Source organism: Chryseobacterium takakiae (assembly GCF_900129385.1).
Lineage (GTDB): Bacteria > Bacteroidota > Bacteroidia > Flavobacteriales > Weeksellaceae > Chryseobacterium > Chryseobacterium takakiae.
Genome location: NZ_FQVO01000003.1, coordinates 285,262 through 342,932 on the forward strand (window position 1 = coordinate 285,262; position 57,671 = coordinate 342,932).

Below are 57,671 nucleotides of genomic sequence, written 5' to 3' on the forward strand. Positions count from 1 at the left end.
TTTCCGGAAAATAAATTGCCGTTTTCGAGGGTAATCAATTTTCTTGTGGTTAAAATGCTGAAATTTTCTGAATTAATAACAGTTGAGCAGATCGCTAATTCTTTATTATCCAATTCGAAAGGATAGTTTCTGAATAGATTTTTAGAATCAGTTTCGTAAAATTTTGTCCATTTAAAATCATAAGGTTTTAGTGTGCTCCGTTTAATTTTTGCGATACAGATGTTATGAATTGATTTGTCTGATTTTTCCATTTTGTATTCATATGTTGCAAAAATACAATATTAAAAAACCTGCATAAAGCAGGTTCTGGTTTTTCTTAAGGACATTGGCATCTGTCACAAGTCCAGAGTGTACATGCTCCTGTTTCAAAGTCAAATTCACAGCATCGTCTCGCTGCAGACGCTCCTCCGATAATAGATTTTTGAGCTTCTCTACCGAGTTTTTGTGCGTTTTTTAGCACTGATTTTTTGTTTTTCATAATGTAATAATTTTTGTTGATTGAATTTTAATAACTTAGCTCTATTATTATATCACTAATGTATGAATTTTAATTTAAAATTAACAACAAAAATCAGTTAAAAAATTATCTGCTAAAGTAGCTTCAATAAGCAATCAATTGTTTTAGTCTATCAAATTGCTCAAGTAAAAAACTGCAATAAGAATGTTTTTCAGATTTATATTGCAGCCTTTGTCTAAAAACGCTTTAAAAGTTTCCCAGATTCAGGCCTTTACTTATATTTGTAGCATTGCATAAATCTTTATGAAACTAAATATAAAAAACGAAACAGGAAGGCTGAAATCAGTGGTTCTGGGACAGCCGAATTCTATGGGAGGTGTTCCTACTCTTGAGGAAAGTTATGATGCCAAATCCTATTACTCCATACAAAACAACATTTACCCGAACGAGCAGGATATTATTAATGAAATGAATGCTTTCGAATCCGTATTGAAAAAATACGACGTGGAAGTACTGCGCCCAAGCATTATTGAAGATTATAATCAGGTATTCGCAAGAGACGTTGCTTTTGTTATTGATGATAAAATGATCATTTCTAATGTCATTACCGACAGAGCAGATGAACAGGGAGCTTACAGGAATATTTTTGAAAAAGTGGAATGGAGAAAGATTATTAATCTCCCTGAAACGGCACATATTGAAGGAGGTGATGTTATTGTCTGGGACGATTTTCTGTTTATCGGGACCTGTTTCAGCGAAGACTACAGAAGTTATAAAACAGCCAGAACTAATGAATATGCCATAGAAATTCTCAAGGAATATTTTCCTAAAAAAAGGATTATCGACCTGGAACTGAAGAAAAATGATAAAATTCCATATGAAGGTATTTTGCATCTCGACTGTACCTTCAACCCGATCGGTAAAGACAAATGCATCATTTACAAAGACGGTTTTGTGGATGAAAGTGACTATCGGCTGATCATCGATATTTTTGGGGAAGAAAACTGTTTCCATGTAACAGCGGAGGAAATGTTTGAAATGTTCCCGAATGTTTTCTCGATTTCTCCGGAAGTCGTGGTTTCAGACCAAACTTTTACCAGAATGAACAACCACTTAAGAAATGAATGGGGAATGACGGTAGAAGAAATTCCTTATAGGGAAATTTCAAAAATGGGCGGATTGCTGAGATGTTCTACAATGCCTCTTGTGAGAGAGTGATAAATTCTAGAGTGGTAGAGTTTTAGAGTCTGAGGGTAGGAGAATTGTTTTTACTTGAAAAGTTTTATATTTTTAAACTTAAATACAAATGATTATGCCTACTATAAAATTTCATCAGGATTTGAATGTTTTTCAAAAGTCAGTAGAATTTGTAATGACGATTTATGAACTTTCAAAATCCTTTCCGAAAGAAGAGCTCTATTCTCTTACAGACCAAATCAGGCGCTCATCAAGATCAGTCTCTGCTAATATAAGTGAAGCTTGGGGAAAAAGAAAGTACGAAAAGTCTTTCGTTGCCAAGCTTACAGATTCAGAAGGTGAAGCAAGAGAAACTCAGACCTGATTATTATTTGCCAGGAAATGTAATTATATAAATGAAGATCAATTTATTATTCTAAACAATCAGTACAACCAGATAATAGGGATGTTGGTAAATATGATGAGTCAATCAAAAAGTTGGTGTACATTTTCTACTGTAAATGAATAGAGATAACTTTGCACTAAAACACTAAAACACTAAAACACTAAAACACTAAAACACTAAAACACTAAAACACTAAAACACTAAAACACTAAAACACTAAAACACTAAAACACTCAAACCCAAAACACCCTCAAACTCAAAGTATGCAGACAACAGATACCGTATTAATGATAGAGCCGATTGCATTCGGATTCAATGCAGAGACGGCCAAAAACAACTATTTTCAGGTAGAACAAAAAGGTTTTGACACTCAGTTTAAAGCTTTGTCAGAATTTAAAATGTTTGTGGAAAAGCTAAGAAACAAAGGAATCAACGTCATCACTATAAAAGATACGCTGGATCCTCATACTCCGGATTCTATTTTTCCCAACAACTGGGTAAGCTTCCATAAAGACGGGAAAGTGGTTTTATACCCGATGTTCGCTTCCAACAGAAGAGTGGAAAGAAGAGATGATATCATCGAAAACATCAAGGAACAAGGCTATGAAGTTTCAGAGATCGACGACTGGTCTTTTCCTGAAACGCAGGGGCATTACCTGGAAGGAACCGGAAGCATGATCTTCGATCACGACAACAAAATTGCGTACGGCTCGGTTTCATTAAGGCTGGATGAAAATCTTTTCAGAGAATTTTGTGAAAAATATGGTTTTACACCGGTTGTTTTCCATTCATTCCAGACGGTTGGCGAAGAAAGGCTTCCGATTTACCATACTAATGTAATAATGTGTGTAGCAGATAAATTTGTAGTAATTTGTCTGGATTGTATCGATGATGAATTGGAAAGAAGCAAAGTCATTGAAACCATTAAAAATTCAGGAAAAGAAATTATTGAAATTTCGGAAGAACAGATGCAGCAGTTTGCAGGAAATATGCTGCAGGTACAAAACAAAAATGGCGAAAAGTTCCTGGTCATGAGCGAAACCGCTTACAAATCTTTACATGAAGATCAGGTTGCTGCAATAGAAAAATACTGTGAAATTATTTATTCAGACCTAAATACCATTGAAGTAAACGGAGGAGGGAGTGCACGTTGTATGCTTGCTGAAGTTTTCTTGCCGAAAAAATAATATATTTGCTGAAAATATATTGAATTGGAATCAATTACCAGCAAAGGTTTACATATTCTTCTGACTTTGGAAACGGAGTCAGAAGCTTTGTTATTAGACAGTCAAGGTTTTTTGGAATTTACTCAAAATATACTATCAACAAAAGATGTTGAAATTGTAGGGATTACCAGTCATGTTTTTGAAAACCATAGTTTTACTGCTGCTGTCTGCCTTAAAGAATCTCACCTGTGCATTCACACCTGGCCGGAATTCAGGCAACTTACCTTTGATGTTTTCCTATGCAATTATTTACAGGATAATACGGCAAAAGTTGAAAAAATTGCCGATGAATTCACAGCATACTTTAAAGCTAAAACCATTCAAAAACACAAAATTTACAGATAGAGATGCATTACATTTGTCCTTTATGTAAAACCGAAAATAAGATTGATCCAGATTTTGAGATCAGTGAATATGTCTGTAAATCCTGTTCTAATATCATTGATGTTCCGAAAAATGTTTCCACAAAAGTTGTTAAAAAGCCCACCGAAAATGTAGTTCTTGAAGTCGGACAAAAAGGAACAATTGATGGTACAGAATATACTGTAACCGGAATTGTCATCCGAAAATATGGAAGCACTATTTTTTGGCGGGAATATTATTTAAAAGATAAAAAAGGAGCAAATGCATTTCTGAGCGAAAGCGACGGACACTGGGTTTTTCTGCATGTGATTAATGCCATGGACGTCAAGAAAAAGCTTAATGGCAAAGTTGCAGAATTCCATATGAAAAACTACAGATGGTACGAAACTACCCAATGTACAATACATGCGGCAACAGGTTTCTTTGAAAACAAACTCAATTTTTCAATTGCTAATTATAAAGAATATGTAAACGGAACCCAAATGATCTCTCAGGAGCAATCTGGCAGTGAAACTGAGTTTTTCTTCGGGAAACATATTTCAAAATACAAAGTAAAAAAAGCATTTGACATTTCTAATCTTCCCAACTATACGGGAATAGGAATTGTTCAGCCTTTTTACGTTAATGTAAAACAAGCGATTAATATTCTCGGTGTTTCAGCGTTGCTGATTTGTCTTATTCAGCTTTACGTGGTGGGAACCAGAACAAATGCGCTGGTTTTTGAGCAGGAGGTTCACTTTGCCGATGTTGCCGATAAGGAAATGATTAGTAAAAGCTTCGAATTATCGGGCGGTTCCGCACCGTTGCATGTTGAAGCTTCTTCTAATGTAGATAATTCGTGGGCAAATGTAGGACTAGGCCTTGTTAATGAAAAAAACAACGAAATTGTTTTTGCTTCAAAAGATATTGAAGAATACCACGGCTATGAAGATGGTGAAAGCTGGAGTGAAGGAAGTCAGCGTGAGTCATTTAATTTTTGTGGTGTGGCTCCCGGAAAATACCATTTTGTAATCTCTGCGGAAAGGCAGGAGCCTCTTAAAACTTCACAGCCTGCAAGATACATTTCTCCGGATGGTAATCTTTTGATATCAAGACAGGAAAACGGAACGATCGATGTAACCAATCAGACAACGTTCGAAACCACCTCTTTCGGAGATGCTAAAATGATCAAAAGAGATTCGGTAACCGCGCTCGGACAATTGATTCATAAGACATTTGGGAAATCGGATATTGATTCTTTATTAAACGCAAATGCTCAGGCAGAAACTATATCTGCCGTGCCTGAAAATAAATCTGTAAAAATTAAAGCAGAATGGCTTCCGGTTTCTTTCAGGAATTTTATGTTTGTTCTTTTATTTCTCGTAGCATTGGCTTTAGCACTGTATTTTGGCAGGAGAGCTTTCGAAAGATCAAAATGGTTCAACAGTTCAAATTCACCGTATACCTATTCATAAGATGGAAAATATACTTCATTACTTAAAAGAAAACTGGATTTTGTGTCTCTGCGGAATGTTTTTTATCGGCTGGTTTACCTATCTTACCTTTGCCGGAAACCAGTTTTGTGACTGCGAAAAAACGGAAACCTACCGCGACGGGACAACGAGAAGATATCATTCTTCAGGAGTCGGTTATTACAGATATTATCACAAATAAAAATATAAATTATGGATCAAATAAACTTTTTACCCGCTATCAATTCAGTCATTTACTCTTTTCTCGGAATTGTAATTTTGCTGGTTTGCTACCTGATTATCGAAAAATTAACACCCGAAAAAACCTGGCACGAAATCGCTCATAACAAGAATACAGCTTTAGCCATTATTTTCGGCGCTTTTATCATCGGGATTTCAATCATCATAAGCGCAGCGATTCATGGATAAAAAGAGGATTCCTCTTGAGCTGCTGCTGATGTTCTCAGTATTTGTCATTGCTACCTGCGGACTTATTTACGAACTGGTGGCGGGAGCTTTGGCGAGTTATCTTTTGGGTGATTCCGTGAAGCAGTTTTCCTTCATCATCGGAGTATATCTTTTTTCGATGGGAGTGGGATCATATTTTGCTAAATTCATCAAAGGAAATTTAATAGATAAATTCATAGAAATTGAAATTCTGGTCGGGATCATCGGCGGGATAAGCTCTGTAGTTTTATTTATTCTCTTTAATACACTGGCTCATTTTGAAGCAGTTCTTTATCTTTTTGTTTTTTTTACAGGATGTCTGGTCGGTGTGGAAATTCCGCTTTTAATGAATATCTTAAAAGACAGGGTTCGGTTTAAAGATTTGGTATCTAATGTTTTTGCATTCGATTATATAGGAGCATTGCTGGCTTCCATTTTATTTCCACTGGTTTTGATTCCGCAGTTAGGAATTGTAAAAACACCTTTGTTTTTTGGCTTGATTAATATTTCCATAGCCATATTTTTGTGTTTTTATCTGAAAAAGGAATTATCAAAGCCCGTTTCTTTAAGAGTTAAATCAATCGCAGCCTTTCTTCTGCTTGTAGTTCTCTTTATTTTTTCAGACAGGATTTTATCATTTTCAGAAGAAAAATTATACGGTGAAAATGTCGTCTACACCAAAAGTTCGCCTTACCAAAGAATTGTTTTAACCAGAAACAGCCGCGAATTCAGATTATATTTAAATAACAATCTTCAATTTTCTTCGGTAGACGAATACCGTTATCACGAAGCGTTGGTTCATCCCGCAATGTCGATGGCGAAAAAGATCGATCATGTTTTGATTCTCGGCGGAGGAGACGGTTTCGCAGTCCGTGAAGTTTTAAAATACAAAGAAGTAAAAGACATCACTTTGGTGGATTTGGATGGAGAAATGACGAATTTCTTCAAAAATAATGAAACCATGCGTCGGTTGAATCAAAGTTCGTTATCCAATCCGAAACTTAAAGTCATTAACAAAGACGCTTACATTTGGGTGAAAGAAAATACGAAAAAATACGATGTCATCATCATCGATTTTCCGGATCCGTCCAATTACAGTTTGGGAAAATTATATTCGTTACAGTTTTACAGAGAACTCGAAAGGCTGACAGCTTTAGATACAAAAATTGTGGTTCAGACAACGTCACCGTATTTTGCGCCGAAGTCTTTCTGGTGTATTGAAAAAACAATCAATGAGGTTTTTCCTTTCGCTACAGCATATCATACCTACGTCCCTTCCTTCGGAGAATGGGGATTTTCAATGGCTTCCTTTGAACCGATTAACAATAAAATTTACCGCAAAGTTCCTAATCTGAAATTTTATGATTATAATTTTTCACAGCTTTCTTACTTTACGAAAGATATGAAGACCAAAGATATCGAAGTGAATCGTTTGGATAATCAGATTTTAGTTCGTTACTTCGATGAAGAATGGGGCAAAGTTCAGTAGAAGAATGTCAATTATTTATTATATTTGTGTCATAAATTGATACTTAAATTATAAAAATATGATAGCTGAAATCGAAAAATATATAGAAATCCAGAATAATATTGATCAGATTCTGAAAGATTCACCCTTTAAAATTTCTTACATCATTGAAAAAACAGGAATTAAAAAGCCGACCTTTTTCAAAAAAATGAAAGAAAAGAGATTTACTTCCGAAGAACTGCTCTCCATTGCTAAAGTAATGGAACCTGTTTATAGAAACGAAACTAAAGAAGAAATTCTTGAATCTTTAAAAAGGGCTGAAGAAAATATTGAAAATGGCAGAACTGTTCCCTTCAGAGAGTTTTTAGCAGAGAAAAGAAAAAATTTGATACAGTCTAAGAATGATAAGAGTTGAAATAACTGAAGAAGCTCAACAGGATATTGACAATATTGAAGAATTTCTTCTGCAAAATTGGAACGAAAGGGTTTTGTTGAATTTTTACGATAAGCTGGAGAATGCAATTACAATCTTAGAATCAGGAAAAGTCTTTTTTGAAAAATATGAAGATACCAAGTATAGAAAATTCCTTTTAACAAAACATAATACCATGATTTGTGATCTCAGAGCAGATGTTCTCTATGTTTTAAGAATTATCAACAATTTCCAGAATCCCGATGACAATTACGAAAGCATCTCAAAATAACCATTAAATCTTGCCAACTCAACCCACTCAATTTTCCAGAAAAGATTTCCTTAAAACCCTGTTCTTAGGCAGTCTGATGATTCCTTTTTTACAATATTGCAGTAAGAAAGGCAAATCGTTATTGCTTAAAATCACCGGAACCAATCATGTTTTAGGTCATAAACTCTGGGCAAAAGATTTTCCCCAATTTTCAGAAGAAATTCACACAAAATATCTTATTGTAGGAGGCGGAATTTCAGGACTTTCGGCCTGCAGGTTTTTCAGTCAGAATAATGAAAACGATTACCTTTTGCTGGAAATGGAAAATCATTTGGGTGGAAACTCCTCCAACGGACAGAACCGATTTTCCAAGTTTCCTTTAGGAGCGCATTATTTACCATTACCCAACAAAGAAAATACTGAAATCATCCAATTTCTGAAAGAATGCAAAATCTATCAGGGAGATGACGAAAATAGCGATCCGATTTTAGATGAATACCAGCTGACTTTCCCTCAACAAGAAAGACTGTTCTTCAAAAATTCCTGGCAGAATGATATTGTTCCTCAAAACGGAATTTCAGCAAAAACAAAAGCGGAGTTCGACCGTTTTTTTAAGTTGATGGACGATTTCAGGGACAAAAAAGATACATCTGGAAAATATTGGTTTGCCATTCCGGTGAACGATTCCAGCCGGGAAGATGAGGTTTTGGAATTAGAGAAGATTATTTTCAAAGACTGGCTTAAAAAAGAAAAGTTTACATCTGAAGAATTATTTTGGCTGCTAGATTATTCGTGCCGCGACGATTACGGTTTGGGAATTGATTACATTTCAGCTTGGGCGGGAATTCATTATTTCGCAGGAAGGAAAAACAATTGGAGCAAAAAATACAAAGATCAGGTTTTTACCTGGCCGGAAGGAAATGCAAGATTGGCAAAGCATCTTTCAAAATATACGATAGATAAATCTTCAAAAAATAATCTGGTTTTTGATGTTAAAATTAACGATACTGATGTTGAAGTGCTAAGTTTTGACAATACTCAGAAAAAGACAAAAAAAATCATTGCTGGAAAAGTTCTGTTCGCGACACCCCAATTTGTGAATGAAAGGATTTTCAACAATAGCAGGGCTGAAAATTTCAATTATGTTCCGTGGCTTTTAACAACGATTACTTTACAAAATGATTTCGGAGGAGATGATGAACTTGCCTGGGATAATGTCATCTACGGTTCTGACGGTTTGGGTTATATTTATGATCAGCACCAGAATGTAGACCAGATTATGGGCGAAAAAGTGATCACCTATTACAGAAGTTTTTCCACCAGCAATTGTAAAAAAGCCAGAAAGAAATTATATGCTCTGAAAGAGGATCAGTTGAAAAAACTCGTTTTGGAAGATTTAAAAAAAGCTCATCCTTTGATTGAAGATTTTATTGTAGAAATACAGTTTCATAAGATCGGACATGCGATGATTGCGCCGGTTCCCGGGCAGATTTTCAAAAACTCCGAGAAAGCAAAACAGCCGATCGACGGAAAAGTTTTTTTTGCCCATTCGGATCTTTCGGGAATTTCTATTTTCGAGGAAGCATTTTATCAGGGATGGAGAACCGCAAAACAGATGCAGCAATTTGATTAGACTGAATAAAAATTCAAACCTATAAGGTTTCCCAAAAAAATAAAAATGAAACAACCCTGGATCCATAACGCAAAAACAGACGGCTGGTTGATCTTATCACCGCCTTTCATCATTTTGCTGATTATTTTCCTGTTTCAAAAGCAGATTCAGGGCCTGGAAAATCAGTATTCTTTTTACACATGGTTGTTTCTGATTGTTTTTGTAGACGTTGCTCATGTGTATTCAACGTTATTTAAAACATATTTTGTAAAGGAAGAGGTTAGAAAAAGAAAGCTGTTGTATTACGGAATTCCTGCTGTAAGCTGGGTTTTTGGATTAATTTTATATCAGTTCGGAAGTTTGACTTTCTGGTCGGTTCTTGCCCTGATTGCTGTCTTTCATTTTATCAGGCAGCAATATGGTTTCATGAGAATTTATGCCCGGTTTGAACCAGACAACTGGAATAAAAAGATAGACGGAATTGCTGTATATTCAGCTACGGTTTTTCCAATGCTGTACTGGTTTAAGACACCGAGAGCTTTCACATGGTTTGTAGAAAACGAATTCAATTGGTTTCAGAACGTTCCGGATTATATTCCTTTAATCACTTTTCTGTATTCCGTTATTTTAATCATCTGGATATTGAAAACGATAGATGAAATTTTGAAAACTAAAAAATGTAATGTTCCCAAGGTTGCCTTAATCTCCGGAACCTATCTTTCCTGGTATTTCGGAATTGTATACTTTAACAATGATTTGGTATTCACATTCCTGAATGTCATTTCCCACGGTATACCTTACGTTGCTTTAATCTATATCAGAGAAATAAAACAAAAGGACGATCAAAATCTCGCCAATCTTTCTCTTTTTAAATCAACTTTCGGGATCTTTCTTTTTATTGCAATAATTCTTGCTTTTGCATTTTTCGAAGAATTTTTATGGGAAATTTTAATCTGGAATGAACATTTTTCTTTAAATCTGAATATTTCACTTACCTGGTTTCAGTTTTTAGTCCCTTTATTGGTCGTTCCTCAGCTTACCCATTATTTATTGGACGGTTTTATTTGGAGAAAACCGAAAAAACTTACTTAATTTTGTCTTCAAAGTTAAAAAGTATGAAAATGCAGAAGTATCTCTTGTCATTAATGCTTTTGTTGGGAATATTTAATTTGAAGGCCCAGCAAAAAACATTTTGCAACCCGATCAATATCGATTACGGTTATACTCCGTTTGAAGTTTTTTCAAAGCAGGGAAAACACCGTGCTACCGCAGATCCGGTAATTGTTAATTTTAAAAACAAGCTCTTTCTTTTTTCTACCAATCAGGAAGGATATTGGTACAGCGATGATATGCTCGACTGGAAGTTTGTTCACCGGAAATTTCTGAGAGACAATAAATATACCCACGATCTGAACGCTCCTGCAGTTTGGGCAATGAAAGATACGTTATACGTTTTCGGATCTACCTGGGAGCAGGATTTCCCAATCTGGAAAAGCACCAATCCAACCAAAGACGACTGGAAAATTGCCGTTGATACTTTAAAAGTCGGAGCATGGGATCCTGCCTTTCATTACGATGAAGACAAAAACAAGCTGTATCTGTACTGGGGATCAAGCAACGAATGGCCTTTGCTGGGAACAGAAGTGAAAGTGAACACGCTTCAGTCGGAAGGTTTTGTGAAACCAATTGTAAGACTGAAGCCTGAAGATCACGGCTGGGAAAGATTCGGGGAGTATAATGATAATGTTTTCCTGCAGCCTTTTGTGGAAGGCGCATGGATGACGAAGCATAATGGGAAATACTATATGCAGTATGGTGCTCCGGCAACAGAATTCAGCGGGTATTCAGACGGTGTGTATGTAAGTAAAAGCCCTTTGGAAGGTTTCGAATACCAACAGCACAATCCGTTTTCTTACAAACCGGGAGGTTTTGCAAGAGGAGCCGGACACGGCGCCACATTTGAAGATAATTATAAAAACTGGTGGCATATTTCAACCATTTTCATTTCCACCAAAAATAATTTTGAAAGACGTCTGGGAATCTGGCCTGCCGGATTTGATAAAGATGATGTAATGTACTGCAATACGGCTTACGGAGATTATCCGACCTATCTTCCACAGTATGCACAGGGAAAAGATTTCTCCAAAGGACTTTTTGCAGGATGGATGCTGCTGAATTACAATAAGCCGGTTCAGGTTTCTTCAACGTTAGGCGGTTATCACTCCAATTATGCGGTGGATGAGGATATCAAAACCTATTGGAGTGCCAAAACAGGAAATTCGGGAGAGTGGTTTCAAACGGATTTAGGAGAGGTTTCTACTATCAATGCGATTCAGATCAACTACGCCGATCAGGATGTTGAATTTATGGGTAAAACGCTGGGCAAAATGCATCAGTATAAAATTTACGGATCCAATGACGGCAAAAAATGGAATGTGATTGTAGATAAAAGCAAAAATACCAAAGATGTTCCGCACGATTATATTGAACTGGAAAAGCCTGCCAAAGCGAGATTTCTAAAGATGGAAAATTTAAAAATGCCGACAGGAAAGTTTGCATTAAGTGGATTCAGGGTATTTGGAAAAGGTGCGGGAGCAGTTCCCGGAAAAGTTCAGAATTTCGTGCCTTTACGTTCTGATCCTAAAAAATACGGTGAAAGAAGAAGCATCTGGATGAAGTGGCAACAGAATTCTGATGCAGATGGATACGTCATTTATTGGGGGAAATCTCCTGAGAAATTATACGGAAGCATTATGGTTTATGGGAAAAATGAATATTTCTTCACCGGAGCCGACAGAACCGATGCCTATTATTTCCAGATCGAAGCTTTCAATGCAAACGGAGTTTCGGAAAAGTCGGAAATTTTTAAGTCTGAATAAAAGCCTGTCTAAATATTGCTAAATAAATTTTTATAGCCTATTTTAATTTCCTAAATTAAAATAAACTTTGTTTATTATTAAATTTAACATTAAGGATTTCAGTTAGTTAAACTTGTTGTAAGTAAGGAATCAATAAATTGATTTTTATTAAGTTTTTTAAGCTAAAAAGGCTTAATTCCTTAATGGTAAAAATAAATTATACATTTAAACAAACTCTAAAAATGTTAATAAGCGCTCTGAAATTTCAGGGCGTTTTATTTTTATCAATATTCTTTAAAAATATATGTATTTTTTGAATAAGAAAATCGGAATTGGGTTCATTGATCCAGTTAACATGGTTTCCATTGAATTCATACGATTCATGATAGACTTTATTTTGTTCTAATGCGGAATCTAAAATTTTCATTTGTGACAACGGAACGACATCATCATAAGTTCCATAGAAAGAAAGAGTGGGAGGAGAGGTTTTACTTACCCAGTGTACCGGGCTTCCAAAATCCATTAACGAGATGTTTTTTGGAACGATTGCAGGATCAATCAGATGTTTTTCCAGGAATGAATAATCATCGTATTTTTTAAATCCGGAATCGTTAAGATCTGCCGGACCGACAATGTTAATTACTGCTTTTACATTTTTATCCCGGTCAAACTGATAGGCATACAACATGGAAAGATTTGCTCCTGCGCTGTTTCCAAGAAGAATATATCGGGGTTTGAACGATAAGGTCTGATCGAGATATTTCGTTATATAGCGGATGTCATCCGTCTGGTTAGGAAGTGCAAAATGTCTTGTGGAAGCCAGTCGGTAATCTGCATTAACAAAGATATTTCCCGGAAATTTTTCCATCAGCTTGTGGGTGAAGGCGGTGAGCTCAGACTTGCTGCCGCCGCGCCATCCGCCTCCGTGAATAATGATGAAAATATCTTTTTTTCTCTTCCGCTTTTCGGGAAAATAGATATCCATCTTTTGCTGAGAATCTTTTCCGTAAGGAATGTTTTTCTCGATCGTAAATGAAATGTTATTACCGAAATCCACGGTTTTTTGTTGACATCCGGTGCAAAGGATCATGAATACAATACCGAAAACAGACAAAATGTTTTTCATATAATAATCTTTCCTGATTATAATTATGCTGAATCAAAAATTATGCTTCATTTGTACGTTGTGTTTCAGCAATAAAAAACCCACCGCAAAAACGGTGAGTTACCACAAAAAATAATATATATGAAGAAATGATTGTTTGTTATCGGGTTCTGTTTTTAATAGCATCAGAAGCACTTTCGATATCTCTTACTTTTTTCACTTTCTGATTTCCGAAATTATAGGTAATGCTTACGGTAAGATTTCTTCTGTATTGATCATTCCTGATGTAATTGTAATTTCCGCTGGACTGAAAATCTTCTATTTCCACCAAGTTAGTTCTCAACACATCATTCACGTTTATGGCAAAAGTCCAGTCGTTCCAGTTTTTCTTGATGCTAAGGTCAAGGCTCATGAGGTCCTTCAGAATTCCGAGTTCGATTTGCTGTTGATCTACATAAAAGAAATTGACTCCCAGGAACCACGTTTTCTTCTTGTCAAGACGCAGGGTATTGTTGCTGGTGATGACTAGGCTGGTCGATTTTCTGTTGTTGATATAGGTGTCAAAAACTTGTCCTGTTGTAGGATCCGTGTTCAATGTTCCGTTGTTGATATTGTGCTGAACTCCCGCATTGAAATTCAAGGTCAGATATTGCTTGAAAAGCGACTTCTGAACACCCAGCATCGCAGACATTTCCTGCTTGTCACCAAAATTAGTTCTGATGTAAGCCAACTGCACCCTTTTCTGATTGGTTTCAGGATCAATATAACTTCTCTGTAAAGGCACCTGCGTAATCTGATCTTTTTCATAGGTATGATTCAGGATCAGGAAATATGAATTTTTATACATGTACGTTAATTCCTGGTTGTAAGTAGAAGATGCTTTTACAAAAGGATTGTTCTGGGTATAGTTATCCTGTGTAATGATGTTTTTCACAGGATTAAGCTCCCAGAAACTTGGTCTTCTCATCCTGCTTGAAAAAGAATATGAGATATTGTTCTTATCATTAATTGCGTAGTTAAAGCTTAAATACGGTAAAAAGTTGTTGTAATTTCTTTTTATTCTTTGATATTCTGGCTGTTTTGCATTATCAGATGTTCCCAGGCTATTGGTAATTTCATATCTTGCGCCGATTTTTCCCGAAAATTTATCTGAGAATTTTTTCTCTAAAGTAAGGTATGCTCCATAAATGTTTTCGTCATAAATAAAGTGGTTGGGATCTGTTGTTAAGTCGATCATTTGTAACTGTCCCGCATTGTTGTAGATGTAATCGTAAGTGTAATTTTTGGTATCGTTGTCTGTTTTGGTTTTATTAAAATTTCCTCCGGCAGAAAATGTAAAATCATTTTTAAATTTCTGAATATAATCTACCGTTCCAGAAAAATTATTGATGATCTGCGGGATATCCTGGATAATTTTCTTTCCTGTTCTTGAAAATCCGGAATTACTTCCTGCAATATCCGAAATCATCGTATTGTTGTCAGAATACTGAAATCTTTTATAATTGAGATAAGCTGCATTGACATTGAATTTACTTCCGAGAGAATCAAGTTTCAGCTCATAGTTCAGATTTACTGAATTGTTATAATTTCTGGCGTTTTCTTTATTCTTAGTCCTCGTATAATCTGTTGAAAGCAAATTATCATTGTTATCATATCTTGTAATGGTATTCAACAAATCGATGGTAGAATTATAGCTTCTGTTTGCCCATGAATTCCAGGATAATGCAAGATTGCTTTTTTCAGTCAGCTGATAATCAATATTCAGATAGCCACCAAGATTTTTGTTGGGATCATCAATATCACCTACGGATTCATTCTGAACATTTCCCGATCTGTTCCTCAAGATGTAGGTTTGCGGATTGATGTTTTCTCCACCGCTTAAGTTGGCATTAATTCCCAGTTTGTCTTTTCTGTAATTTACAGAGAAGCTCGCGTTGCTGGCGTTATATTTATTCTGAGAGTTGGACATTCTCATATTTCCGCTTGTACCGTCACTCATTTTTTTCTTCAGAACAATGTTGATAATCCCGTCGGAAGATTCTACCTGATATTCACTACCCGGAACTGTAATCACTTCAATTTTCTGAATATTTTCTGCAGGAGTATTTTTTAAAAATTGGGTTAAAGATTCCGCATCCATATTGGTTTTTCTGCCATTGATGAAGATGAGCGCGTTGTTTTTTCCTGCAATTTTTAAAGTCTTGTCATCGGTGGTAGACAAAAGAGGAGTTTGTTTCAGAAGATCAAAAGTAGTATTTCCTTTTGCTACCGGTGAAGCAGCAACGTCATACACAAAACGGTCACTTTGTTTTTTAAAAACCTGTTTGGTCATGGTAACGCCTTCTATATTATTAGTTTTTACAGTGTCTTGTTTTTTCTCCTGTGCGAAGGCCATTCCGCTGAAAAATATAGCTGCAATTAAAATTGTCGTTTTCATGTTTTAAATTTTAGAGAGTTTAATAGCTTGTATTTGTTATTATTTAACAATACAAAGATATATAATAAATCTAGTATCTTGCAATACAAAGTACTTAAAATGTTTTTAAAATTATTTTAACTAATTGATTTACAGTTTAAAAAAATTAGCTAATATTTAAAATTTTATTGACTTTGTTATTTGTAAGACAATTTAGAGACAAAGAATATTACATCTCAATTTAAAAAAGGTAAATAAAATTGGAAGGTTTTTGAATAAAAAACGGATTAAAAAAGCCCAAATATTAGTATACTCAAAAAAAAAGAATCTAAAAAAGATTCTCTAAAATGATTTATTCTCTGTCGAAGCGTGCAAGCTTTTTATCGATCCAGATGGTGGCGAAAGGAAAGAAAGCCGCAATCAGCGAAAAAACACTGTCTTCATCATCCCACTCAAATATTTTTCTGATGGCCGGCAAAAATAAAAGATAAAGTGTAAAAAATAAACCATGAATACTCCCGATTGTACTGATGTAAACAATGGGAAGAATATCTTCAGGATTTGTCCGAATCCAGATCATCGCGGAAAAAAGAAAAAACCAGGAAGCCGCTTCTGCAAGGCAGATATTCCTAAACCATTTGATAACTTTTTCCTGTGGATATTTTAAGAATAATTTTTCTAAGAAATTCATAATTGTTTATTTATTGGAATTCAGGACTAAAATCAGAAACGTCTACCCTCATCTTTCAGTCTTAAACAAACACAAAATTACTTATAAAAACTGCTCCCATCCAAATATTCAAACACTTCAGGAGGAAGCATGGGTCTTACATTTTTTCCGGCTTTGATCATATTCCGGATTTCGGTTGCAGAAAGTTCAATAACAGGGGCTTCAATAAAGGAAATGTTCTCATGCTGCATATATTCAGACTCTTTTTTTTCACCCTCAAATACCCTTGGATAAACAAGGATATGGTGATTTTTAACAAGCGTATCCGAATTTTTCCATTTATGAAGATTTTGCAGATTGTCTTCGCCCATAATCAAGCTGAAAGAATAATCCGGATATTTTTCGTGAAGGTAAGTGAGTGTATCAATGGTATAACTCGGCTGAGGTAAAGAAAATTCCACATTGGAAGCGCGCATTTTCGGATAATTTTTTACCGCAAGCTGCACCATATCCAGGCGGTTGTGATCTTTCAGCAACGATTTTTTTTCTTTGAAAGGATTTTGCGGGCTCACCACAAACCACAATTCATCCATATCTGTATGTTCCAGAATATAATTCGCAAGTATCAGATGTCCGATGTGGATAGGATTGAATGAACCAAAAAAGAGACCGATTTTTTTCATTTTCCTAATCTCTGAATTTCACATCTTTAATGTTAAGATAATGCGTAACGTTACCTTTCCAGTGATTTTCTTCAAGAGTAAAAGCAAGATCAAAGCTTTTCGTTCTGAAATCATCGGCAAACTGTCCCAATTTGAAACCTACACATTCAATATTTCTTCCGGTTGATTCCTGTCTGATATAAAATTTGAGATGGTTATTATCTTTACCCATCGTCTTAATATAGCCTGAAACCTTCTGATTGGTCAAAGCAAGGATCGGTTTCATATTGTGAGGCCCGAAAGGAGCCAGCTTTCTGTGAAAATTAATAAACTCCCGGTTAATCTCATCGATCTGAATTTCAGAATCGATGGTAATGGAAGGTTCCTTTTGATGTTCCTTAATTTTTTCTGAAACTACTCTCTCAAATTTTTCCTTAAAGGCATCAAACTTATCTTTTTCCATTGAAAGTCCTGCCGCAGCGTGATGTCCTCCGAATTTAAGAAAATACTCAGAACACATATCCAAAGCTTCATGAACATCAAAATCTGCTACAGATCTCGCGGAAGCAACCATTTCACCATTATTTCCATCAGTAAAAACCAAAGTTGGCTTATAATAAGTTTCAATTAATCGCGATGCTACAATTCCGATCACGCCTTTATTCCATTCAGGATGATAAACAATCGTGGTATATTTGGTTTCCTGCTGGGATTCAATTATTTGATTTAGGGCAGAAAGGGTAGAATTCATATCAAGCTCACGTCTTTCATCATTGAGATCCATAATATCGCTTACAATCTGGTGGGCATGTTTCAGATTATCCGAAACCATGAGTTCTACAGCGGCTTTTCCGTGAGAAATTCTTCCCGCAGCATTGATTTTGGGAGCAATTTCAAATACTATATTAGAAATCTCAAAATGAGAAAGTTTGTCATCCGGAATTAATAATCTTAGGCCTAAATTTCTCGTTTTTCGCAGGGTTTTAAGACCCATTTTAGCAAGCACACGATTTTCGCCGGTCATAGAAACGATATCTGCGGCAATAGAAATGGCAAGAAGATCAGTAAGTTCAAAAAGTTCTGCTTCAGGGAGTTTGTAGATCGTATTTAAACCCTGGCAAAGTTTAAAGCCAACGCCACATCCGGAAAGTTCTTTAAAAGGATAACGGCAGTCGCTTCTCTTGGGATCGAGAACGGCAACTGCATTCGGAATTTCTTCGCCGGGTAAATGGTGGTCGCAAATGATAAAATCAATGCCTAAATTCTGAGCATAATTGATCATATCCAATGCTTTGATTCCACAATCCAGGGCAATGATTAATGAAAAGCCGTTTTCTTTGGCGAAATCGATACCTTCAGTGGAAATTCCGTACCCTTCAGAATTTCTGTCGGGAATATAAAAATCAAGGTATTTTTTCTGAACAATTTTGCTGAGGTACAGGTACATCAGGGCAACGGCAGTAGTTCCGTCTACATCGTAATCTCCGTACACCAGTATTTTTTCTCCATTCTCAATGGCGGTAGCAATGCGCTCTACCGCTTTTTGCATATCTGCCATTAAAAACGGATTGTGAATGTCGGTAAGGTTCGGTTTAAAAAACTCTCTGGCCTTTTGATAATTGTCAATTCCTCTAAGAACGAGGAGTTTAGATTCAAAAGTTCCAAAACCAAGAGACGAACTTAATCCATCCACAATTTCTTCATCGGGTTCGGGCTTGTAAATCCATTTTTGACTCATTTCACAAAAATAGGGAAATATATTTTAAAAGGAAAGTTTTAATGCTGTCACAGGATGTTAAAAAAAACCGTTCAGGATATGAACGGTTTTAAATAGTTAAGAATACATTTTTTCTCTTAATTCCTTTACCTTTTTATCAGCAAGATATTCGTCATAAGTCATCTCTCTGTCAATGATTCCCTGCGGAGTCAGTTCGATGATACGGTTACAGACTGTAGAAAGCATTTCGTGGTCATGAGAAGCCAATAAAATATTTCCTTTGAAGTTAGACAATGAATTGTTTAATGTAGTGATACTTTCAAGGTCTAAGTGGTTGGTAGGTTCGTCAAGCAAAAGGACGTTGGCTTTCTGTAACATCATTCTGCTGAACATACATCTCATTTTTTCACCCCCTGAAAGTACTTTACAAGATTTCAACGCTTCATCACCTGAGAAAAGCATTCTTCCTAAGAATCCCCTTACGAATTCTTCATGACGCTCTTCATCGTTTTTCGTGAATTGTCTTAACCAGTCAACCAGACTAAGATCTTCCTGGAAGAAATTGGTATTATCCAAAGGCATGTGGGACTGAGTAGTTGTAACTCCCCATGCAACTGTACCTTTGTCTGCTTCAACATTTCCTGCTAAGATTTCAAAAAATTCGGTAATGGCTAAAGAGTTCTTAGAAAGGACCGCAACTTTGTCTCCTTTTTTAAGATTTAAATCGATGTTGGAGAACAATAATTCTCCGTCTTTTGTTTTTTCAAGACCTTTTACATCCAGGATTTGGTCTCCCGCTTCTCTTTCCATTTCGAAAATAATGGCAGGATATCTTCTTGAAGAAGGTTTAATATCATCGATGTTCAGTTTATCAATCATTTTCTTTCTTGCGGTAGCCTGTTTCGCTTTTGCCACGTTTGAACTGAATCTTGCGATGAAGTCCTGAAGTTCTTTTTTCTTTTCTTCCGCTTTTTTGTTAGCCTGTGCTCTTTGTCTCGTTGCTAATTGGGATGCCTGATACCAGAAAGAGTAATTACCGGTATAAAGATTTAATTTCGCATAGTCAAGGTCACCAATGTGCGTACATACCGTGTCTAAGAAGTGACGGTCGTGAGATACAACAATAACCGTATTTTCATAATCTGCAAGGAAATCTTCCAGCCAGGAAATGGTATCAATGTCAAGGTCATTGGTAGGCTCATCCAGAATCAGAACATCCGGATTTCCGAAAAGTGCCTGGGCCAAAAGGACTTTTACTTTGTCTTTGTTTTCAAGCTCACTCATCATCTGCCAGTGCATGTCTTCCGTAATTCCTACGTTGGAAAGCATCGTCTGTGCATCAGATTCTGCAGTCCAGCCTCCCATTTCATCATAGATTACACCCAATTCTCCTGCCTTGATGCCGTCTTCATCAGAAAAGTCTTCTTTCGCATAAAGCGCGTCCATCTCTTCTTTTATTTCGAATAGTTTTTTATTACCTCTCAAAACCGCTTCCAGAACAGTATATTGATCGTAAGCAAAGTGATCCTGCTCCAAAACAGACATTCTTTTTCCAGGCTCTAAAGATACGTGTCCTGTTGTTGGGTCCTGTTTTCCGGTCAATATTTTAAGGAATGTAGACTTTCCTGCACCATTTGCTCCGATAATCCCGTAGCAGTTTCCTTTCGTAAACATAATGTTTACTTCGTCAAAAAGAACTCTTTTCCCGAATTGTAAAGATAAGTTAGATACTGTTAACATATAGTTTTGTAAATTTGGCGCAAAAATACGAAAAGAATTTGGGTATTTCGTAATAATGTAATATTCAAGTTTTTAAATGTAAGGTATTTTTTATATATTTCATTTAATAAATTTATATAAATAAGGATTTTTCAAGAATAATTTGATGTGTAATCAGATAACCTTATTTATCCAGATATCAGACGAATCAAGATGAAAATAGAAAAGACAGTCAATATACTCAATAGAAGAGCCAGATTTGAATATGAAATTCTTGAAGAATATGAAGCAGGAATGGTGCTTACCGGTACGGAGATAAAATCTTTGCGCTCTTCCAAAGCTTCTATTGCAGAATCCTTCTGTCAGTTTATTGACGGGGAATTGTATATAATTAATATGATGATTGATGAGTATAAATTGGGCACATTTTATAATCATAAAACAAAAAGGGAACGGAAATTGCTGTTGCACAAAAAAGAGTTGCAAAAGCTGGAAAAGAAATTAAAGGATGCGGGGAATACCATTATACCTTTGAAATTATATATCAATGATAAGGGAAAAGCAAAGGTGCTGATTGCCCTCGGAAGGGGTAAAAAACTCTTTGATAAAAGGGAGAGCATTAAAGATAGAGAAAATAAACGTAACCTCGACAGAATATTAAAGAAAAGTTAAAAATCATCGGAAAAACTTTGTATATAAAGAAAAATTATATTTATTTTGCATTATCAATTATTTAATCATTTAATTCTATGAAAAATCTAAAATTAGGAATTTCAGCATTGGCGCTTACTGTCGCTTCTACTGTGTTCGCTCAGACTACCAACAATCCGTGGTTAATCGGGGTTGGTGCTCATGCGGAAAACCACGCGGCACAGAGAGACAACTTCAGTAATACGTTCTCTGCTAATAATTTGACGAAGAACATGTTCAATGTGAACAACTTCTCTATTACTCCGCCGTTATCTAAGCTTACTGTTGCTAGAAACATAGGTAAAGGTTTGGTTATCGACTGGCAAACTACTGTAGGTAATGTTGAAAACAAGAGATTTAACATGGGTAAAGAATTCATGTTGATGACAGGTCTTGGTTTCCAAGCAAAAGCTGCAGGTCTTTTATGGGATGAAGAATCTTGGTTCGACCCATATTTAAGAGTTGGTGCTAACTACCTGAGACATGATTATACATCTCTTACATTCCCAAGAGAGGCTCTTATTAACGGAATGCCTACTGGAGAAGTAATTGGAAATGGTGACAATGGTAACGAAAACGGTAAAGCAAACTTCTTTACTGTTGCTACAGGTGCTGGTATTAACTTCTGGTTAACTAAAAACTTCGGTTTAGGTATTCAGGGAGATTATGTATCAACTCCAGGTGATAAATCAAACGTTGCTAACTTCTGGCAAGCTTCTGCTTCATTGAACTTCAGATTTGGTAACAGAGACAGAGATAAAGACGGTATCTTAGATAAAGACGATTTATGTCCTGATACTCCAGGTTTACCAGAATTCCAGGGATGTCCTGATACAGATGGAGACGGAGTTCCAGATAAAGATGATCAATGTCCAGACGTAGCTGGTCCGGTTGAAAACAACGGTTGTCCTTGGCCAGATACAGACGGTGACGGTGTAATCGATAAAGATGATGCTTGTCCTACTGTTGCAGGTCCTGCAGAAAACAACGGATGTCCTTGGCCAGATACAGATGGTGACGGTATCTTAGATAAAGATGATGCTTGTCCTACAGTTCCAGGTCTTCCAGAATACAACGGATGTCCTAAGCCTAAGACACAAACTGCTATTGATGTTGAAACTAAATTAGGAAGTGTATTCTTCGATTTCAATAAAGCTACTATTAAGGCTGAATCTACTCCTGCTTTAGATGCTGCTGCTGAAATCATCAAAAAAGATGGTGGTAACTACTTATTAGAAGGTAGAACTGATGCTAAAGGATCTGAAGCTTACAACTTGAAACTATCTAGAGAAAGAGCTGCTGCAGTAGTTGCTGCTTTAGATGCAAGAGGTGTAGATGCTAATGCACTTAAATCTATCGGTGTTGGTGAGTCTAAAGCGACTGTTGCTGAAACGGCTTCTGACGCTGAAAGACAAGTTGACAGAAAAGTTGTGGTAAGAGCTATCGAAAACGCTGACGAGTGGAATGCGATCAAGAAGAAAGATTATGAAGATGCTCCAGTGAAAAAAGCTCCGACTAAGAAAAAAGCTCCGGCTAAAAAAAGAAAATAATCAATTTTTCTAAATAATAAATACCTCCAGTGTTCTGGAGGTATTTTTTTTTCGTTCACTTTTAATTAATTTTGTTGAAAATTTAAAAATAAAATGGGAAGAGCATTTGAATATAGAAAAGCTTCTAAAATGGCCAGATGGGATAAAATGGCCAAAACTTTTTCTAAAATAGGAAAGGATATCGCATTAGCAGTAAAAGCAGGCGGTCCTGATCCGGAATCAAATCCTGCACTGAGAAGATGTATCCAGAATGCGAAGGGGGCAAATATGCCGAAGGATAATGTGGAAAGAGCGATTAAAAAAGCAAGTGGTGCAGATGCTGAAAACTACGAGGAAATCACCTACGAAGGCTATGGCCAGGGAGGAGTGGCATTCTTTATTGAATGTACAACTAACAACACAACAAGAACGGTTGCCAACGTAAGGGCTGTTTTCAATAAATTTGACGGAAACCTCGGTAAAAACGGAGAACTGGCTTTCATCTTCGACAGAAAAGGAATTTTTACCATTGATCTGGCTCAGATTAAAATGGATTGGGATGATTTTGAAATGGAGATGATTGATGGAGGTGCAGAAGATGTAGAAAAAGATGAAGAAGAAGTAATGATTACTACTGCGTTTGAAGATTTTGGTTCTTTATCGCATAAATTAGATGAACTTGGAATTGAAGCAAAAAGTGCAGAGCTTCAGAGAATTCCTAATAACATAAAAGAAGTAAATGAAGAACAGTTTAAAGCAAATATGAAAATGCTTGAGCGCTTCGAAGATGATGATGATGTACAAAATGTTTATCATAACATGGAAATCTCGGAAGAGATGATGAATACGCTTTAATATTTGGAATTCATATCATACAAGCCTCACAGTTTAAACTGTGAGGTTTTTTGCAATACATAAAAATAACATCATATTCATATACAGTTAACTTTCAAGTAGTTTCTTTGCATAAAACTATGAAAAGAAACGTTGAATTAGTTGTCATATCGGATGTGCATTTGGGAACCTATGGTTGCAAGGCGAAGGAATTGATGCGGTATCTCAATTCTATTCAGCCGAAAACACTGATTCTGAACGGTGATATCATTGATATCTGGCAATTCAAAAAGTCTTACTTTCCTAAAGCTCATCTGAAAGTGATTAAAAAAATCCTTTCATTGGCTACAAAAAATACAGATGTGTATTACATTACCGGAAATCATGATGAAATGTTCCGGAAATTTACCGATTTCGAATTGGGTAATCTGAAAGTCTGTAATAAAATCTGCTTACATATTGATGATAAGAAAACGTGGATTTTCCATGGCGATGTTTTTGATGCTTCCGTTCAGCATTCTAAATGGATTGCCAAGCTCGGAGGAAAAGGTTATGATCTGTTAATTGTTATCAATAATATCGTAAATTGGTTTTTGGAAAAAGTGGGAAAAGAAAAATACTCATTCTCTAAAAAGATCAAAAATAACGTAAAAAAGGCAGTTAAGTATATCGGAGATTTTGAACTGACCGCTTCCGAACTGGCTATTGATAATCATTATGATTATGTAGTATGCGGACATATTCATCAGCCACAGATTCGTAAAGTTTCTAATAAAAAGGGTTCCTGCATTTATCTTAATTCCGGGGACTGGATTGAAAATCTTTCCGCTTTGGAATATCATGATAAAGAATGGAAAATTTTTTACTACGAAGAGCATAAGCATTTATTGAAAGATGATGCTACAGACGAAATCCAGGATATTAGCAGCACTGATCTTTTAAAAATAGTAACCAATTTCGCCGAATGAAAATCTTATATGCATTTCAGGGGACAGGAAACGGGCATGTTGCACGTGCTCAGGAGATTGTTCCTATTCTGAAAAAGTATGCGTCTGTTGAAACACTGATCAGCGGTCACCAGTCACAGCTGAAGGCAGATTTTGACGTTAATTACCAGCATAAAGGAATTTCCCTATTATATAATAAAGCAGGAGGATTATCCTACCGTAAAACATTTACGGATAATAATTTTCTGGAAGCTTTCAAAACGATCAGGGAAATCAACCTTTCTGAATATGATCTTATCATTAATGATTATGAACCGCTTACCGGCTGGGCATGCAAGATCAAAAATTATCCTATGATTGAGTTGAGCCATCAGGCTTCTATGCTATTTAAAGAAACTCCGAAACCGGATAAGAAAGATTTTTTTGGAGAGCTTGTGCTGAAATATTATGTTCCCAGCAACCATAAAATCGGATTTCATTTCGAAAATTATCATCCTCAGATTAAAAAGCCCGTAATAAGAAGAAAAATAAGAAACCTTAATCCCGATAAAAAAGGCTTTTATCTTGTCTATCTTCCAAGTTTTTCAGATGAAAATATTATTAAAGTTTTAAAACAAATTCCGGTGGAATGGAAAGTTTTTTCCAAATATTCAAAACTTCAGTTTAAAGAAAATAATGTTGAAGTTTTCCCCATAGATGAAATTCAATATCTCAGAAGTTTCGAAAATTGCGATGGAATTCTTTGCAATGCGGGTTTTGAAACTCCTGCAGAAGCGCTTTTCATGGATAAGAAACTATTTGTGATTCCTATTCATAATCAGTATGAACAGGAATGTAATGCCTGCGCTTTAGACAAAATGGGAATACCGAATTCCAATATTTTAAAGCTTGAGGAAATTCAGGACTGGGTAGATTCAGACCAGCATCTGAAAGTTGATTATCCTGATGATATTGAAAGTATATTATTAAATGAAGTTTTGGGTTTTGGTTAATGTCTTAAGATGATATTATTAAAGATAAATAGTTATATTTACATTATCTAAAACAAAACTTTTAACACCAAAAATTATTAAAATGAAAAAATCAGAAATCTTAAAAGGTAAAGCCTTGTCTAAAAATGAGCTCAAAAGTCTTTATGCAGGAGATAAAAATCCATCATGCGTGATCTCTTGTTGTGACCCGAAATTACCGCCGTGCGGATTTGTTAATTGCAATGGTATACAATGTCCCGGACAGCCAAAATAAATCGTAATGACTTCAAATAAAAAGACCACAAATGGTCTTTTTTTTATTTATCAGGAATAAGCTATCTGTTAAGAAAAACGTCGTCAACATTGTTCATTCTCATCATCACAGATCTTGCGTAAGAACAGTGCGGATAAACTTTCCAGTTGTTTTCTCTTGCAAATTTTATGGCTTCTTCCACCAGATATTTTCCCATTCCGCGGCCTTCAAATTCGGGATGTACCAATACGAAAGAAATGATAAACTTATTATCTTCGGGGAAAATAGTGTATGTCAGCCTTCCGATTTCCTTTAATTCATTATTTAAAGTAATGACCCCGCCGTTTCCGGATTTATTATTTTCAAATCTCATAATCTAAGTTTTATTAAAAGTAAAAATACAAAAACTGCACCGCTGAAGTTTTGATGTACGTTAAAGAAAGGCATAGTGAATTGTCAATCGTCAATTCGCTGTACTTTGTGAATATTCTGATACAGACATCATTCTAAATATTATTTAAACTGACCATTCATCTTAATTATCTTTTCCGGTGTAATAATTATAATCTTTGATAATAATTCCTATAAACTGTCTTTCCGTCATTTTTGTAGGATCTACTTCAAGCTTTAGAATCGTTTTGATCTTATCCGAAAGTTTACGGATAACCTGGCGGTCATCAATTCTCAGGGCCTTGAGATAATTATCCTTAATGATTCTCATATCATTATCACTCAGTGCAATTACCTGAGGAAAAGTAGGAATATAATCTTCGCGGATATTTTCTAAAATAGTATGTGAAATATTAATCTTGTTTTTTAAAGAAATCACAGCCGTTCCCGAAGCAATGTCTCCTAATCGCTGATTATTTTTGGAAACAATCATAGAAACCAGTCCTACAACTCCTGCAAAAGAAGTATCTATGATCCTGAAAACCCATCGGATCAGGTAATCCCCAAACCCAGCCTGATAACCATCAATCTTTACAACACGGATTTTCATAACTTTTTTTCCGGGGGTCTGACCTTCCATAAGGCTTTCAAAAACTACAGGATACACAACGGTAGGAAAAAGAAGGATGATGTAAACTGCTGCAGTTGACCATTGATCCAGGCCTTGTAATAGATAACCAAGATTCAGAACGGTGAAGAAAATATACAAAACAGAAATCCCATAAGCAATTTTTATGAGAAGGTCAATAAAGAAAGCAACCAGCCGGTCTCCAACACTGGCGACGTTGAAATTAATATTTACATTTTGTGAAGTATTAATCGCAATTTGAGACATAATTTTATTATTTTAGCCTTATAGTTATGAGAGAAGTTTATTTTATTAAACAAAATAAAGAAAAATGGTTGGGAATCGAACAGGTTATTCAAGGGAAAATTAAAAAAAATCCTGATGACCTCTCTTCGCTGTACATTAATCTTATCAACGATCTTTCTTTTGCACAGACCTATTATCCTAAAAGCAATACAACAGTTTATCTGAATCACCTCTCTTCGCAGATTTTTCAGAAAATTTATAAAACTAAAAGAGTGGAGGAAAACCGCCTGTTGTATTTCTTCAAGACGGAAGTTCCTTTGCTTGTCTATCAGTACAGAAGATATCTGGGATATGCATTCTTGTTTTTCACTTTATTTACCCTGATCGGTCTGCTTTCTGCAGTGTATGATAAAGATTTTGCTAAAATTATTTTGGGCGAAGATTATGTAAACCAGACTATTGAAAACATTAACAAAGGTAATGCCGTTGGCGTTTATCAGAGCGGATCTACCTGGGGAAGTACAATCGGGATTATATTCAATAATATCGGAGTAGGAGCCAAGCTTTATATTTACGGGATTTTTGGAGGGGTCGGTACCTTGTGGGCGCTTTTGTCAAACAGTGTGATGCTGGGTTCTTTCCAGTATTTTTTCTATGATTACGGAGCGTTGGGCGACAGTGCACGCGGAATATGGCTGCATGGTGTTTTTGAGATCTTTTCCATGGTGGTGGAAGCCATGTGCGGGCTTATTCTCGGGGCGTCCATCTTATTTCCAAAGACGTTTTCAAGATTCAATTCTTTTAAGAACGGATTTAAAGATTCCTTTAAAATATTTTTAAGTACGGTACCCTTTACCATCTGTGCCGGAATTATCGAAGGTTACGTTACAAGACATGCGCTCAATATGCCGCTGTCTTTAAACCTGATCATTATCTTCGGATCACTTATCATTATTGGGTTTTACTATTTTATATATCCTTCCATCGTTAACAGAAAAATCAATAACCAGATCCATGATGCAGTTTTATAAAAAGAGAGATTTCGGAACGTTTATCACAGACAGTTTCAATTTTTTTAAATTATACGGTAAAAATTATTTTAAAAATTTCCTGCTCCTGAACGGATTACTGCTGATTCTGATGTTGGTAGTTATTGTTTTCGGGTATAAAGAATTCCTGGGGGCAATTTTCGGCTCCAATATGGCGGGGCAAAGTTATTATTTTGAGCAGTTTCTCAGTGATAATATGGGAATGCTTATCATAACCGGGATTTTGCTTTTCGTTCTTTCATCAGTTCTCATGATTGTTAATTTCCTGTTTCCTGTTTTCTATATGAAAAGAGTTGCGGAAGGACAAATAAGTATAAAGGCAGATGATATCCTCAGTGATTTTAAAACAAACGGTAAAAAGATAGTCGCTGCTTATTTCGGATTGACATTCCTGGTGTTACCCATTGCATTTGTCATTTTCGGGATCTCGTATATTCTTATTTTTATTGTTATAGGATTGTTGATTATGCTTTTTGTGGTACCTAATTTATTTAATATCATCTTATTTTTCTGCTTCGATTATTTTAACGGGAACAGAGGTTTTTTTGAATCACTTAGCTATGCTATAAGATCACAGTTCTCCTATAAAAACGGAAGGGAAAATTCTCCATATTGGAAATATTGGGGATCAACCATCATCATGATGGTATTGTTTTATATTATGAGCATTTTCTTTTCATCTATTCCGATGATTCTCTTTATCATGAAACTTTCAACAACGGCTCCTGATGCGCAATTTGAGCAAAACCCTTTTGCCGGAAGTTTCGGGATTTTATTTTTTGTAATGTATGGAATTTCTTCTATCATCTCAACACTGCTCATGAATGTTTTATACATTAATTCAGGACTAATGTATTACGACAGCCGCACAGATCTTCATCAGAAAATGGAACTGGCAGAAATAGATACCATCGGGATTAATGAATAAGTTTTTTATTTTTTTACTGATTTTTTTAGCGGTAGGATCTGTTCATGCACAGGATGATCCGCCGCCGACGGCAGAAGTGTATGTAGATTCTGTCAGTACAAGCCACTACAAAAATATGTACCGGGCAGATTCTGTATTGCAGAACAAACCGGTTACGGATAATACGGTTTATCCTAAAAAATTTAAAGAAAACGTTCCGTCAAGATACAAAGGCGGAGATTTTGACTATACCACAACAAAACCGAGAATGTCGATCTGGGAAAAGCTGATGAAAAAAATCGGTGAAATCCTGAACAGCATTTTCGGGGAGACGGTTTTTACGAATTCATCCAACATTGCGGGAATCCTTGTACGGCTTTTTGCTATTATTCTTGTGGGCTTTCTGCTGTATTTTATTATTAAATATCTCGTTGGTAAGGAAGGAAGTTTCCTGTTCGGAAAGAAAAACAAAAAAGTTGATCTTAAAGATGAAGAGCTCCATGAAAATATTCATGAGATCAATTTTCCGGAAAGTATCCTGAAATTTGAAAAATCCGGTGATTTCCGTTCCGCAGTGCGCTACCAGTTTTTGTATGTGTTAAAAAAGCTCAGTGATAAAAAACTTATTGCCTGGAACCCTAAAAAAACCAACAAAGATTATGTGGCAGAATTAAAAACCCCACATCTTAAGGAAGAATTCTTTCAGCTTTCCTACATTTTTGATTATGTATGGTACGGAGAATTCAGCATTTCGGAAGAAAGCTATCAGAAATTTAAAAACCAGTATCAATCGTTTAAACCGTAATCCTTACCATGAATAAAACATTCAAAATATATGCTGTAATTTTCATCATTGTGATGATTATTCTGGTATTGTTTGAAGCCAATAAAACGGAAAGAACGGACTGGAGAAAAAATTTCGATATCAGCCAAAAATCACCTTTCGGTTTGTTTGTTTTTAATAACGAGGTGAATGCATTGTTTAAAAATAAAATCAAAAAAACATCAGAAACACCCTACGATTATTATCAGGCTGATAAAAAGCCGCACAATATTCTGGTTGTAGAAGAAGATTTAGACAGGCAGTCGTGGAATAAGATTCTGGATCAGGTGTCCAGGGGTTCGGATGCGATGCTTATTGTCAGTGAAATGCCGAAACAAATTTCAGACAGCATTGGTTATTATGATTCCCAGATTTCTTTTGAAGACGAAAATGTACTGAAGCTTACGGACCGAAAATTCACCAACGATTTTATTCATCTGGATAAATTCCCGTCGGGAAGAGGTTTTACTTTCATAAAACCCGGTGTGGAGGTCTTGGGAAAGACCGTTGAAAAAAACAATTCTGATCAAGCAAACTTTATTAAGATATCATTCGGAAAGGGTAATGTTTATGTACATTGTGAGCCGCTTTTCATTACCAATTATTACCTTTTAAAACATGGAAACGTAAGATATGCGCAGGATGTTTTCTCGTATCTTGATGACCGGGAAACCATCTGGTTTGTAGAAAATGATGCAAAAGTTTCGCAGTTTTTCCTGAGGTTCATTCTTTCCAATCCTGCACTTAAATATGCATGGTGGGTATTCTTAGGAGGTCTTTTGCTGTTTATCTTCTTTAATGCTAAAAGAAAACAGCGTATTGTCCCGATCATAGAGCCGTTAAAAAATACCTCTGTTGATTTTGTGAAAAGCATCGGAAATCTTTATCTTCAGGAAGGAGACTTTCACGATATGATGGCTAAAAAAGCACAGTACTTCCTGAACAAGGTGAGAATGGATTTGCTGATTGACACGCAGCATCTGGATCACGAATTTGCCAAGAAACTTCATCTAAAAACAGGCAAGCCTGTGGAAATGATTGATGAAGCCATTCAGCTGATCAAAAAGGCACAGGATCCGTATGCACAGGTAATGAAAGAAGATCTTGCAAAAATGAATAAATTGCTTGACGAGATAATTTAAAAATATAACAATACAATAATGTAACAGTGTAACAATATAATAATGAATACGGTTTAATTGGTAAACTGTTACATTGATCCATTGTTACATTGAAAAAAATTACAATATGGAAAATTTTGAAAACCCGAATACAGAAGACCAGAATTCTATACCTCTTGATAAAAAAGAAGACCAGTTTCAGTCTAGGATAGATATGATTGAGCTTCGAACAAGCCTGGATAAAGTAAAATCTGAAATTGCCAAAGTAATCGTGGGGCAGGAGAGCATGGTAGAACACCTTCTGGCAGCACTTTTATCAAACGGACACGTCCTTATCGAAGGTGTTCCGGGAGTGGCAAAAACAATTACAGCCAAATTGCTGGCAAAAACCATTGATGTAGGATTTAGCAGGATACAGTTTACACCGGATCTTATGCCGTCGGATATTTTGGGAACTTCGGTTTTCAACGTAAAAAATTCCGAATTCGAATTTAAAAAAGGACCGATCTTTTCCAGCTTTATTTTGATTGACGAGATCAACAGATCCCCTGCAAAAACACAGGCTGCCCTGTTCGAAGTAATGGAAGAAAGACAGATTACCATGGACGGAACACGCTACACCATGGAAGAGCCTTTCCTGGTAGTGGCTACCCAAAACCCTATTGAGCACGAAGGTACCTATCGACTGCCGGAAGCGCAGCTTGACCGTTTCCTGTTTAAAATCAATGTAGGATATCCTGATCTGGCGCAGGAAATTGCCATCATAAAAAATCAGCACGAAAATAAAACGGAAGATAAGACAGATGTGGTAAACCCCGTCATAACGGCTCAACAGTTGAAAAATTACCAGCAGCTTGTAAAAGAGATTATTGTTGAGTCCCAGCTGATGGAATATATTGCCAAGATTATTGTGAATACAAGGGAAAATCAGTTCCTGTATCTGGGCGCTTCTCCACGGGCCAGTCTTGCACTGTTAACAGCTTCAAAAGCTTATGCTGCATTAAGAGGGAGAGATTTTGTGACACCGGAGGACATCAAAGAAGCAAGTTATGCCGTATTGAGACATAGAGTAATCGTATCGCCTGAAAGAGAAATGGAAGGCCTTACGGCTGATGAAATCATCAGACAAATTTTAGAAGGAATTGAAATTCCAAGATAGAAATTATTCAGTAACGTGATTAACTGCTATCTCCAACCTGAAAGCCGCCATCTTAAAAAATGAAAAACTTATACATCAATACGCGCTTTTTTTACATGCTCATCGGAGTGGGAATCCTGTATGTCTTTGCCTTCTTTTTCCCGATTCTTATGTGGGCAGCGCATATTGTTTTACTGCTTTGCTTTTTAGCAATAATGGTAGATGCGCTCTTTGTTTTTAACAAAAATAAAGGAATTTCGGCACAAAGGATTTTGCCTGAAAAGCTGTCGAACGGTGATGAAAACCCGGTGAAAATTGATATTAAAAACAATTACGATTTTAAAATTAATATTAAAGTAATCGATGAAATTCCTTTTCAGTTTCAGAAGCGTGATTTCCTGATTGAAAAACAGATTGCACCCGGAAGGAATACCTTTTTTCAGTATATCCTTGAACCGAAAGAGCGTGGAGAATATAATTTCGGAAACCTGAACATATATGTTTCTTCACCTTTGGGGTTTGTTTCGAAAAGATTTAATTTTCAAAAAGATGCTAATTTACCTTCGTATCCGTCTTTTATTCACCTGAGAAAATATGAGCTGATGGCTATTCAAAGCGAATTTCTGATGGGGGGAATTAAAAAAATAAGAAAGCTGGGCCATACCATGGAATTTGAGCAGATCAAAGAATATGTACCGGGAGATGATATCAGGACGATCAACTGGAAAGCAACTTCCAAGACAAACCGGCTGATGGTCAACCAGTTTCAGGACGAAAAATCACAGCGGATATTTATGCTGATCGATACCGGAAGAACGATGAAGATGCCTTTTAAAGGGTTAAGCCTGCTGGATTATTCCATCAATGCAACAATGGCTTTATCTCATATTATCCTTAAAAAAGGTGACCGGGCCGGGATGATGACCTTTTCTAAAAAAACGGAAAATAAAATTGCGGCTGAAAATAAATCGGGGCAGCTCAGAAAAATTTCGGAAGCACTTTATAATATTAAAACCGATTTTTTTGAAAGTGATTTTAACAGGCTGTATCAGGATGTAAAATATTCTTTGAACCAGAGAAGTCTTATACTGCTGTTCACCAATTTCGAAACGCTGGACGGACTTAACCGCCAGCTGAAATATCTGCGCGGAATTGCCAAAAACCATTTATTGGTAGTGGTTTTCTTTAAAAACTCCGAACTCCAGACTTTAATCCATAAAAATCCGGAAAGCATGCAGGAAATTTATGATGAGATTATCGCTGAAAAATTTGAATTTGAAAAAAAACTGATTATTCAGGAACTTAAAAAATACGGTATTTACACGGTTTATACCTTGCCGGAGAATTTAAATATCGATGTTATCAATAAATACCTGGAGATAAAAGCAAGAGGAATTTTATAATTTTGAGCTTAAATTATCTAAGTTTCTTATTAATGAGAATTGCATTAATCATATTATCTTTCTATTTTGTTTTGTCCTGTGATAAAAAAATCAAAGATGAAAATAATTTTGTAATTTTCAAAGTAAATCCAAAGATTGAAAATATTGCTTTTTACTGGAAAGATAATGACGGAATAATTCTAAAGAGCATTAATAATTTAAAAGATAAAACACAGCAGGATAAAAAGAAATTAAGGTTTGCGATGAACGGAGGAATGTTTGAACCAAATAATTTTCCGAAAGGACTTTATATTGAAAACTTTAATATTCTAAACAAAATTGATACCCTAGCCGGAAAGGGAAATTTTTATCTCAAGCCTAACGGAATATTTTATCTCACGAGAAATAAGGATGCAGAAATTATTGAGACAGAATCGTTTAGAGATAATCCAGACATACAATATGCCACTCAGTCAGGACCACTGTTACTAATTAATGGAAAAGTAAATCCAATATTTAAAAAAGATTCTAAGAATATTAATATCAGGAATGGAGTTGGGATTTTAAAAAACGGGAATGTAATTTTTATTATGTCTAAACTAGAGGTTAATTTTTATAATTTTGCTTCAATATTTAGAGAATTAGGATGTAATAAAGCTTTGTATCTCGATGGTTTTGTTTCAAGAACTTATTGTCCTGAGGAAAAATGGATACAGAAAGACGGGAGTTTTGGAGTCATGATCGGAGTTACAGAATAAAAATAAATGTAAAATGAAAATAACACTTAACAGAATTAATGACGATTTTTTGTTTGAATGTACCAATGCTCAGGGAAATTCAATTCTTCTCGATAATACAACACAGCCGGGCGCAAAAGGCGTTTCACCTATGGAGAGTGTTCTGATGGCCGTTGCAGGCTGCAGCGGCATTGATGTTGTTTCTATCCTGAAAAAACAAAGACAGGAAATTACAGACTTTAAAGCTGAGGTAGAAGGGGAGAGAATTCCGGTTGATGATGCAAAACCTTTTAAATCCGTCAAAGTAAAATTTTTACTGGAAGGAAATATTGATCCTAAAAAAGCTCAGAAAGCAGCCCAATTGTCATTTGAAAAGTACTGTTCTGTTTCGAAAACGCTGGAACCGACTGTAGAAATAGGATATGAAGTTTGGGTTAACGGGGATGTTGTTCAGCCTTAATCTTGTTATACTCATAAAAGAAACCCGCAGATAAATCTTTATCCGCGGGTTTTTTAATATGATTTGCAATTATTATTTCTTGATGGTTTTCATGCTTTTTAGAGAGCCGTCTTTCATTTGTAAAGTTAGAATATACATTCCGGATTTTAGCCCTCCCAAAAATACTGATGAAGAAGGGTTTTCAATAGTTTTCACCACTACTCCCGAGAGATCTGTTATGACAGCCTTTTTCACATTTTCGGCTTTCTCAAGGTATAAAGTATCCACGAAAGGGTTAGGATGTGCAATTCTTTCTTTTTCTTTTACCGTAACTTCATTTGTTGCCAATGCTAATGGTTCCAGAGTAACTGTTACCGTAAATGTATTGTTATCAACTTTGTTATATTCTGCAGTACAGCCTGATCCTCCATACGTTCTCCATGCTCTCAGTTCGAAGTTTACAGTTCCGGTAAGGTCATTAGCCAAGGTAAGTCCTGTTCTGTTGTAAGAATACGTACCGGTAGAAGATCCGGATCCCGATGCTACGGAAGCTTCTGTAACATTATTGGTAGTGCAAACCAAGAGGCTTCTTTGTTCACCCATCCATCCGTTCGATGCCGTTGACATTTTATAAGAAACGGATGTAGATTTTATTTTATATCCAGCAGGTACGTTAACACTCAAAGTTCCGGCACAGCTGGTGGTAGATGAAGTGGTAACTCCGGAATTGTTAAACTCTGTATTGATATCTCCTGCTGTATATAAGGTACTGATTTGTCCCGGGGTAAATTCTTTCATTTTCCAGAAACTTTGTGATGAACCTCCGCAATTTGATCTTACCCAGAAATAATACGTTTGTCCGGTTGTAAGCTGATTAAGAGTTACCGTAGTTCCTGAAGTTACACTTCCTGTAGGAGCTGTTGATGCAGTAGGAGGGGTAGATGAAGTGCTGTAGTAATATTGATATCCTGATGCAGGAGCACTTGCCGGTGCTGTCCAGCTTAATGTTGCTTCCGTCATGGTAGTTGTAGCGGTGATGTTTGTCGGTGTGCTGCATGCGTTGTAGGCATCTGCGGAAAACGCAAAGATATTAGGAATACCTCCTGTTCCAACTTTTGTTACCGTAACACTTTTTACGCTTTTCGATTGATTGGCCGTACTGATTGCCAAAGGAATCTGATACAGCCTTGGATTGGTTCCCGAGCCTGATTCAAGGTTGTCATTTGATATATTAATTCTTCCAATCCCCTGAATAGCATAGCTGCTACCTCCGTACCAGTCGGAAATACTGACTGCTGAAAATGTTTGTGAAGTATTATCTGTAAAATTGACGTCCACATCTACGGTACAGGCTCCGCTTCCTCCAGTTGCCAGCATATATACTGTAAGTGCCTGCATCGGTGTGGTGAAAATTAAAGTCCCGTTGTCGTTAGTATTTTGAAGTCTGAGGGTATTGTTTGCACTGTATGCGCCAAGTTGGTAAGATAGGCCGGATGTTGTAGCTACAACGGAATTGATAATCCCATTTGTAGGGAGCCCGTACGTAAGAGGAGTACTTGCTGCAGTCAGTTGAAAATCCCGTGAAATAAAAGCATAGCTTACACCATCTACATCATTGTTGGTGGAAGATGCTGAAGGTCCCACACCATTGGCAACTACATCAGCATTGAAGCCACTTTGAATAGGCAGCGGCTGATATTCCTGGGCATTAAGTTGATAATGGCATACAGCTGATAGTACCAAAGCTGTAAGAGGTAGTAATTTTCCTTTCATAAGAAATAGTTTATTAAATTTATTTGCTAATATAGATATTATAATGTTAAAAAATCAATTCAAATTTAAAAATATTACAAATATTATATTTATTTTATAGTAATAATGATTTTATATTAATGATTAAATAGATTTTAACTATATGTCTTAATGCTGTAATTGAAAGAATGAATAAATGGGATATAAAAAAATCCGCCTCAGTTGTGAGACGGATTTGTAATAAGTAAAATATATTTTCTAGAATGACATTCTTGGTTTTAGCAGCTTTGCAACCGTTGCTGTCCATCCGGTCTGATGGGAAGCACCTATTCCACGGCCGTTGTCACCATGGAAATATTCAAAGAACGTAATATAATCTTTAAAATTCTCATCATAATTGAACTTGGCGTTTCCCCCGTTAAAAGGGCGCTGTCCTACCTCATCTTTTAGGAAAATAGAACATAACCGGTTGCTTATATTTTGGGCCACCTCATCAAGATTTCTCTTATCGCCGCTTCCCGTGGGAAGCTCTACTTTCATGCTGTTTCCATAATAAAAATGGAATCGCTGCAAGCTCTCCACAATAAGGAAGTTGATCGGAAACCATATAGGGCCTCTCCAGTTGCTGTTTCCTCCAAACATTCGGCTGTCACTCTCTCCCGGAGTATAGTACACAACATTCTGTGTTCCGTGGACAGAAAAGACAAATGGATTTTCTTCATAAACTTTAGACATGGCCCGTATCCCATAATCGCTTAAAAATTCTTTTTCATCCAGCATACGGCTCAGTACTTTTGTAAGTCTTGTTTTTCTGAGGATGCTCATCAGATGTTTTCTTCCCTGGCCTTCTTCTTCCCAATGGGAAACCAGTTTTGTAAGCTCGGGCTTGTTTTTAAGCACCCAATCCATTCTTTCAACAAAATTGGGCATTTTATCAAGAAGATGATGATCTATAATTTCAACGGCAAACATTGGAATAAGACCTACAATACTTCTTAGTTTCAGGGAAACACTGTCGCCGTTTCCAAGCTGTAAAACATCATAGAAAAATCCGTCTTCTTCGTTCCAGAGTCCTTTTGTTCCATCACCCAGATTCTCCATGGCCTCTGCAATATAAAGATAATGCTCAAAAAATTTAATAGCCATATCTTCATATACCTGATAATATTGGGCAAGTTCCATTGCGATACGCATCATATTCAATGCATACATTGCCATCCAGCTCGTTCCATCTGCCTGTTCCAGATGCTGCCCGTCTTTTAATACCATATTCCGGTCAAAAGCGCCGATATTATCAAGGCCTAAAAATCCTCCTCCGAAAATATTTTTTCCGTTTTTATCCTTTCGGTTTACCCACCATGTAAAGTTAAGAAGCAGCTTTTGGAAAACTTTTTCTAAAAATAAAAGATCGGGCTTTCCGTTTTGCTTTTCATCAATCTTAAAAACCCTGAAGCAAGACCAGGCATGTACCGGTGGGTTTACATCGCTCAGGTTCCATTCATAAGCAGGAAGCTGTCCGTTAGGATGCATATACCATTCTTTGGTGAGCAGGAGAAGCTGTCCTTTCGCAAACTCCGCATCAATCAGCGCATACGGAACACAATGAAAGGCAAGATCCCACGTAGCGTACCACGGATATTCCCATTTATCGGGCATTGAAATAATATCTTTATTATGGAGATGATTCCATTCCGTGTTTCTTACATAATTTGAGAAATCCCGTGGCGCCTCATAATTAGGATCACCTTTAAGCCATTTTCCTACATTATAATGATAAAACTGTTTGTTCCATAGCAATCCGGCAAAAGCCTGTCGCTGTACATTTCTTTCGTCTTCATCTACTACATCGCTCTGGATTTCCTGATAAAATTCGTTGGCTTCCTCAATTCGTGCGCTGAAAATTTCATCAAAATTTTCAAAAGGCTCATCAAGGTCTTGCGGAGAAAGTCTGAAGTCAAAAGATTTAGATTCTCCGGCTTCAATAATTTCATCCAGAATGAACGAAGCTTTTGTCCCTCTTTTTTCAGGATTTATAGTATTGCTGCCATAAATAATATAGTCATTGATTCCATCTTTAAAATAAGTGTTTCCAGGATAAGGAGCTCCGTATAATTTGGGATTATTGGTTTCATTTTCGCAAAAAACGCTTTCTGCTTGCGTATCTTTTGAATAGAATTTTTTAATCGAAATACTGTCATGCTGAATATTGATGCAGCCTTCATGCGAAGCAGCAGTCTGTCCTTTGTAGGTATTATATCCCCACTTCCAGTTATTTCTGAACCATATTGTCGGTGCAATTACAATAGGAGCGGCGTGATCACTTCTGTTAAAAACTGTTATCCGTATTAAGAAATCGTCATGATCCGCTTTGGCGTATTCAATAAAAATATCAAAATATTCATCCTTGTCAAAAATCCCGGTATCGAAAATTTCGTATTCTGCTTCTTTTTTGCTTCTTCTTGCGTTTTCTGCACGGATATCATCATAAGGAAAAGCATTAATCGGATATTTATACAGCATTTTCATATAGCTGTGAGTAGGCGTATTGTCCAGATAATAAAAAATCTCTTTAATATCTTCACCGTGATTCCCTTGCGGATTACTCAGCCCGAAAAAACGCTCTTTTACCATCTTATCTTTCTTATTCCAGAATGAAAGGGCAAAGCAAAAAATCTGCTTGGCATCGGAGATTCCGGCTATTCCTTCTTCCCCCCAGCGGTAAGCGTAGCTCTCTGCATTATTGTGATTGGCGAAATTCCATGCATCGCCATTGGGACTGTAATCTTCCCTTACATTTCCCCATTGCCGGTTACTGACATATGGTCCCCAGTTTTTCCAGTCGGTGTTTTGTAATCTATGTTTTTCAGCAATCATATCTCATCATTTTTCATTACGAAGGTAGCCTTTTTGTTAAAAAATTCCAACTTCCTTAATTTGAATTAAACTTAATATCATGCCGAAAAGGCTTTTAGAATAGGTATTGAGGTGTTAAGTTAAATTTTTATAAAAAATTAAAATAAAAGTTTTATCTTTGCACCATTCGTTCATTCAAATATTGAAAATGTTATCAAGAAAGGTTGAGGGATTAGACCCGATGAAACCTTAGCAACCCTTTGCGCAAGCAATGAAGGTGCTACGTTCTACCAGATTTATTTTGGACAGATAACTTACTGAAGTTCTTCAGCCATTTCCTGTGGCATTTTCAATTGTATTTAAAATAAATAGAATTGGAAACCGAACTCATACATATTAATTTTTCGTACCAAACCCATTCAGGTAAGGAATATCATATTCCGTTAAGCTATCAGCTTTTCGGAAAAGAATTGTTTTCTGCACCGGTAATTCTGATAAATCATGCTTTAACCGGCAATTCAGATGTTGCTGGTGAAAAAGGATGGTGGAAAAAATTGATTGGAAAAAAGCAGGTTATTGATACAGATCAGTATACCATTTTATGCTTCAATATTCCGGGAAATGGCTACGATGATTTTTTTATCGAAAACTATGAAGATTTTACTGCTGCGGATATTGCCAATATCTTTTTACAGGGTCTTGATATTTTAAATATTAAAAGGTTACATGCTATTATCGGAGGGTCTTTGGGAGGGAGTGTCGGCTGGGAAATGCTGGTTAAAAATCCTGCACTTGCAGAAGTATTTATTCCCATTGCCTGTGATTTTAAAACCCACGACTGGCTTCATGCGCAATGTCTTGTTCAGAAATTTTTGTTAAATCAAAATGATAGACCCCTGCAAAAAGCCAGAATTCATGCGATGTTATGTTACAGAACGCCGGAATCATTAAATAACAGATTTCAAAACAGATATAATCTGGAAAAACAACGGCTGGAGTCGGAGGACTGGCTTATTTTTCATGGTGATACTTTGAATGAAAGGTTTAGTTTGCCATCGTACCGGTTAATGAATCATTTGCTGATGACCATCAATGCGGATGGATCCGAACTGAATAAGATAAAGGCTCAGATACATCTCATCGCTGTAGATACGGATCTTTTCTTTCCTGCTGCCGAAATCCGAATGTGCTTTGAAAAATTAAAGAAAGATAAAGAGAATGTATCTTATCATGAAATCAGATCTCATCATGGTCATGATGCCTTCTTAATGGAATACGAACAATTAAATACGATCATTAAAAATATTTTGTAGGAGATGAAAAGCAATGCAAACGAAATAAAATTTTTGAGAAACAGGTCAATCATCAAATTTGAGGGGGAGGACTTCTTAGGTGAAATCGGTATTGACGGAAGAATTTTTAAAGCGCTCACGCTAGCGAGAATCAGTGTTGGGGTAATTTCCCAGCAGGCAATAGAAAACGGAATCTCCATTCTTGTTCAGGAAAATGATTCCGAAAAAGCGGTGAATTGCCTGATTGATGAATTTGAAGCAGAAAGAAAATCGGGAAAGGTTTCTCAGATTTACAGCATCAACAATGTGTCGGTTTTAGGTTTTGTTGCAGAAGATTTAAATAAAATACTGACTGAACTGGCGAGGAATAATGTGTTCCCATTGTTGCTTAATCAGATTGCAGCGGAAAAAAGGGTAAATATTGTGGTTACTTCTTCCCAGGATGAGAAAGCAAAAAATATTATAGAATCTGAAATTTCTAAAAAACCGAAGACAGTTCATTTGGCTATTATTGGTCATGGAAATGTTGGAAGAACTTTAATAGAGCAGGTATTAGAGTCTTCAGAAGAAATTAAAAGAAGGAAAAAAATCGATCTTAAAGTAGTAGCAGTTGCCAATTCAAAAAAAATTGCCTTTAACAAAAAAGGTTTTGACAGCAATTGGAGTGATGAGGTTGTAACAGCGGAAAATCCTTCAGATGTTCAGCAATTAATTCGTTTTTCAAAAGAAAATCAGCTTGAAAACTTAATCGTTGTGGATAACACGGCAAGTAAGGATTTTGTGAAAAATTATCATACGCTGGCAGAAAACGGTTTTGATCTGGTTTCATCTAATAAAATTTTCAACACGCTTCCGATTTCGGAATACCGACAGCTTCGATATACGTTGAATAAGAACAACCGTCGTTATCTTTACGAAACCAATGTTGGAGCAGGGTTGCCATTGATTGATACCATCAAGCTTCTCCACCTTTCAGGAGAGAATATTACAAGAATTAAAGGTGTTTTTTCAGGAACATTAAGTTATGTTTTCAATAATTTTTCTTTAAGAGATGATGCGTTTTCCACGATTATTAATGAAGCATTGGAAAAAGGATACACGGAACCTGATCCGAGAGAAGATCTTTCCGGAAATGATGTCGCCAGAAAGTTATTGATTCTTGCGAGAGAATTAGACCTTATCAATGAATTTGAAGACATCAATATCCAGAATCTTGTTCCTGAAAGCCTGCTTTCCGTTTCAAAACCGGAATTTCTTTCGAGACTGAGCGAGTTAGATGAAGAATATCAAAATATCAAGAACAATCAGGAAGCCGGTCATGTATTAAGATATGTTGGCGACCTTCATGGAGATTTACAAAAAGATAAAGGCGAGCTTGATGTGAAGCTGATTTCAGTTCCGGCAACTTCCGCTTTAGGACAGTTAAAAGGATCAGATTCCATTTTTGAAATCTATACGGAAAGCTACGGAGAAAACCCGATTGTCATTATGGGTGCCGGTGCCGGAGCGAAGGTTACCGCGAGAGGCGTTTTCGGTGATATTTTAAGAGTAAGCGAAACGAAATAAGACAGGCATAGAACCCGAAAGGGTTCAATATCAATAGCCGTAGGTGAAACCTATGGACAAAATAAATTAAACAACCTAAACAAACCTTCAAGGTTTAAAGCAAAAAATGGAAAACGAAAATTTTGAAACCTTTGCCATCAGAACCCAGACGGAAAGAACTCAGTTTGATGAGCATTCAACACCTTTATATTTAACATCCAGCTTTATTTTTCAGGATGCAGAAGATATGCGGGCAAGTTTTGCAGAAGAAAAACAGAAAAATCTGTACAGCCGTTTTTCAAACCCGAATGTAACAGAATTTACAGAGAAAATAGCCAAAATGGAGGGTGCCGAAGCAGGCTATGCATTCGCAACAGGAATGGCGGCCATATATTCAACCTTTGCCAGCTTATTAAATGCAGGAGATCACATCGTAAGCTGTCAGTCGGTTTTTGGTTCTACACATACTTTGTTTACAAAATATTTCCCGAAATGGAATATCGAAACAACGTATTTCAAAGCAGAAGATGCTGGAAATATTGAAAAATACATTCAGCCGAATACAAAAATTTTATATCTGGAAACACCTACCAATCCCGCGATTGAGGTGTTGGATTTAGAATTTTTCGGGAAAATTGCGAAGAAACACAATTTAATTTTTATTGTGGATAACTGTTTCGCAACACCTTATTTGCAGCAGCCGATACAATATGGAGCCGATATCGTGGTGCATTCCGCAACCAAATTAATTGACGGGCAGGGCCGGGTTTTAGGAGGAGTCGCTGTCGGAAGAGAAGACCTGATCCGTGAAATCTATCTGTTCGCCAGAAATACAGGTCCGGCAATGTCGCCTTTCAACGCCTGGGTGTTGTCTAAAAGTTTAGAAACGTTGGCGATTCGTGTAGAAAAACACTGTGAAAATGCCTTAAAAGTTGCAGGATTTCTGGAAAGTCATCCCAATGTGGAACTGGTAAAATATCCTTTCTTAAAATCTCACCCCAGCTACGAAATTGCCAAAAAACAGATGAAACTGGGCGGAAATATTGTAGCCTTCGAAATCAAGGGCGGAATTGAAGGCGGAAGAAACTTTTTAGACAACATAAAAATGTGCTCACTTTCCGCAAACTTAGGTGATACCAGAACCATTGTAACACATCCCGCGTCCACCACGCACTCCAAATTATCAGACGAAGAAAGAAATGAAGTTGGAATTACAGCCGGTTTGGTGCGTTGCTCCGTTGGTCTGGAAAATATCGATGATATTATTGCAGATTTAAAGCAGGCATTGGGTTAACAACGAACCTGAAAGGTTCAACAATAATAACCGTAGGTGAAACCTATGGATAAAATATCAATCACGAATTAATTCATCGATGAAAAATAAATAAAATGAAAAATTCAGAACAATTATACAAAGCATTGTCCGAAAGAATTTTAATTCTGGACGGAGCTATGGGAACCATGCTTCAGCGATACAAGTTTGAAGAAGAAGACTACCGTGGCGAACGTTTTAAAAACTGGCAACATCCCGTGAAAGGAAACAATGATCTGCTTTCCCTTACACAACCTCATGCAATAGAGGAAGTCCACAGCAAATACCTGGAAGCAGGAGCGGATATTATCGAAACCAATACATTTTCGGGAACAACGATTGCCATGGCAGATTATCATATGGAAGATCTGGTATATGAATTAAATTACGAATCTGCAAAAATCGCCAGAAAAGTATGTGACGAATTCACCGCTAAAAACCCTGATAAACCAAGATTCGTTGCTGGTTCCATCGGTCCCACAAACAGAACGGCTAGCTTAAGCCCGGATGTGAATGATCCCGGATACAGAGCCATTACGTTTGAAGAATTGAGAATTGCCTACAAACAGCAGTGCGAAGCTTTATTAGACGGAGGTTCAGATATTTTACTGGTAGAAACCATTTTTGATACCCTCAACGCAAAGGCGGCTCTGTTTGCTATTGATGAAATTCAGGATGAAAGAGAAATCAGAATTCCGATTATGGTTTCAGGAACCATTACTGATGCTTCGGGAAGAACGCTGAGCGGACAAACTGCGGAAGCTTTTTTAATCTCTGTTTCGCATCTGAACTTACTAAGCATAGGTTTCAATTGTGCTTTGGGAGCCAATCAGTTGACGCCATACCTCGAAACATTGGCACACAATTCAGAATTTTATGTGTCTGCTTACCCGAATGCGGGTTTACCAAATGCTTTCGGAAAATATGATGAAACACCGGAAGATATGGCGGCACAGATCAAAGAGTATGTGGAAAAAGGACTGATCAACATCATTGGAGGATGCTGTGGAACAACACCGGATCATATCAAAGCGATTGCTGATCTGGTTTCAGAATATCCACCAAGGAAATTGAAGGAATTTGTCTGATTTAATAGAATTTTTTAATTGAATAGGAAGAAAAGGAATGCTTTTTAATATTATCTTTAAGTATCACACAAAATTTAAATATAATGGAAAAACCTATTTACTTAAAAGATTCAGAGGATGCAAAACTATTTAATGAATTAAGAAAAAAAGTGAACCAGAGGGTGGAATCAATTCCGGAAAACAGAGATATTTATATCCAAATCAAAGCCGTTATATTGCCTTTATTGTATATCGGATTGTATGTTTTTGCATTATTTAATGCAGAAAACGCCGGATTATATATTCTAAGTTTTGTTTTGATGGGGTTATCACTTGTTTTAATTTATCTTAATTTGATTCACGAGGCGGCACATAATAATATTTTTAAAAGTAAAAAGCTTAACAACCTGGTATTGCAGATTTTTGATTTTGTAGGAGCCAATTCCTACATCTGGAAAAAAAGACATATTGCAAGCCATCATGCCTACCCTAATGTTGAAGGTTGGGATACGGATATTGAACAAAGCGGTCTTTTATTAATTGTTCCATGGATTAAAGCCAAAGGAATTCAGAAATATCAGCATAGGTTTTTCTTTCTGGTGTATCCTTTATATTTATTCAACTGGATGTTTATCAGAGACTTTAGGGATTTTTTTGATAATGACCGTGTAATCCTGAAAACGCAGGGAGCAATTCCGGTAAAAGAAAAAGTAAAGATGATTGCTTATAAACTGTTTTATTTTTTCTATCAGATTGCAGTTCCGGTTTTGTTTTTTAAGGTTTCAATAGGCCTTGCATTGGGAGCCTGGTTTTTACAGGTCATTGCAGCGAGTATTTTTGCACTTTTTGTATTGCTTCCATTGCACCCGCTACCTGATAACGCTTTCCCAAAACTGGATGAAAAAAACGGATTGCCTTTCAGCTGGCTGCACCATCAGTTTGAAGTTACTAATGATTTACAGGAAAATAACTGGTTTGTAAGAAACGTGCTGGGGAATTTCAATTTTCATGTTGCCCACCATCTTTTTCCAAATTACAGTTATGCTTATTATAATGAAATTACGGAAGAAATTGAGCAGTTTGCGAGAGATCACGGATTAGCCTATAAAAGATTTCCGATGGCAACCGCTTTAGAAAAACATGTTGATTTGCTGAAGCAGAATGCAAACAACGCCTATTTTATTTTAGAAGAATAAATTAATGAAATATTTAAGATTATCGGGGCTTGAGCCTTTGATCATAACACCGGAAAGTAATTTTATCAATGTTGGTGAAAGAACCAATGTTGCCGGATCTAAGAAATTTTTAAGATTAATAAAAGAAGAAAAATTCGGGGAAGCACTGGATATTGCCCGTCACCAGGTTGAAGGCGGCGCGCAGATTCTCGACGTTAATTTTGACGATGGATTGATCGACGGAAAGGCTTCCATGATTAAATTTTTAAACCTGATTGCCTCAGAACCCGACATTGCAAGAATTCCTTTAATGATCGACTCTTCGAAGTGGGAGATTCTGGAAGCCGGACTTCAGGTGGCACAGGGAAAATGTGTAGTCAATTCAATCAGTCTCAAAGGAGGTGAAGAAGAATTTATCAGGCAGGCAAAGGCAATCAAGAGATACGGTGCGGCTGTTATTGTGATGGCATTTGATGAGGTGGGACAGGCCGATACTTACGAACGCAGAATTGAAATTTCAAAGCGTTCTTACGATATTTTGGTGAATCGTTTAAATTTTCCTGCAGAAGATATCATCTTTGATTTAAATATATTCCCGGTTGCTACAGGGATGGATGAGCATCGAAGAAATGCCATCGATTTCATTGAAGCAACAAGATGGGTTCGCCAGAATCTTCCGTATGCATCGGTAAGCGGAGGGGTTTCGAACGTTTCTTTTTCATTCCGTGGAAATGATACGGTGAGGGAAGCGATGCATTCTGTTTTCTTATATCATGCAATCCAGGCAGGAATGAATATGGGAATCGTGAATCCCGCGATGCTGGAAGTCTATGATGAAATTAATAAAGAGCTTCTTGAGTTGGTGGAAGATGTTATTCTCGATAAAAGGGAAGATGCTACCGAAAGACTTTTAGATTATTCCGAAAAGAATAAATCAGTCAAAAAAGAAAAAGCTGAGGATTTGGAATGGAGAAATTATCCGTTGCAGGAAAGAATTACACACGCTTTGGTAAAAGGAATCGACCGTTTCATTGAAGAAGATGTTGAAGAAGCAAGATTACAGGCAGAAAAGCCGCTCCATGTCATTGAAATTAATTTAATGACCGGAATGGGCGTTGTTGGAGATTTGTTCGGAAGCGGAAAAATGTTTTTGCCACAGGTAGTAAAATCAGCGAGGGTCATGAAAAAAGCGGTGGCGTATATTGAACCATTTATTAAAGGCCCCCTTTCCCCCGAAGGGGAGAAAATCTCTAAAAATGATCCGCGAAATAATGAAAATAAAAAATATGACTGGCAAACCGCAAACCCGGTCTTATATAAAGATTTGAAAATACGTGCGAGAGAGTTGAGAGATCAAATGACGGAAGCAGAAACCTTACTTTGGAATATTGTAAGTGGTAAAAAATTTGAAGGCTATAAATTCAGAAGACAGCATATCATTGACCAGTATATAGTAGATTTTGTCTGTTTGAAGGCTAATTTGGTTATAGAAGTTGACGGGAAATTTCATGATGAGGAAGCACAAAAAGAAAAGGACGCATCAAGAACTGAAATTTTGCAGTCGTATGGCTTTAAAGTTATTCGGTTTACGAATGAGGATGTTTTAACAAATCTTGATTCCGTATTACATACAATTTCTGAAGAACTTCAAAAAAGTAAAAATAATAGTATTAGCGATTCTTCTCCCTCTGGGAGAGAGAGGGCGGGAAAAATTCTGATGGCAACGGTAAAAGGTGATGTTCATGACATCGGTAAAAATATTGTGAGTGTCGTTTTGGGTTGTAACAATTATGAGATTGTTGATCTCGGAGTGATGGTTCCTGCTGAAAAAATTATCCAGACCGCTATTGAAGAAAAAGTAGATGTGATCGGATTAAGCGGACTGATCACTCCAAGCCTGGATGAAATGGTTTATATCGCGCAGGAATTGGAAAGACAAAATTTAAATTTTCCTTTGTTAATAGGTGGTGCAACAACTTCAAAAGCGCATACCGCTGTAAAAATTGATTTGAAATATAAAAATGCGGTAGTTCATGTGAACGATGCTTCAAGAGCGGTAAATGTAGTAAGTTCGTTATTGGGAGACCGAAACAAGGAATATGTTGATGATCTGAAATCTGAATACTCTGAATTCCGTGAAAAGTTCCTGAACCGGCAGGTGGAAAAAGACTATGTTTCCATTGAAGAAGCCAGAGAAAATAAGTTTAAAATCGACTGGAAAAACGAAGAAATTTTCACACCCAATCAATTAGGAATTACCGTTGTTGAAAATCAGGATTTAAAGGAATTATTGCCCTTTATCGACTGGTCGCCGTTTTTCAGGAGCTGGGATCTTCATGGGAAATATCCTCAGATTTTAGAAGACGAGGTGGTTGGAACGCAGGCTAAAGAATTATTCAAAGATGCCCAGGTTATTCTAAAAAGGATTTTGGATGAAAAGCTCTTAACAGCAAAAGCAATCTTCGGTATTTTTAAAGCCAATTCCAACGAAACGGATGATATTCTTGTCTTTGACGAAAATAATCAGCAGAAAGCAACATTCATTACTTTAAGACAACAGGCGCAGCGTTCTAAAGGAAAAGACTATCTGGCTTTAAGCGACTTTATTGCACCTGAAAGTTCAGGCAAAACTGATTATATCGGAGCGTTCTGTGTAACAACAGGTTTCGGAACAGATGAGCTGGCGCAGGAATATGAAAAAGCGAATGACGATTATAACGCCATCATGGTAAAAGCTTTAGCAGACCGTTTCGCAGAAGCCTATGCCGAATTTTTGCATAAAAAAGTCAGAACCGAATATTGGGGCTACGCCAATCAGGAAAATTTAACCAATGAAGAATTGATTGCTGAAAAATATAAAGGTATCCGTCCGGCTCCCGGTTATCCTGCCTGTCCGGATCACTTGGAAAAACATACAATTTGGGACTTGCTGAAAGTGGAAGAAAATATCGGGGTTTACCTGACGGAAAGTTTAGCCATGTTCCCGACTGCTTCGGTTTCCGGATATTACTTCGGAAGCCCTCACACCAAATATTTTGGATTGGGAAAAATCGCAGAAGATCAACTGAAAGATTATTCGGTAAGGAAAGGAATTTCTTTGCAGGAAGCGAGAAAATGGCTGAATCCTAATTTGGCAGACGGAATTTAATTAAAATAATGAAAGACGATTTCGACTTTATTGCTTATTTGAAATACCAAACATATGACGAAGGAGGAAGAATGACCCCTGTTCAATCCGGTTATAGGCCTCAAGTAAGGTTTGATTTTGAAAAATCAACATCATCCGGAAGACAAGTTTTCATTAATAAAGAATGCGTTTTCCCTGGTGAAGAAGTCGAAGCTGAAATAACACTAATGTCTCCACACCTTTTTAAAAATAAATTATATGAAGGAGTAAAATTTGAATTCCTTGAAGGGGCAAAAATTATTGGAGTTGGAGAAATTTTAAAAATTAAAAACGAAACTTTAAAAAACAACATTTTAAGCTAAATGAAAATCACCGACCATATAAAAAACGCAAACGGAAAAACCTTATTTTCGCTCGAAGTCGTTCCGCCTCAAAAAGGCATCGGGATCGAAGACCTCTACAAAAATATTGATCCTTTAATGGAATTCAAACCGCCTTTCATCGATGTGACTACCTCAAGAGAAGAATATATTTATATTGATAAAGGAAACGGCTTGATGGAGCGTCGAATTACCAGGATGCGCCCCGGAACATTGGGAATCTGTGCCGCTATTCAGCATAAATACAATGTAGACACCGTTCCGCATCTGCTTTGCGGAGGTTTTACCAAAGAAGAGACAGAATATCTTCTAGTAGACTGTATGTATCTTGGAATTGATAACGTGATGGCGTTGAGAGGCGATGCGATGAAAGGGCATCAGTACTTTGAGCCAACTATAGGTGGTCATACGAGCGCGATGGATCTCGTGCACCAAATCAACAATCTGGGGAGAGGAAAATATCTTCACAATGAAGACCAGGAGTGCGACGAGCACAATAAATTCTGTGTCGGCGTTGCAGGTTATCCCGAAAAGCATATTGAAGCGCCTTCCATGAATTACGATTTAAAATGGCTGAAACAAAAAGTAGATGCCGGAGCGGATTATATCGTCACGCAGATGTTTTTTGACAATAAAAAATTCATAGAATTTGTAAACAAGGCCCGGGAAATGGATATTAATGTTCCTATTATTCCGGGAATCAAACCAATTGCAACCAAGAAGCATTTGAAACTTCTTCCGCAGGTTTTCAAAATCGATCTTCCGGAGGAGCTTATTAATGAAGTTGAAAACGCAAAAAATAACGAAGCTGTAAAACAGATCGGGATAGAATGGGCAATCACTCAATGCAGAGAATTGTTGGATTTCGGCGTTCCGGTACTGCATTTTTACTCCATGGGGAAAAGTGATAATATTAAGAAAGTAGCGGGAGAGCTATTCTAATAAACTGAAAATAAATATTTGATTAGAGTTCTGCATTTTTGCAGAACTCTTTTGATTTGATTTGGCTTCGGCGGCGAAGCCGCCGAAACCAAATCAAATTATAAAATAGGATGCCTTTCAAATTCCTGATTCCGGTCAAATAAATACCGGTAGGTAGCCAGTTTTCTTGTCACCGTGGTGTCAAGATTTTCCGCAATTTTAATCATTTTAGGATTGAAATCCCCAATCCACTGCATTTCCGTGACTGTAAAATCAGTATGTTTTCTTAAATGCTGTGTCCCTTCCCAGATCATATAGCCTTCAATCCCTTTCCTCTGCCATTCCGGAACCACCCCGAAAACAAGACCTACCATTTTTTCATTTTTCTTAAATCTTTTTACCCATAAGAATTTAAGTTTTTGAAAAAAGCCAAATTTTCCGTTCATATATTTAAACCATTGATTCAGATCGGGAATATTCATCCACATGGCTATGGGCTTTTCATTTTCGTAAACAAACCATGAAATATGCTCATTAATAATGGGTTTCATGGTTTTAAACATTTTCAGTACCTTAGATTCTTCCATGCATTTTCCTTCACCATGAGCCGCCCAGGCTTTATTGTAAATTTCCGTAAAATCTTTTGCGAATTTTTTCAGGGCATTCTTTTTCATGGGTTGAGCCGAAATGTCAGGATTTCGTTGATGCTTTGCATGCATAACCATAAAAACGCGTGAAACCTCCGCAAAAATAGGTCTTGAAAAACAGAGCTGCTCAAAATAGGTTTTGAATCCGTAATTTTCGAAAAGCGCTTTATAATAAGGAAAATTATAATTCATTCCATAAAGAGGTTGCTCAAAGCCATCCGTTAAGACACCCCAGAATTTATCGCGTTCTCCAAAATTGATGGATCCGTCCATGGCTTCCATACCTCTTTTTTGGAGCCATTCTTTGCAATAATCAAAAATGAAATTGGCTGTTTCCTGATCGTTAATGCAATCAAAGAACCCTATTCCGCCGGTCGGTTGCTGCTGTTCGTAAAAATTGTTGACAAAAACGGCAACTCTTCCTACGGTGTCATTTTCTTTGTTTTTAAACAAAAACCGGGCGCATTCTCCGTTTTTAAAGAATCTGTTTTTTTCAGGATTAAAGATATCATTAATATCCTTATCTAAAGGTCTGATATAATTGGGATCTTGTTGATAAAGTTTTGACGGAAATTCTAAAAATTCCCTTTTCCGGGCTTTGCTTTGTACTTCTTCAGCAATAATCATAGCGTAATGTGATGTTGGCGGCGAAAGATAATGTTTTTCGGCTAAATTAAATATGATGAACAGATTTTATCCGTATTTTTGTGCAAATTAAATAAAAATGGTTGATTTTACGGATAACGACGATGATATTTTCACTGGAAAAGAACATACGCCGATCAGGAAAGATGCTTTTGATAAATCACCGGAAGAGAAGATAGAAAAAATTACAGCGCTTTTCGGAGAAATCATGGAAACACTCGGACTTGATATGACGGATGATTCTTTGAAAGATTCCCCGCGAAGGGTTGCCAAAATGTATGTTAACGAAATTTTTGGCGGACTTCTTCCTGAAAATAAACCGGGAATTTCTACTTTTTCAAACAAATATAAATACCGCCAGATGTTGGTGGAAAAAGATATTACCGTATATTCATTCTGTGAACATCACTTTTTGCCGATTATCGGAAGAGCGCACGTTGCTTATATTTCCAATGGCGAAGTAATCGGTCTTTCAAAAATCAACAGGATCGTGGATTATTATGCAAAAAGGCCGCAGGTTCAGGAAAGGCTCACCATGCAGGTTGTAGATGCATTAAAAGAAGCTTTGGGTACAAAAGATGTAGCCTGTATTATTGATGCAAAACATCTTTGTGTAAATTGCAGGGGCATAAAAGATACCGCAAGCTCTACCATTACCGCAGAATTAAGTGGTATTTTTAGAACCAATCCTATTACACGACAGGAATTCCTTCATTATGTAGGAAGCCATGCAAAATTGGATTAAATGAAATGTAAACAATGATAAAATTTAAAAAAGTTTCTGATAAAATTTTTATTGCAACAATTATTTGTTGTTAAAGCTAGTTATGAAATTTTGAATTTTAAATCTTAAACTTTAATTAAATTATGCAACTAAAAATATACAACTCGCTTACCGGCGAAAAAGAAATATTTAAACCCATTTTAGAAGGAAATGTCGGGATGTACGTCTGTGGGCCGACGGTTTATAGCAATGTCCATCTTGGAAATGTAAGAACTTTCCTTTCTTTTGACTTCATTTACCGTAGCCTTACACATCTGGGGTACAAAGTCAGATATGTTAGAAATATCACAGATGCAGGCCACCTTACCGACGACGGCGATGTTAACAACGACAGATTTGTAAAGCAGACTCGGCTGGAAAAGCTGGAACCGATGGAAATCGTGCAGAAATACACGGTAGATTTTCATAAAGTTTTGGAAATGTTCAATTTACTGCCTCCTAATATTGAACCCACCGCAACAGGTCATATCGTGGAGCAGATCGAACTTACACAGAAACTAATAGAAAGAGGATTCGCGTACGAAAGCAACGGCTCCGTCTATTTCGATGTGTTGGAATACAACAGGAGAGGACTGAATTATGGTGAATTATCAAAAAGAAATATTGAAGAACTTTTTGCCAATACCCGTGATCTGGACGGGCAGGGAGAAAAGAAAAATCCCCAGGATTTTGCTCTTTGGAAAAAAGCTTCGCCTGCGCACATCATGAGATGGAATTCTCCCTGGGGAGAAGGTTTCCCGGGATGGCATCTGGAATGTACGGCAATGAGCACCAAATATTTAGGCGAAACTTTCGACATTCACGGAGGCGGAATGGATTTGAAATTTCCTCACCACGAGTGTGAAATCGCACAGGGAAAAGCCTGCAATGATGCGGCTCCGGTAAACTACTGGATGCATGCCAATATGCTGACCATGAACTCTCAGCGTATGAGTAAATCCACAGGGAATTATATTCTGCCAATGCAGCTGGTAACCGGTGAAAATGATTTTTTTGAAAAGCCTTTCCATCCGTCGATTGTACGTTTCTGCTTCCTGCAGGCTCATTACAGAAGTGTTCTTGATATTTCCAATGATGCGATGCTGGCCAGTGAAAAAGGCTTTATCAGGTTAATGGAAGCCATGAAAGTTTTACAATCCGTTACTCCGAACGACGAAAAACAATCCGGTTTTAATCTTGAAGAGTGGAAAAATAAAGCCTACGATGCATTAAACGATGATTTTAATTCACCGGTTCTTATCGCTCATTTGTTTGAAGCGGTAAAATATATTTTTGCTTTAAATGATGGAAAAGAAACAATTTCAACGAAAGACTTGGAAGATTTAAAATCTACTTTAAATGCTTTAATATTTGATGTCTTGGGACTTCAGGCGATTGAAGAAAATAACAATGAGAAACTGGATCAGACGCTGAAGGTTTTGATTGAATTAAGAAATCAGGCTAGAAAATCAAAAAATTTTGAACTTTCAGACCAGATCCGTGACAGGCTTCTTGCGGAAGGTATCGAGCTGAAAGACGGAAGAGACGGAACAACGTACGTTTTGAATTAAAGTTTAAAGTTTTACCTTACATATATTTCTCGCAGACTTGCGGATTTAGCAGATGATTCAAAATCTGCACAATCTGTAAAATCTGCGGGATTTTTTTTATGTTAATTCATTCTGAATAAAATGAAATTTTACGAACGAAATTGGCCTGCATACTGAAGAAACATTCATGTAATATCTGAATTCTGTTTTAATAACGAAGAGCAGAATACATTTCCTAATGATTCAAAATTAATTTAAAACTTTATTTTCAATCTAAATTTTTTTTAAATCAATTCAAAAAATGTGTAACTTAGTCATAATAAAATGATTAAAAATTTAAAATTATAAACTATGAAAAAACATCTATTCCCTTTATTCTTGCTATTTATCGGTATTAATGCATCTGCACAGCAGGATTTTTTTGCGCTTGTCGGCAAAGACTCACCGAATATTATCTTTAATGATTTCCGTGCTGTTGATGCAAACAAAGGAACTTCAGGAGAAACAATTTTTACGGACACTTCTTCTGCAAAAGTTTTTTCACAAACCAGAAACGGTGCGGTTACGGAAGATAAGAATACCTATAACAATGCCCAGGCTGTGAATATGGCGACTCTGGCTTATGATGCTTCCAACAATAATCTGGTTTATATGCCAATGTTTTCCTCCAATATTTATGTTTTAAATGCAAAATCCCGCGAAATAACATTGATTGAGAATAACGTGGCAAGAGTAACAGCCTGCGATATCAATTCTCATTTTACAAGAATGGCAACAGGTTATGATGGAAGTATTTATGCAATCAACAATGTCGGTACGCAGTTTATTAAAATAAGCAAATCGGGAAATCAATATTCGGTAACTGATCTTGGTATTATTACGGATGATTCTGCCAATGGCAAAAGTTCTTTCACAATCATGGAAACCGGTTTTGGTGGTGATATGATTGCTGATGCAGAAGGTAATTTTTATGTTTTTTCTGCGTCAGGAAATGTATTTAAAGTCTTGACGAAAGAACTGAAAGCCAGATTTGTTGGTAAAATTGCCGGAATTCCTGATAATTATTCGGTAAATGGCTCTGCGGTCAATTCAAAAGGAAATGTTGTTATTGCCAGTGCAAAAGGTGGCTCATTATACGAAGTTGACCTGAATACGCTGCAGGCTAAACAGCTTCCGGGCGAGCAGAATCTTCATATTTACGATCTTGCAAGTAAGTATTTTGCGAATGACAAAGCAATTTCAGCAAATGCTTTCGCAAACATTGATCTATATCCTACAAGAGTAAATGAAAAATTAATCAACATTACGATTAATGACAAATCGGTAAAAGGAGCTGTAAAACTGAATGTTTTCGACCTTTCCGGCAAGAATGTTTTCGTGCAGTCTTTATCTGTAAAAGACGGATTTTTGAGACAGCAGGTTGACCTCGGAAATCTTGTTAGCGGAGCCTATCTCGTAAATATTAGCGATGAATCCGGAAAAGTACTGCTCAATAAGAAAATCGTGGTGACAGAATAATCATCATCTTTACAATATGTCAAACCTTTTCAAAATATTTGAGAAGGTTTTTTTAATGAATATTTGATATTCAATAAGTTTTATTTTTCGATATTATAATGTATTTTTATAAAAAAATGTAAATGAAGATATACTTTAATGTAGGTTACAGTACGAAAGTCGGAGAAAGGCTTCAGCTGATTATCAGCGAAGAAAATGCTGTCTCGCAGACGCATCCTATGTTTTATGAAGAAAACGGACAGTGGAAATGTGAAGTGGATTACTTTTCAAAATCTATTTCTTATCAATATCAGGTGATAGATGAAAAAGGAAATATGCTGCGTGAAGAGTTTGTTCCACACCGTCTGAATTTTCCCCATAATTATAAAGAATTTGTCATTTTCGATCAGTGGAACAATAAGAATTTCCCTGAAAATTATCTTAATAATAAAATACTTTATAATAAGCTGAATACATTTAAACCCGGAAAAATATCGGTTTTAAAAAGACATACTCATTTATTCAGAATTGAAGTGCCCATCTATAATCCCGACTGGATCATTGTGCTGTTTGGAAGCACAGCCTCTTTAGGGAATTGGGACTATAATAAAGCAATTCATTTATCTCAGACGGATTTTGGGATCTGGGAAACTTCAGTTGAAATTCCTGAAAATGAATTTATTCAGTACAAATACTGTCTTTACGATAAGGCTGCCGGAAAAGTTTTTGATGTTGAAGCAGGCGAAAACCGCTTTGCACTTCCCAATCAATCCAAAGATGTTTTGCATGTTGTTTCGGATCATTACTTTAAATTCAAGCTTTATCAGATGTATCACGATGCAGGGGTTGCTGTTCCTATCTTTTCTTTGAGAACGGATGACGGCTTTGGCGTAGGAGAATTTTCAGATCTTAAAAAACTGGCAGACTGGGCAAAAGAAACCAATCTGGGAATTATTCAGATTCTTCCGATCAACGATACTACCGCAAATTATACCTGGACAGATTCTTATCCGTACGCGGCGGTTTCCGTCTATGCTCTTCATCCGCAGTATATTTCTCTGGAACAACTGGATTTTCCTTTGCCTGAACATCTTTTTGCTGAATATGAAGCTGAAAAATCAGGTTTGAATGCGCTTGATTTAATCGACTATGAGAAAATGATCTCAGGAAAATGGAAATACCTGAGAGCGGTTTTTGATGCTGATAAAGAGAAAATTTATAAAGACAGGAACTTTAAAAAATTTATTAAAGACAATGAATCCTGGCTGATTCCTTACGCTGCGTTCTGTGTTTTAAGAGATAAATATAAAACCCCGAATTTCAACGAGTGGAAAACGCATAAAAAGTATATAGCCGGAAAAATTGCACCTTTTTTTAGCGCAAAAAGTAAGGATTATGATGCTTCCATGCTTCATGCATGGGTGCAGTATCAGTTACACAGGCAATTGAAAGAGGCAATTGACTATACGCATAGACTTGGTGTTTCTGTAAAAGGAGATCTGCCAATCGGGATTTATAGATATTCAGTAGAAGCCTGGACGGAGCCTGAATTATTCGGAATGGATTTCCAGGCAGGAGCACCGCCGGATCAGTTTACAGAGCTGGGCCAGAACTGGGAGTTTCCAACCTATAACTGGGAAGCTATGAAAGCGGATGACTACAAATGGTGGAAAAACAGATTCAAAGCATTGGAGCAGTATTTTGATGCGATGAGGATTGATCATATTTTAGGATTTTTCAGAATCTGGAGAATGCCTATTTCTGCTACACAGGGAATTTTAGGATATTTTTATCCGGCGGTTCCCGTTACGCTCGAAGAATTCGGCAGATGGCATATTCCTTTTAATTTCGACAGGTATTGTAAACCTTATATCAACGATGAAATTCTTTGGAATTACTTTGGGGAAGAAAATGGGAAAGCGCTTGAGTTTATCAACAATAATTACGATGGTACTTATTCCTTTAAAGAAGAATTCAATACCCAAAGAAAATTGTCGGATTTCTTCAAAAAAAATCCTCGCGGATCAATTGAAAATCAGCTTATATCGCTTTGCGCCAATGTTTTATTTTTAATCGAAGAAAGGAACGGGCAGGTTGTTTATCATCCAAGATTTAATGTCTACAAAACAGAATCATACAAATACCTTTCAGATTGGGAAAAGAAAGCAATCTACGATCTGTACCACGATTACTTCTTCAAAAGGCAGGATCATCTTTGGTATGAAAAAGCCATGGAAAAATTACCTGTAATATTGAATGCAACCAAGATGCTTATTTGCGGTGAAGATCTGGGGCTTGTTCCGGATTGTGTTCCGGTAGTGATGGATGAACTGGCAATTGTTGCTTTGAAGGTCCAGAGAATGCCCTCCGATAACATTCCTTTCTATAATCCTAAAAATGCAGGGTATCTGAATGTGGTAACCGCATCTTCTCACGACAGTTCCACATTAAGGCAATGGTGGAAAGAAAATTCTGCACTTACTCAGCAGTATTTTAATCTTCAGCTGATCCAGTACGGACAGGCACCGGAAAATCTTGATCCTTATCTTGCTGAAATTATTATGAAGCAACATCTTTACAACGATGCAATGCTGGCGATTTTCCCGATACAGGAATTTCTGGCAA

General features: G+C 36.6%; 51 protein-coding genes and 1 riboswitch (2 of these 52 only partly in view). Of the genes, 39 read left to right on the forward strand and 12 right to left on the reverse strand.

Annotated features, from left to right (window positions below; genetic code table 11):
- A protein-coding gene (locus BUA76_RS06360) for a hypothetical protein (RefSeq protein ID WP_072883944.1) crosses the window boundary here: on the reverse strand, positions 1-251 show its 5' portion. Its footprint begins 208 nt before the window's first position; 251 of the gene's 459 nt are visible here — the first part of the coding sequence; the start codon lies at positions 249-251; the stop codon falls past the left edge of the window.
- A 509-nt stretch (positions 252-760) separates the two neighbouring features.
- Between BUA76_RS06360 and BUA76_RS06365 the strand changes: the two genes are divergently transcribed.
- From BUA76_RS06365 to BUA76_RS06425, 13 genes are all read left to right on the forward strand, one after another.
- Entirely contained in the window at positions 761-1,675 is a 915-nt protein-coding gene (locus tag BUA76_RS06365) for a dimethylarginine dimethylaminohydrolase family protein (RefSeq protein WP_072883945.1), read from the forward strand.
- 94 nt (positions 1,676-1,769) lie between these two features.
- Complete coding sequence (locus BUA76_RS19490; RefSeq protein WP_317041288.1) at positions 1,770-2,018, forward strand: four helix bundle protein; 249 nt, start codon at positions 1,770-1,772, stop codon at positions 2,016-2,018.
- 284 nt (positions 2,019-2,302) lie between these two features.
- Entirely contained in the window at positions 2,303-3,226 is a 924-nt protein-coding gene (ctlX, locus tag BUA76_RS06375; RefSeq protein ID WP_072883946.1) for a citrulline utilization hydrolase CtlX, read from the forward strand.
- Positions 3,227-3,250: 24 nt separating this feature from the next.
- Complete coding sequence (locus BUA76_RS06380) at positions 3,251-3,610, forward strand: S-adenosylmethionine decarboxylase family protein (RefSeq protein ID WP_072883947.1); 360 nt, start codon at positions 3,251-3,253, stop codon at positions 3,608-3,610.
- 2 nt (positions 3,611-3,612) lie between these two features.
- A complete protein-coding gene (locus BUA76_RS06385; protein WP_072883948.1) occupies positions 3,613-5,082 on the forward strand; it encodes a DUF4178 domain-containing protein in 1,470 nt (489 codons plus the stop codon).
- A 1-nt stretch (position 5,083) separates the two neighbouring features.
- Entirely contained in the window at positions 5,084-5,281 is a 198-nt protein-coding gene (locus BUA76_RS06390) for a hypothetical protein (RefSeq protein ID WP_072883949.1), read from the forward strand.
- An 11-nt stretch (positions 5,282-5,292) separates the two neighbouring features.
- Positions 5,293-5,508, forward strand: coding sequence for a DUF350 domain-containing protein (locus BUA76_RS06395; protein ID WP_072883950.1), 216 nt, complete (start codon positions 5,293-5,295; stop codon positions 5,506-5,508).
- Complete coding sequence (locus BUA76_RS06400) at positions 5,501-7,015, forward strand: polyamine aminopropyltransferase (protein WP_072883951.1); 1,515 nt, start codon at positions 5,501-5,503, stop codon at positions 7,013-7,015. Before BUA76_RS06395 ends, BUA76_RS06400 begins: the two co-directional genes overlap by 8 nt.
- 58 nt (positions 7,016-7,073) lie before the next feature.
- Positions 7,074-7,409: a hypothetical protein gene (locus tag BUA76_RS06405; RefSeq protein WP_072883952.1), complete on the forward strand. Its 336-nt coding sequence runs from the start codon at positions 7,074-7,076 to the stop codon at positions 7,407-7,409.
- Entirely contained in the window at positions 7,396-7,698 is a 303-nt protein-coding gene (locus tag BUA76_RS06410) for a type II toxin-antitoxin system RelE/ParE family toxin (RefSeq protein WP_072883953.1), read from the forward strand. The genes BUA76_RS06405 and BUA76_RS06410 overlap by 14 nt, the downstream gene beginning before the upstream one ends.
- 10 nt (positions 7,699-7,708) lie before the next feature.
- On the forward strand, positions 7,709-9,310 hold the full coding sequence (locus tag BUA76_RS06415; RefSeq protein ID WP_228408466.1) for an NAD(P)/FAD-dependent oxidoreductase: 1,602 nt from the start codon (positions 7,709-7,711) through the stop codon (positions 9,308-9,310).
- Between the two features lie 45 nt (positions 9,311-9,355).
- The gene (locus BUA76_RS06420) at positions 9,356-10,381 is read left to right on the forward strand and encodes a hypothetical protein (RefSeq protein ID WP_072883954.1); all 1,026 of its coding nucleotides are present in this window, start codon (positions 9,356-9,358) and stop codon (positions 10,379-10,381) included.
- Positions 10,382-10,410: 29 nt separating this feature from the next.
- Positions 10,411-12,168 (forward strand): discoidin domain-containing protein, encoded by a 1,758-nt coding sequence (locus BUA76_RS06425; RefSeq protein ID WP_072884026.1) that lies wholly within the window; start codon positions 10,411-10,413, stop codon positions 12,166-12,168.
- A 244-nt stretch (positions 12,169-12,412) separates the two neighbouring features.
- Here BUA76_RS06425 and BUA76_RS06430 read toward each other — a convergent pair whose 3' ends face one another.
- The 6 genes from BUA76_RS06430 to BUA76_RS06455 form a co-directional block, all read right to left on the reverse strand.
- Positions 12,413-13,273 (reverse strand): alpha/beta hydrolase, encoded by an 861-nt coding sequence (locus BUA76_RS06430; protein ID WP_072883955.1) that lies wholly within the window; start codon positions 13,271-13,273, stop codon positions 12,413-12,415.
- Positions 13,274-13,412: 139 nt separating this feature from the next.
- Positions 13,413-15,689: a TonB-dependent receptor domain-containing protein gene (locus BUA76_RS06435; RefSeq protein ID WP_072883956.1), complete on the reverse strand. Its 2,277-nt coding sequence runs from the start codon at positions 15,687-15,689 to the stop codon at positions 13,413-13,415.
- Positions 15,690-16,020: 331 nt separating this feature from the next.
- Positions 16,021-16,359, reverse strand: a complete 339-nt coding sequence (locus BUA76_RS06440) for a DUF3817 domain-containing protein (RefSeq protein ID WP_072883957.1) — start codon at positions 16,357-16,359, stop codon at positions 16,021-16,023.
- Positions 16,360-16,436: 77 nt separating this feature from the next.
- Complete coding sequence (gene nadD, locus BUA76_RS06445; RefSeq protein ID WP_072883958.1) at positions 16,437-17,021, reverse strand: nicotinate (nicotinamide) nucleotide adenylyltransferase; 585 nt, start codon at positions 17,019-17,021, stop codon at positions 16,437-16,439.
- Positions 17,022-17,025: 4 nt separating this feature from the next.
- Positions 17,026-18,738 carry a single-stranded-DNA-specific exonuclease RecJ gene (gene recJ / locus BUA76_RS06450; RefSeq protein ID WP_072883959.1) on the reverse strand — a complete coding sequence of 571 codons (1,713 nt, stop codon included), beginning with the start codon at positions 18,736-18,738 and terminating at the stop codon, positions 17,026-17,028.
- 96 nt (positions 18,739-18,834) lie between these two features.
- Complete coding sequence (locus tag BUA76_RS06455) at positions 18,835-20,457, reverse strand: ABC-F family ATP-binding cassette domain-containing protein (protein WP_072883960.1); 1,623 nt, start codon at positions 20,455-20,457, stop codon at positions 18,835-18,837.
- Between the two features lie 192 nt (positions 20,458-20,649).
- Here BUA76_RS06455 and smpB point away from each other — a divergent pair, with 192 nt between their 5' ends.
- The 6 genes from smpB to BUA76_RS19190 all read left to right on the forward strand — a co-directional run bounded on the left by smpB (position 20,650) and on the right by BUA76_RS19190 (position 25,681).
- Positions 20,650-21,108: an SsrA-binding protein SmpB gene (gene smpB, locus BUA76_RS06460; RefSeq protein WP_066433693.1), complete on the forward strand. Its 459-nt coding sequence runs from the start codon at positions 20,650-20,652 to the stop codon at positions 21,106-21,108.
- 77 nt (positions 21,109-21,185) lie between these two features.
- Positions 21,186-22,676, forward strand: a complete 1,491-nt coding sequence (locus BUA76_RS06465; RefSeq protein WP_072883961.1) for an OmpA family protein — start codon at positions 21,186-21,188, stop codon at positions 22,674-22,676.
- A gap of 93 nt (positions 22,677-22,769) precedes the next feature.
- A complete protein-coding gene (locus BUA76_RS06470; RefSeq protein ID WP_072883962.1) occupies positions 22,770-23,510 on the forward strand; it encodes a YebC/PmpR family DNA-binding transcriptional regulator in 741 nt (246 codons plus the stop codon).
- A 119-nt stretch (positions 23,511-23,629) separates the two neighbouring features.
- On the forward strand, positions 23,630-24,457 hold the full coding sequence (locus BUA76_RS06475; RefSeq protein ID WP_072883963.1) for a UDP-2,3-diacylglucosamine diphosphatase: 828 nt from the start codon (positions 23,630-23,632) through the stop codon (positions 24,455-24,457).
- Positions 24,454-25,428, forward strand: coding sequence for a glycosyltransferase family protein (locus tag BUA76_RS06480; protein WP_072883964.1), 975 nt, complete (start codon positions 24,454-24,456; stop codon positions 25,426-25,428). The genes BUA76_RS06475 and BUA76_RS06480 overlap by 4 nt, the downstream gene beginning before the upstream one ends.
- An 82-nt stretch (positions 25,429-25,510) precedes the next feature.
- On the forward strand, positions 25,511-25,681 hold the full coding sequence (locus BUA76_RS19190; RefSeq protein WP_178337307.1) for a hypothetical protein: 171 nt from the start codon (positions 25,511-25,513) through the stop codon (positions 25,679-25,681).
- A gap of 61 nt (positions 25,682-25,742) precedes the next feature.
- Here BUA76_RS19190 and BUA76_RS06485 read toward each other — a convergent pair whose 3' ends face one another.
- Positions 25,743-26,033, reverse strand: coding sequence for a GNAT family N-acetyltransferase (locus tag BUA76_RS06485; RefSeq protein ID WP_072883965.1), 291 nt, complete (start codon positions 26,031-26,033; stop codon positions 25,743-25,745).
- Between the two features lie 162 nt (positions 26,034-26,195).
- Positions 26,196-26,945, reverse strand: coding sequence for an RDD family protein (locus BUA76_RS06490; protein ID WP_072883966.1), 750 nt, complete (start codon positions 26,943-26,945; stop codon positions 26,196-26,198).
- A 26-nt stretch (positions 26,946-26,971) separates the two neighbouring features.
- Here BUA76_RS06490 and BUA76_RS06495 point away from each other — a divergent pair, with 26 nt between their 5' ends.
- The 8 genes from BUA76_RS06495 to BUA76_RS06530 all read left to right on the forward strand — a co-directional run bounded on the left by BUA76_RS06495 (position 26,972) and on the right by BUA76_RS06530 (position 34,541).
- Positions 26,972-27,955: a stage II sporulation protein M gene (locus BUA76_RS06495; protein ID WP_072883967.1), complete on the forward strand. Its 984-nt coding sequence runs from the start codon at positions 26,972-26,974 to the stop codon at positions 27,953-27,955.
- On the forward strand, positions 27,939-28,901 hold the full coding sequence (locus tag BUA76_RS06500; protein WP_072883968.1) for a DUF4013 domain-containing protein: 963 nt from the start codon (positions 27,939-27,941) through the stop codon (positions 28,899-28,901). Before BUA76_RS06495 ends, BUA76_RS06500 begins: the two co-directional genes overlap by 17 nt.
- Entirely contained in the window at positions 28,894-29,685 is a 792-nt protein-coding gene (locus BUA76_RS06505; RefSeq protein WP_072883969.1) for a DUF4129 domain-containing protein, read from the forward strand. Before BUA76_RS06500 ends, BUA76_RS06505 begins: the two co-directional genes overlap by 8 nt.
- Positions 29,686-29,693: 8 nt before the next feature.
- Positions 29,694-30,845, forward strand: coding sequence for a DUF4350 domain-containing protein (locus BUA76_RS06510; protein WP_072883970.1), 1,152 nt, complete (start codon positions 29,694-29,696; stop codon positions 30,843-30,845).
- 106 nt (positions 30,846-30,951) lie between these two features.
- Positions 30,952-31,983, forward strand: coding sequence for an AAA family ATPase (locus BUA76_RS06515; protein ID WP_072883971.1), 1,032 nt, complete (start codon positions 30,952-30,954; stop codon positions 31,981-31,983).
- Positions 31,984-32,042: 59 nt separating this feature from the next.
- A complete protein-coding gene (locus tag BUA76_RS06520) occupies positions 32,043-33,365 on the forward strand; it encodes a DUF58 domain-containing protein (protein ID WP_072883972.1) in 1,323 nt (440 codons plus the stop codon).
- A gap of 32 nt (positions 33,366-33,397) precedes the next feature.
- Positions 33,398-34,102 (forward strand): phosphodiester glycosidase family protein, encoded by a 705-nt coding sequence (locus tag BUA76_RS06525; RefSeq protein WP_072883973.1) that lies wholly within the window; start codon positions 33,398-33,400, stop codon positions 34,100-34,102.
- A 13-nt stretch (positions 34,103-34,115) separates the two neighbouring features.
- Complete coding sequence (locus BUA76_RS06530) at positions 34,116-34,541, forward strand: OsmC family protein (protein WP_072883974.1); 426 nt, start codon at positions 34,116-34,118, stop codon at positions 34,539-34,541.
- 72 nt (positions 34,542-34,613) lie between these two features.
- On the opposite strand, the gene BUA76_RS06535 is transcribed toward BUA76_RS06530, so the two are convergent.
- Both BUA76_RS06535 and BUA76_RS06540 read right to left on the reverse strand, forming a co-directional pair.
- On the reverse strand, positions 34,614-36,293 hold the full coding sequence (locus tag BUA76_RS06535; RefSeq protein ID WP_072883975.1) for a T9SS type A sorting domain-containing protein: 1,680 nt from the start codon (positions 36,291-36,293) through the stop codon (positions 34,614-34,616).
- 237 nt (positions 36,294-36,530) lie between these two features.
- A complete protein-coding gene (locus tag BUA76_RS06540; protein WP_072883976.1) occupies positions 36,531-39,146 on the reverse strand; it encodes an MGH1-like glycoside hydrolase domain-containing protein in 2,616 nt (871 codons plus the stop codon).
- Positions 39,147-39,333: 187 nt separating this feature from the next.
- Positions 39,334-39,441: riboswitch (SAM riboswitch) on the forward strand.
- A 58-nt stretch (positions 39,442-39,499) separates the two neighbouring features.
- On the opposite strand from BUA76_RS06540, the gene BUA76_RS06545 reads away from it, so the two are divergent.
- From BUA76_RS06545 to metF, 8 genes are all read left to right on the forward strand, one after another.
- Complete coding sequence (locus BUA76_RS06545; protein WP_083573175.1) at positions 39,500-40,438, forward strand: alpha/beta fold hydrolase; 939 nt, start codon at positions 39,500-39,502, stop codon at positions 40,436-40,438.
- Between the two features lie 3 nt (positions 40,439-40,441).
- Complete coding sequence (locus tag BUA76_RS06550) at positions 40,442-41,983, forward strand: ACT domain-containing protein (protein WP_072883977.1); 1,542 nt, start codon at positions 40,442-40,444, stop codon at positions 41,981-41,983.
- Positions 41,984-42,089: 106 nt separating this feature from the next.
- Positions 42,090-43,256: an O-succinylhomoserine sulfhydrylase gene (locus BUA76_RS06555; RefSeq protein WP_072883978.1), complete on the forward strand. Its 1,167-nt coding sequence runs from the start codon at positions 42,090-42,092 to the stop codon at positions 43,254-43,256.
- 95 nt (positions 43,257-43,351) lie between these two features.
- On the forward strand, positions 43,352-44,362 hold the full coding sequence (locus tag BUA76_RS06560; protein ID WP_072883979.1) for a homocysteine S-methyltransferase family protein: 1,011 nt from the start codon (positions 43,352-43,354) through the stop codon (positions 44,360-44,362).
- Between the two features lie 83 nt (positions 44,363-44,445).
- Entirely contained in the window at positions 44,446-45,537 is a 1,092-nt protein-coding gene (locus BUA76_RS06565; RefSeq protein WP_072883980.1) for a fatty acid desaturase family protein, read from the forward strand.
- A gap of 4 nt (positions 45,538-45,541) precedes the next feature.
- The gene (locus tag BUA76_RS06570; protein WP_072883981.1) at positions 45,542-48,664 is read left to right on the forward strand and encodes a vitamin B12 dependent-methionine synthase activation domain-containing protein; all 3,123 of its coding nucleotides are present in this window, start codon (positions 45,542-45,544) and stop codon (positions 48,662-48,664) included.
- Between the two features lie 8 nt (positions 48,665-48,672).
- Positions 48,673-49,005 carry an EF-Tu C-terminal domain-related protein gene (locus tag BUA76_RS06575; protein ID WP_072883982.1) on the forward strand — a complete coding sequence of 111 codons (333 nt, stop codon included), beginning with the start codon at positions 48,673-48,675 and terminating at the stop codon, positions 49,003-49,005.
- Positions 49,006-49,965, forward strand: coding sequence for a methylenetetrahydrofolate reductase [NAD(P)H] (metF, locus tag BUA76_RS06580; protein ID WP_072883983.1), 960 nt, complete (start codon positions 49,006-49,008; stop codon positions 49,963-49,965).
- Between the two features lie 98 nt (positions 49,966-50,063).
- On the opposite strand, the gene BUA76_RS06585 is transcribed toward metF, so the two are convergent.
- Positions 50,064-51,218, reverse strand: a complete 1,155-nt coding sequence (locus tag BUA76_RS06585; protein WP_072883984.1) for a hypothetical protein — start codon at positions 51,216-51,218, stop codon at positions 50,064-50,066.
- Positions 51,219-51,315: 97 nt separating this feature from the next.
- Here BUA76_RS06585 and folE point away from each other — a divergent pair, with 97 nt between their 5' ends.
- The 4 genes from folE to BUA76_RS06605 form a co-directional block, all read left to right on the forward strand.
- Positions 51,316-51,981 carry a GTP cyclohydrolase I FolE gene (gene folE, locus BUA76_RS06590; RefSeq protein WP_072883985.1) on the forward strand — a complete coding sequence of 222 codons (666 nt, stop codon included), beginning with the start codon at positions 51,316-51,318 and terminating at the stop codon, positions 51,979-51,981.
- A gap of 122 nt (positions 51,982-52,103) precedes the next feature.
- Entirely contained in the window at positions 52,104-53,570 is a 1,467-nt protein-coding gene (gene cysS, locus BUA76_RS06595) for a cysteine--tRNA ligase (RefSeq protein WP_072883986.1), read from the forward strand.
- Positions 53,571-53,900: 330 nt separating this feature from the next.
- On the forward strand, positions 53,901-55,067 hold the full coding sequence (locus BUA76_RS06600; protein WP_072883987.1) for a T9SS type A sorting domain-containing protein: 1,167 nt from the start codon (positions 53,901-53,903) through the stop codon (positions 55,065-55,067).
- A gap of 122 nt (positions 55,068-55,189) precedes the next feature.
- Positions 55,190-57,671, forward strand: partial view of a 4-alpha-glucanotransferase gene (locus tag BUA76_RS06605; protein WP_072883988.1) — the 5' portion only. 170 nt of this gene lie beyond the right edge of the window; the window shows 2,482 of its 2,652 coding nt (coding positions 1-2,482); the start codon lies at positions 55,190-55,192; its stop codon lies off the right edge, out of view.

Bases quoted from the DNA above. Each gene is read 5' to 3' on its own strand.
- BUA76_RS06475 (WP_072883963.1), top strand. From the start codon at position 23,630: ATGAAAAGAAACGTTGAATTAGTTGTCATATCGGATGTGCATTTGGGA.
- metF (WP_072883983.1), top strand. From the start codon at position 49,006: ATGAAAATCACCGACCATATAAAAAACGCAAACGGAAAAACCTTATTT.
- BUA76_RS06520 (WP_072883972.1), top strand. From the start codon at position 32,043: ATGAAAAACTTATACATCAATACGCGCTTTTTTTACATGCTCATCGGA.
- BUA76_RS06565 (WP_072883980.1), top strand. From the start codon at position 44,446: ATGGAAAAACCTATTTACTTAAAAGATTCAGAGGATGCAAAACTATTT.
- BUA76_RS06395 (WP_072883950.1), top strand. From the start codon at position 5,293: ATGGATCAAATAAACTTTTTACCCGCTATCAATTCAGTCATTTACTCT.
- folE (WP_072883985.1), top strand. From the start codon at position 51,316: ATGGTTGATTTTACGGATAACGACGATGATATTTTCACTGGAAAAGAA.
- BUA76_RS06490 (WP_072883966.1), bottom strand. From the start codon at position 26,945: ATGTCTCAAATTGCGATTAATACTTCACAAAATGTAAATATTAATTTC.
- BUA76_RS06585 (WP_072883984.1), bottom strand. From the start codon at position 51,218: ATGATTATTGCTGAAGAAGTACAAAGCAAAGCCCGGAAAAGGGAATTT.
- BUA76_RS06455 (WP_072883960.1), bottom strand. From the start codon at position 20,457: ATGTTAACAGTATCTAACTTATCTTTACAATTCGGGAAAAGAGTTCTT.
- BUA76_RS06555 (WP_072883978.1), top strand. From the start codon at position 42,090: ATGGAAAACGAAAATTTTGAAACCTTTGCCATCAGAACCCAGACGGAA.
- smpB (WP_066433693.1), top strand. From the start codon at position 20,650: ATGAAAATAGAAAAGACAGTCAATATACTCAATAGAAGAGCCAGATTT.
- BUA76_RS19490 (WP_317041288.1), top strand. From the start codon at position 1,770: ATGCCTACTATAAAATTTCATCAGGATTTGAATGTTTTTCAAAAGTCA.
- BUA76_RS06425 (WP_072884026.1), top strand. From the start codon at position 10,411: ATGCAGAAGTATCTCTTGTCATTAATGCTTTTGTTGGGAATATTTAAT.
- ctlX (WP_072883946.1), top strand. From the start codon at position 2,303: ATGCAGACAACAGATACCGTATTAATGATAGAGCCGATTGCATTCGGA.
- BUA76_RS06400 (WP_072883951.1), top strand. From the start codon at position 5,501: ATGGATAAAAAGAGGATTCCTCTTGAGCTGCTGCTGATGTTCTCAGTA.
- BUA76_RS06510 (WP_072883970.1), top strand. From the start codon at position 29,694: ATGAATAAAACATTCAAAATATATGCTGTAATTTTCATCATTGTGATG.
- BUA76_RS06390 (WP_072883949.1), top strand. From the start codon at position 5,084: ATGGAAAATATACTTCATTACTTAAAAGAAAACTGGATTTTGTGTCTC.
- BUA76_RS06440 (WP_072883957.1), bottom strand. From the start codon at position 16,359: ATGAATTTCTTAGAAAAATTATTCTTAAAATATCCACAGGAAAAAGTT.
- cysS (WP_072883986.1), top strand. From the start codon at position 52,104: ATGCAACTAAAAATATACAACTCGCTTACCGGCGAAAAAGAAATATTT.
- BUA76_RS06465 (WP_072883961.1), top strand. From the start codon at position 21,186: ATGAAAAATCTAAAATTAGGAATTTCAGCATTGGCGCTTACTGTCGCT.
- BUA76_RS06540 (WP_072883976.1), bottom strand. From the start codon at position 39,146: ATGATTGCTGAAAAACATAGATTACAAAACACCGACTGGAAAAACTGG.
- BUA76_RS06480 (WP_072883964.1), top strand. From the start codon at position 24,454: ATGAAAATCTTATATGCATTTCAGGGGACAGGAAACGGGCATGTTGCA.
- BUA76_RS06405 (WP_072883952.1), top strand. From the start codon at position 7,074: ATGATAGCTGAAATCGAAAAATATATAGAAATCCAGAATAATATTGAT.
- BUA76_RS06600 (WP_072883987.1), top strand. From the start codon at position 53,901: ATGAAAAAACATCTATTCCCTTTATTCTTGCTATTTATCGGTATTAAT.
- nadD (WP_072883958.1), bottom strand. From the start codon at position 17,021: ATGAAAAAAATCGGTCTCTTTTTTGGTTCATTCAATCCTATCCACATC.
- BUA76_RS06420 (WP_072883954.1), top strand. From the start codon at position 9,356: ATGAAACAACCCTGGATCCATAACGCAAAAACAGACGGCTGGTTGATC.
- BUA76_RS06410 (WP_072883953.1), top strand. From the start codon at position 7,396: ATGATAAGAGTTGAAATAACTGAAGAAGCTCAACAGGATATTGACAAT.
- BUA76_RS06430 (WP_072883955.1), bottom strand. From the start codon at position 13,273: ATGAAAAACATTTTGTCTGTTTTCGGTATTGTATTCATGATCCTTTGC.
- BUA76_RS06500 (WP_072883968.1), top strand. From the start codon at position 27,939: ATGATGCAGTTTTATAAAAAGAGAGATTTCGGAACGTTTATCACAGAC.
- BUA76_RS06385 (WP_072883948.1), top strand. From the start codon at position 3,613: ATGCATTACATTTGTCCTTTATGTAAAACCGAAAATAAGATTGATCCA.
- BUA76_RS06535 (WP_072883975.1), bottom strand. From the start codon at position 36,293: ATGAAAGGAAAATTACTACCTCTTACAGCTTTGGTACTATCAGCTGTA.
- BUA76_RS06505 (WP_072883969.1), top strand. From the start codon at position 28,894: ATGAATAAGTTTTTTATTTTTTTACTGATTTTTTTAGCGGTAGGATCT.
- BUA76_RS19190 (WP_178337307.1), top strand. From the start codon at position 25,511: ATGAAAAAATCAGAAATCTTAAAAGGTAAAGCCTTGTCTAAAAATGAG.
- BUA76_RS06530 (WP_072883974.1), top strand. From the start codon at position 34,116: ATGAAAATAACACTTAACAGAATTAATGACGATTTTTTGTTTGAATGT.
- BUA76_RS06485 (WP_072883965.1), bottom strand. From the start codon at position 26,033: ATGAGATTTGAAAATAATAAATCCGGAAACGGCGGGGTCATTACTTTA.
- BUA76_RS06365 (WP_072883945.1), top strand. From the start codon at position 761: ATGAAACTAAATATAAAAAACGAAACAGGAAGGCTGAAATCAGTGGTT.
- BUA76_RS06470 (WP_072883962.1), top strand. From the start codon at position 22,770: ATGGGAAGAGCATTTGAATATAGAAAAGCTTCTAAAATGGCCAGATGG.
- BUA76_RS06550 (WP_072883977.1), top strand. From the start codon at position 40,442: ATGAAAAGCAATGCAAACGAAATAAAATTTTTGAGAAACAGGTCAATC.
- BUA76_RS06435 (WP_072883956.1), bottom strand. From the start codon at position 15,689: ATGAAAACGACAATTTTAATTGCAGCTATATTTTTCAGCGGAATGGCC.
- BUA76_RS06575 (WP_072883982.1), top strand. From the start codon at position 48,673: ATGAAAGACGATTTCGACTTTATTGCTTATTTGAAATACCAAACATAT.
- BUA76_RS06495 (WP_072883967.1), top strand. From the start codon at position 26,972: ATGAGAGAAGTTTATTTTATTAAACAAAATAAAGAAAAATGGTTGGGA.
- BUA76_RS06525 (WP_072883973.1), top strand. From the start codon at position 33,398: ATGAGAATTGCATTAATCATATTATCTTTCTATTTTGTTTTGTCCTGT.
- BUA76_RS06570 (WP_072883981.1), top strand. From the start codon at position 45,542: ATGAAATATTTAAGATTATCGGGGCTTGAGCCTTTGATCATAACACCG.
- BUA76_RS06560 (WP_072883979.1), top strand. From the start codon at position 43,352: ATGAAAAATTCAGAACAATTATACAAAGCATTGTCCGAAAGAATTTTA.
- BUA76_RS06515 (WP_072883971.1), top strand. From the start codon at position 30,952: ATGGAAAATTTTGAAAACCCGAATACAGAAGACCAGAATTCTATACCT.
- recJ (WP_072883959.1), bottom strand. From the start codon at position 18,738: ATGAGTCAAAAATGGATTTACAAGCCCGAACCCGATGAAGAAATTGTG.